The sequence below is a fragment of the Syntrophomonas sp. UBA1041 genome (assembly GCF_002316705.1).
In the GTDB taxonomy this organism is placed as follows: Bacteria; Bacillota; Syntrophomonadia; order Syntrophomonadales; family Syntrophomonadaceae; genus DTU019.
The window spans coordinates 37,730-92,344 of sequence record NZ_DCEA01000120.1 but is presented as its reverse complement, the minus strand read 5'-3'; the positions used below and the strand labels follow the sequence as shown (position 1 = coordinate 92,344).

Below are 54,615 nucleotides of genomic sequence, written 5' to 3'. Positions count from 1 at the left end.
TCTTGCAGCAGGTTGAATCCCTGCAGGAGCAGAATCAGGCCTTGAATCTGGAAAACCAGGCCTTGCACGAATACCGTGCCGAAGCTCTGCGCCTGCAAAAGCTGATCGCATTCACCAATGAAAACCTGGAGACCTACAGCTTAACCCCGGTGCGGGTGATTGCGCGCAGTCCCAGCACCTGGTATCAATATATCGTTATTGACCGGGGTGAAGCCGAAGGGGTGCAGCGCAACATGGCGGTGATCAGCCCTCAAGGCCTGGTAGGCCGGGTGACCAGCACCAGCCAGCATACGGCTCAAGTCAACCTGCTGACGGACCGGGAAATGGCGGTCGGGGTGGTTGCTCAGGACAGCCGCGAGACCAGGGGTATTGTGGAAGGAGTTGGGGACCACAATCTTCTGAGCATGGCCAACATCCCCTATTACTCTACTATCAATGTCGGCGAGAAAGTCGTGACTTCAGGGTTATCCCAAATCTATCCGCAGGGTATTTTAATAGGGACTGTACAGGAGATAACTGACGAAGCCGGAGGACTCTTGAAGTCAGCGGAGGTTACGCCGGCGGTTCAGTTCGACCAATTGGAGGAAGTGCTCCTGGTTACATCGTATCGGGGCGCCTCTGTCTCAGGGGAGTAAACCGTGCGTTATCTGATGCTGTTCTTGCTGCCAGTTCTGGCATTATTTTTACAATCGACATTATTTGGCGTCTATAGTATAAAGAACACGTTGCCGGACCTGGTTCTGGTTTTTGTGATTTTCTATGCTCTCTTAAATGACGCCCCAAAGGCTGCCCGATACGGGTTTTTCTGCGGCTTTTTGGAGGATCTTCTGCTGGGGCGTTTTATAGGCATGAATGCCCTGGCCAAGGGACTTACCGCATATGCCATCGGTATTCTGCAGGGCAGCGTATTTAAAGAGAATCTGGCTGTGGGTATCTTGTCGGTATTGATCGGTACGGTATTAAATTTCTTATTTTTGTTTATCCTCAGCCTGGCTTCGGCGGTGATGATCGATCTCGATCAGCAGGTCTTCATCACTCTGTTCTATCATGCTATATTCAATTTGTTATTGGCCACGCCGTTATATGTATGGTATTATAATTCTTCTCGATACGGCTTGCTCCGTTCAAATAGGGAGAGGTAAATGAAACCCGATGAAGTTAGACCCAGACTGAAATGGTATTCATATATGCTTATTGCATTATTGTCGATTTTGCTGGTGAGGCTGGCGGTGGTGCAATTGCTCTTCAATGCCGAATACCAGGCTAAAGCTAAAGAAAACCGGGTGCGGCTGGTCCCTATCAAGGCGCCCCGGGGAGAAATCTACGACCGCACTGGCAGGGTTTTGGCTGCCAACGAACTGGTTTATACCCTGAGTTTGAATTATACCGCCATGAGCGATCAGAGTGAAGTGGTGGCTCACCTGGTCTCACTGCTCCAGCCAACCTACCCGGAAATAACCGAGCAATTGATTAATGAAAAGATAAGTCAGCAGGAATACCGCTTATTCGAGCCGGTGGTATTGTTGCGCGATATTCCCTGGGAACTGGTCATTCAACTGGAGGAGCGCCGCCAGGAACTGCCCGGGGTATTGGTGGATGTGGAACCCTTGAGAAACTACCCCGAGGGCGCTCTGGCCGGCCATGTGCTGGGTTATATACATTCCATCAGCCCCGAAGAAATAGATCAGGAACAGGACTATAAATACAGCCTGAGCAGTCTGATCGGAAAATCCGGGGTGGAAAAGCAGTATGAAAAGGAACTGCGCGGACAGGACGGGGCCCGCAATGTGGAAGTGGATTCGCGCGGGCGGCCGGTTCGAGAACTGGTGACTCTGGAGCCGCAGCAGGGCAACAACATATATCTGACCCTGGATAAAGACCTGCAGCAAGTCATGGAAAAAAGCATGGAAAATATGCTGGCCACACTGCAGAAAAACCATCCCCGCGCTCGGGTGGCCTCAGCTGTTTTGCTCAATGTCAAAACCGGCCAGGTTCTGGCCATGTGCAGTCTGCCCGCCATGTATCCCGATGATTGGAAAGGCAATATCAGCACTGCTCGTGCCGCCTATTACTTTCCCCAGGGCGCTGAATACGATCCCATGAATCCCGGCGCCTTTCTCAACCGGGCGATACAGGTCAGTTATCCGCCTGGATCGACTTTTAAGCCGATCACCGGTATGGCTGCCCTGGAAAGCGGAGTGGTAGATGCCGGCAATGACTATGTCAAATGCAGTGGCGCTTACTGGGTGGCCCCGTATATCAGGTGCTGGGGCGTGCACGGCCATGTTAATTACTACTCCGGTATGGCCGGTTCCTGCAACGTATATTTTCAGGAAATGGGCCGCCGGGCGGGACAGGAGGGCATAGTAAGGATGGCCGCGGAATTTGGATTGGGAAGCAAAACCGGCATCGACCTGCCCTATGAAGTGGCCGGACTGCTGCCCACTCCGGAGTGGAAAAAGGAGCTTAACGATCTTCTCATCAATCGAAAATACGACAGCCTCAGAAAACAATTGGAGGATAAATACCAGCAGTTAATGAACGCTGAATCAGACCCGGCTGCGCTCAAAAAGCTGGAAGCGCAAAAAAAGAACGAAAGTGCGCAATTGGAGGCGCAATACCGGATTGACTACAACTGGGACACCAACTGGCAGGCTTTCGATACTTTCAATATGTCGATTGGGGAAGGCAACAATGACTATACCGTCCTGCAGCTGGCAAATTTTGCGGCAGCCGTGGCCAACGGGGGTCTGCGCATGCAGCCTTATGTGGTGGACCGCATTTCTTCTCCGGACGGGAGGGTTATTCAACAATTCAGCCCCCGGGTGGCGCATGAGGCCGCGGTTTCCAGCCAGACCCTGGCCCAGACCAAACAGGCCATGCTGGCTGTTACCGAGCCTGGCGGGACCGGATACTTTTTATTCAACAACTTTCCCCCCCACATCAAAGTGGCCGCGAAAACCGGAACGGCTCAAAACCGCCGTTCTCCGGACGGCTCCTCCGCAAATTACAATGGGGTTTTTCTGGCCTTTGCTCCTTTCGACAACCCCGAAATCGCCTTTGCCGGGGTGGTCGAGTATGGTTATCATGGCAGCGAGTCGGCCGGAATAGTGGCCCGGGATGTTTTTGAACAATATTTCGGTATCAAGGACCACCGCAGTGATGATGTGATCATGGAACAAGTCCGGGAGAATCTGTCGAATATTGCTGCTGATTAATGGCGTAATTTAATGGCATAGAACCGACCAGGATAGGGGTTTTTTGCGAAAATAACCTCTATCTTCTGCTTTTTCGCTAAAGGAATATAATAGCAACAATAGAATGATAAGGAAATAGGACCTGCAACAATGTTAAGGGGGTGGTTGAATGTTGACCGCAGCAAATGAGGTACGTGTGCAGGAGACCATAGATTTAAGCCCCTACCAGCGCTTTAAAGACATGAAGCAGGGTTTGGACCAGCAGCTCTCCCTGCTGAAATACCCTCAAGGGACGCAGATCTGCCTTGGTATCGGGCAGCGGCGTCTCACCAACCGGGAATTAAAAGAGCTTGAACTGGTTTTGTTGTCCCACGGTGTATACCTGCTGGACATAGTCGACGTTGAGGAAGATCCCGGCAGGGATAGACCACTGATAGACAATATGCCGCATTATCAAGAAACTGTACTGTTGTGCAAGAATGTACGTTCAGGTCAAAAACTGGCTTGCAGGGGAAACATCGTGATTCTAGGCGATGTAAACCCCGGTGCGGAGGTTGTGGCTGGTGGCAACATTGTAGTGATGGGGTGCCTGCGGGGGATGGCCCATGCCGGTGCACTTGGAGATCAAAACGCAGTCATTTCAGCATATCGCCTGAGTCCGACCCAGCTCAGGATTGCCGACCATATTACCAGACCTCCGGATAATGAGGTGGTAACGGCAAAGAATCCCGAACTGGCGCGCATCAGGGAGGACAAGGTTGTCATAGAAAAGCTAAAAATATGATTGGAGGCTTGGGGATGAAGAGTAGGGTTCTGGTGGTAACGTCCGGAAAAGGCGGCGTGGGGAAAACCACGACCACGGCTAACTTGGGAACAGCTTTGGCTATGATGGGCAAAAAGGTAGTCATGCTGGATACGGATATCGGACTTAGAAATCTGGATGTCGTTATGGGATTGGAGAATCGCATCGTATTCGATATTGTCGATGCAGTGAACGGAACCTGTAAACTAAAACAGGCTTTGATTAAAGATAAGCGCTACGAGGCCTTGTTCCTGCTGCCTGCAGCACAAACCAAGGACAAGAATGCGGTCACTCCTCATCAGATGAAAAACCTGACCAATGAACTGCGCAACGAATTTGACTATATTCTGGTGGACTGCCCGGCAGGGATCGAACAGGGTTTCCGCAACGCCATCGCCGGCGCTGATGATGCCATTGTGGTAGCTACCCCGGAGGTCTCTTCGGTTAGAGACGCTGACCGCATTATTGGTCTGCTGGAAGCGGCTGGACTGAGTAAAAGCAAGCTGATTATCAATCGCCTGCGCAGCAAGATGGTAAAGCGGGGCGACATGATGGACATAGAGGATATTCTGGATATTCTCGCTATCGATCTGGTGGGAGTAGTGCCCGAAGACGAAACCATCGTGGTTTCCACCAATCGCGGCGAGCCGGCGGTACTGGAGAACGCCTCCCGAGCCGGCGGGGCTTACCGCCGCATCGCACGCCGCATAATGGGCGAGACCGTGCCTATAGCGACGGAGAGCAATGACAATCTGGTTGACAAATTTATGAAAATGCTGAAGCTGGCAAGATAGGGGGGAGGGGACATGGCTTTGTTGGACGTACTAAGCAGAATTTTTTCCAAGGACAACGTGGCCAGCAAAGAGGTGGCCAAGGAGCGTCTGCGTCTGGTGCTGGTTCATGACCGTTCCTCAATATCTCCCGAATATCTCAATCTTCTTAAAGAAGATCTGCTCAAGGTTATAAGAGAATATTTGGAAATAGACGAAGAAGCCCTGCAGGTGAACCTTGCCAATGAGGACTCGTCCTTCGCCTTGGTGGCCAATATACCGGTGAAAGGTTTTAAGCGTCCCCGCATGGCGGAGGTGGATAATTAAAAAGACTCTATTCCTCCTTAATGAAAGTCCTTGAGCTTCTAACGTCTCGACAAAGCCCGGGTTGCCCACCCCGGGTTTTGTCATTCTTCTTTAATTTCGGGCATTTTCCTCCTGATTACATAGAATTACGGCTTAATAACTGGCTGGATTTGAGAGTGGACAGCGATTTTTACTACATTCTATAATGGTCTGGGAGGGTTTAATTGTGGACGTAAAGAGACTGAAATTCGTGGATCGTCCTTTCTTATTGAGTCTGGCCGCGATCCTGGTCATGGGGCTGGTGATTCAGCTCAGTGCCAGCAGCGGCATCTCCAGCGATCCTTATTATTATATAAAAAAGCAACTGGTTATGATCGCAGTCGGTCTGGCGGCGATGTTTATCATTGTCCGCTACGATTATTTGCAGCTTAAAGGGTTAAGTCCTTTTCTCTACGGGCTTTCTATACTGATGCTGGTGGCAGTCTTGCTTTTTGGCCAGGAAGTTCGCGGCACCACGGGGTGGATAGCTATAGGCCCATTGCCCCCGCTTCAGCCCGCCGAGTTTACCAAAGTTCTGCTGGTGTTGTCTTTCGCTGATTTTCTGCAGCGGCGCCGCGGCGAGATGAATAACTTGGCGGGAATGCTGCCTTGCTTCGTCTTTATGGGGGTGCCGTTTATTCTTATTATGCTGCAGCCTGATCTGGGTACCGCCCTGGTTTATATCGCCATAACGTTCATCATGATGTATGTGGCCGGAGCCAATCAGCGGGTGTTGCTCTTTATTCTTCTGGGCGCACTGGCCTTAATCGGCCTGGTCTTATTGCTGCATTTTCAGGTTGGCCTGTGGATACCTTTGAAAGATTACCAATTACAGCGTCTTATCGTATTTATCAATCCCTACAATGACGGTATGGGTGGGCGCGACGCAGGTTGGAACATCATTCAGTCACTGGTGGCCATTGGCTCGGGCGGGTTCGCCGGGAAAGGCCTGTTCCAGGGCAGCCAGGTGCAGTTGAACTTCTTGCCCGAGCATCACACCGACTTCATTTATGCGGTCATCGGCGAGGAATTGGGATTTATTGGCGCCGGGCTGGTCCTGGTCTTGTTTGGCGTACTGCTGATGCGGGCGGTTTATATAGCCGCCAATTCCCGGGAATTATACGGCGGTTTGCTGGTAACCGGGATTACAGCCATGTGGTTGTTCCACATTTTCGAAAATATCGGCATGTGTATTGGCATGATGCCGGTAACCGGGATACCTCTTCCTTTTATAAGCTATGGCGGCAGTTCCATGCTCACCAATCTTCTGGCGGTAGCCCTGATTCTGTCTGTGAATGTGCGGGGTAAGAAAATCGTGTTTTGAGCATGATAAGGGTAAAACGGAGGGTTGAAAATGGCATTTGAAAACGCTGAGGCCCGGAATAGCGGCGAAGCAGCACCGGGCAATGCCATTCAGGAAGTGCTGTACTTTATACCCAACTTGCTGAAAATGGTGTATCGACTGCTTAAAGACGAAGGGGTAACCCATGCTGACCGCCTGTTATTACTGGGCACAGCCACTTATGTGTTGTCCCCCCTGGATTTTCTGCCCGATATGATCCCGGCCTTGGGCCAGGTCGACGACATTTTGCTCCTGGCCCTGGTATTGAAGAGGCTGATGAACAGCGTATCCTTTGAACGCCTGGAAAATTACTGGGACGGCAGTGAACCATTGTTGAGGTTGTTTGACCGGGTATTGGATCTATCCCGCTATGTGATCCCCGCCAAGGTTTATGACAGAGTAGTAAAAAAATCCCGCCGCTAGGCGGGCCTGGGGACCAATCAGGTGGGACCAATCAGGGGGACGGTTCTCTTGATCGAGAACCGTCCCCCTGATTGGTCCCCCTGATTGGTCTGAGATCCGCGCCTGCCTTACAACTATTGGCATACATTTTGACCTGCCTTTATATACTGTAGCATGACTGCTTGGTCTAAGTCAGGCAAAAAAGGGGGTCAAGCCGGTGCTGGGAAGTTTTCGTATTAGACTATTGGTGGTTATAGCCATAGTAGCCCTGGTGGGATACTCACTGCAGTCTGGCAATTGGAGCAGAAACCTGGTGGAACCAGCCCTGCGGGTGATCCTTTACGAGGATCAATGGGCTAATCGAGTCCTGGCCGCCTTTAGCGAACGCCTGGCCGGGCGGCAACTGGAACCGGCCGTATCTGACCAGGTGCTGCAGCTGCCCTGTGCTTACACAGGTGTATTGCTCCCCTTCGGAAGCAGCTGGTATACCGGCCAGAATGAATCCGAGCCTTCCCCGGGAATCCTGTTGCAGGTTAACCCCAACACGGCGGTAAAGCCGATTCTGCCGGGGAAGATTACCATGATTAAAGGTGAGGCGGGTCAGTACACGGCGGTCATTGAGCATGAACAGGGGCTGACTTCTGAATACGGACAACTGGATCGGGTATTGGTGCGCACCGGTCAGACAGTCACCAAAGATACCGTGATCGGACGCAGCGGGAACCAGTTTTATTTTGCCGTCAATTCCCCGCAAGGACCTTTGGATCCGAGCAATCTGTTTCCTTAATGATACCGATAGCGAAGCTTGCCGGTACCTCCTATCGCATCCACTGGCTGGTCCTGGCCTTGGTCGGATTATATACTTACCTGGGTCAAGGCCGGCTGTTGCTCCTGCTTATGGCAGCCCTGTTTTTTCATGAAATGGCCCATGTCATAACCGCCCGGGCGCTTGGTATCAAGGTTAGCGCAGTAGAATTGACTCCTTTTGGAGGGCAGGCACAAATTGCAGACTTTACGGGCCTAGAACCGGAAAAGGAACTATTCATGTCCCTGGCCGGCCCCTTGAGCAGTTTGAGTTTGGCGGCTTTTTTTTATTTTGTGCCTACCGGACTGGATGCTGATACCAGTTTGTGGTTGATGCGCTGCAACCTGTTTCTGGGCTTGTTCAATCTTCTGCCCGCTCTTCCCATGGACGGGGGCAGGATCCTGCGTTCCTGGCTTTCCCCCCTGATGGGCTTTAGAAAAAGCACCCGTTTGGCTGCCTTTACGGGTATGGCATTCGCTGCCGCCATCATCTGCCATGGGTTTTACTATACTTCAGAGGCTGTATATATGGCCCAGGAGATATTGGCAGGAATGGTCTTGTTCTGGTTTGCGGTGCGGGAAAGCCGCTTTTTGGCCTACTCTTTTATGCGTTACCTGATCCATAAAAAGTCGGAGTTGAACCGGCTGGGGTTTTTGGAAACCAGGCAGGTGGTCAGCTCCTGGGATACGCCGCTAAGATCCCTGCTCAAAGACACGCGCCCCAAGCATTATCTGATCGTGGTGGTTTTAGACGATTATCATCATGTGGCAAATGTTTATACCGAAGCCGAACTGATAGAATGCTTTATGGAGATAGGCCCTCTGGCCACTTTGCGCCAATGCCGACAGTGATAGGCGGCATTGCTTTTTAGGTGCGAAAACTCTATGATAAAAAATAAACATCGAGCGTTCCCAGGGTCGATTAGCTCTAACCGGGCCATTCTTCCAGGGACTGCCAGGAATATGGCTTTGGCAGCCTGAATCACTTCATTTGGCCTTCAAATTAATCAGACCGGGAAAGCCTCAGACTATTTAATAATACTGATTATGAGAACTCATGTAAGATGGGAGGCTGCCGATTTGCAGCAAAAACTTATCCGCGACATTCTGCCCCGGGTCAGTAAACCAGCCCGTTATACCGGCGGTGAACTTAATAGCATCAAAAAGAACTGGGATTCCTCCGGGGTGAAAATGCTGCTGGCATTCCCGGATGTTTATGAAGTAGGGATGTCGCATGTAGGCAGTAAGATCTTGTACGGCCTGGTAAATGAAAAGACCAACCACCTGTTGGAGCGCTGCTACGCGCCCTGGCCTGATATGGAGGCCATCATGCGCGAAGAGGGCATCCCGCTCTATTCATTGGAAAGCTTCCAACCCATTGAGAATTTTAATATTATCGGTTTTAGCCTGCAATACGAGCTGTCGCTGACCAATGTGCTGAACATGCTGGACCTGGGGCGAATCCCGGTCCTGGCTAAAGACCGGGAAGCGCAGCACCCCATCGTCATCGGGGGCGGTCCGGTATGCGCCAACCCGGAGCCGTTTGCTGATTTCTTCGATGCCCTGGTGATAGGCGACGGTGAAGAAGTGCTTTTAGAGATATTAGACCTGGTGCAGGGCTGCCGCGGGGTTCCCCGCCCCGACCTGCTGATGCAGATGGCACAGCTTGACGGGGTTTACGTTCCCTCTTTATATGAGGTTCAGTACGCTTCCCAGGGCCGCTTTGAATCCATCAAGCCCCTGGAGAGCAAGGCGCCGGAACGCGTCAGGCGCCGGGTGGTCAAGAGCCTGGATAAGGCTTATTTCCCGGAAAAGCCCGTAGTGCCCTATATGTCGGTGGTGCACGACCGGGCTGTCCTGGAGGTGATGCGCGGATGCCAGCGGGGCTGCCGCTTCTGCCATGCCGGTATGGTCTACCGGCCGGTCAGGGAACGCCGGCTCAACACCCTTTTAGCGCAGGCTGAAGCTCAGATCCGCAGCACAGGCTATGATGAAGTCTCCCTGGTTTCTCTCAGCACCCTGGACTTCTCGCAGGTTAAGCCTCTGGTGTCGGAACTGGTGCAAAGATACCGGCCGGAAGGCATCGGAGTGGCCTTGCCCTCATTACGGGTGGATCAATTTTCGGTCGACCTGGCCAATGAGGTGCAAAAGGTGAGGAAAACCACCTTAACTCTGGCCCCGGAGGCCGGAACTCAGAGACTGCGCGATGTCATCAATAAAAATGTCACCGAAGAGCAATTGATGGATGCGGTGGAGGCGGCTTTCTCCTCCGGATGGACAGCTCTCAAGCTCTATTTTATGATGGGTTTGCCCCGGGAAAACTATGAGGATTTGGACGGTATCATCGACCTCCTCGTCAAGGTGAAGGGCCGCGGCGATGAACTGGCTCCCCGCCGGGTGGAGATAAGGGCCAGCCTGGCCTGTTTTGTCCCCAAAGCTCACACCCCTTTTCAATGGAGGCCGCAGGACTCCATTGCGGAGCTTAGAGAAAAACGGCGCTATCTGAGTCGGCGCCGCTTAAAAGGCATAAAATTAAGCTTCCATGACGAAGAGACCAGTTTTCTGGAAGGCGCCATCGCCAGGGGAGACCGCAGAATGGCGCAGGTGATCCACCGGGCCTGGCAAAAGGGATGCCGATTTGACGGGTGGAGCGAGCATTTTCGCTTCCCGGCCTGGCAAGAGGCCTTGGCCGAGTGCGGGGTAGACCCCGACTTCTACGTTACCCGGGGAGTTGGTTATGATGAAGCCCTGCCCTGGGATTTTATTGATACCGGCATCGACAAGGAATTTCTGATCCGGGAGGACGAGCTGGCCAATAGCGGCATGAGCAGCAGTGACTGCCGCCATGAAGGCTGCAATGACTGCGGAGTATGTCCGTCCCTGGAGGTGAATTTGGAGATTGGGGAGGGCGACGATGCGCTTGCGAGTGGAATATAGGGTGGGGCCGGAGCTGCGTTTCCTGGCCAATCTGGATATGATTCATGCCATGGAGAGGGCCTTGCGCCGGGCCAGAGTGCCTTACGCCCTGAGCGAAGGCTTCAATCCCCATATCAAGCTTTCGCTGGGAACAGTTTTGCCGGTGGGCCTGTGGGGGGAGCGCGAGTATTTCGACATCGAACTCAAGTCCGAGATGAGCGGGGAAGATTTCATCCACCGGCTCAATGCGGTATTTCCGGTTGGCCTGTCCGCGCTCCAGGCAGTTGCCATAGCACCCTCCGCCCCTTCCATTATGGGCCTGGTTAATGCCGCCAGTTACGTCTTTAAGGTTGAAAAAGCGGATGAGGCAATTTTACATCAGGTGAATATGATTATGAACCGGCCTGAATTAGTTGTAGCCAGCCGGGGCAAAAAGAAAAACCGCACTAAAGACCTCAGGCCGGGGATACACAAAATCACTGTGATGACAGAGAAGCAATTTGATATCATAGAAATATGGGTCAGCACTGGAGAACCGGTCAATGTTCGCTTCGATGAACTGGCTGATATTTTGGGTGCCTGCGGCATACCTGCCGGGCACGTCATTGATGTATGGCGCAGCGGCAACTATTGCCAGGTCAATGAACAATTCTATACTCCTCTAGAGCAGGTGAAGCGTTTGTGATCAGAGAAATCATCGCTGAGGTATATCCCTGGGAATCCCGGGTGGCCATCGTCGAAGACGGGCGGCTGGCCGAGGTATTTTGGGCAGATCAAAATGAAAGCGTGGGCAATATCTATAAAGCGCGGGTAAAAGACATTATTCCCGGTCTGTCTTGCGCCTTTGTGGATATCGGCCTGGCCAAGAACGCCTTTTTGTATGCGGGGGATATCATTTCGCCGGGCAAGAAACGCGGCGGGCATGTTTTTGACCTCTTAAAAAGCGGGCAGGATATCCTGGTACAAGTGAAAAAAGAGGCTTTTTCTGAAAAAGGCGCCAGGGTGACCGGCAACATCACCATACCGGGACACTTTCTGGTCCTTTTGCCTTTTCAGGGGGAGGTCTCGATTTCGCGGAAGATCACTGACAGCAAGCGCAGAGAATGCCTGCGCAGTCTGGTGGACAGCTACAAACCCGCAGAATTTGGCTGCATCTTGCGAACCGCCTGCCTGGAAGCCGATGATGAGGAAATCCTGGCGGAGATGGATGAGCTGATCAAGGTCTGGCAAGAGATCGAGAGGCGCTACCAGCGCATGAAAACCCCCAGCCTGATCTATGAGGATATCGATGTTCTGGAGCGTACCCTGCGAGACTATCTGGACGTGGAGATACACCGCATCATACTCAACAATGAGCGGCTCAGGGAGCGGGTCTTGAATTATTTGCAGAATAAGGCCACGGTGTGCAATGCGGTGATTTATGAAGCCGGTGATTTATTCGAGAAATATAGTCTGGAAAAGGACATCCGCCGGGCCCTCAGGCGCAAAATATGGCTGAAAAACGGGGGCTATCTGATTGTGGATGAAACCGAGGCCATGACGGTCATCGATGTCAACAGCGGCAAATACACCGGCAAGGATGATTTCGAAGATACGGTATACCGCATCAATTGGGAGGCTTCCATAGAAATACCCCGCCAGCTGCGGCTGCGCTGTCTGGGTGGAATCATACTGATCGACTTTATCGACATGAAGAACAAACAGAATCAGGAAGAGATCGTGGAGACCCTGAAGCGCGAACTGGCCAAGGATAAGGCCCATACCCGCATTATCGGCATGACCGGGCTGGGGTTTTTGGAGATGACCCGCAAAAAATCGCGCTACGGGGTTTCGGAGATCTTTACCGACGAATGCACCCGCTGCAACGGCAAGGGGCGCACGGTCAACCTGCAGTCGGTAGCCTGCGAAATAAAACGCAAGCTGGTCAATATGGACTATTTGCAGCAGGACACTCTGATTTGCGAAGCCCATCCCGACCTTATCGAGGAGATGAACCGCGAAGCCAACGACCTGGCCTATATCGAAAAGCGCTCCGGCAAGAAGATCAAACTGCTAAAGAGCGATGACCTGGCCCCCCTGGAATACACCCTGCGGGGACAATAAGCCAAGAAAACATTTTAAATGTTGAGCAAGCTCAACCATATCAGGTAAGAAAAAGCCGACAGGATGGTGGTTATCACAATGGTAGTGCCAGCCAGGTCGGCTTCTCCATTCATCTGTGCAGCCAGGGTATAGTTGATCTCGGCGCTGGGTGCGGCCAGCATGATGAGCAAGGCTTTAGCCGTGGTGTCCAGGGGCAAACGCAATGCAGCCATCAGTCCGTATGCGATCAAAGGGAGCAGGAATAGTTTGAAAAGGCTGCTTGAAGCTAAAACCGGCCAGTGTTCGGGCTTGATAGCCAGGCTGAGGCTGGCCCCGATACAGCACAGTGCCAGAGGCAGGGTAAGCTGTGTCAGCAGCAGCAGGGCTTCCGCTATGAAATCGGGAATTGGGACTTCGAGCAGGGAAAACATTATGCCGGATGCAGCGCCGATGATCAGCGGGTTTTTTACCAGATCCAGCAGGAAAAGACGCAGATTAAAATGCTGGTTCTGCACCGGGCTGAAAGCCAGAACCGAAAGGATATTGACTACCGGTACGGCCAGGGCGGTGAGAACGCTGCCTATGGCCAAACCGCCGTCTCCCAGTGCGTAATAACAGACGGGAAGGCCTATATATACGAAGTTGGAACGGAAATTATCGTTGATGAAAGTGCTTAGAATGGAAGGCGGATAGTGGGCCAGTCCGCCCCATATCCAGCTTAATAGAAAAACCGCTCCTATGGCAGTTACCATCACCAGGAGATTGCCGGGGCTGAAGAGAGACTCAAAATCAGATTGGGAGATCTTGTGAAACAGCAAGAGGGGCAGAAATACATAGAAAATCAGCTGATTGGATTGTTCCACATATTGGTCTGTAAACAGGCCGCAGCGATGCAGCACGTAACCGGCTGCAAGAACTATAAAAATCGGGGCCAGGATGGTGAGGATCGCTGTCATGGCAGCCTCCCTGGTGTTCATTTTTGATATATCCGGGTTAAAGAGAAGCCAACGGCACCGGGACATATCGCCGCCGGTCCGGGTTCGTTCATATTACAGTATAATCTGCCTCAATATAGCGCTCAATGTATACATACAACTTTTGCCGTTATTTTGATATCGCGCACCTGAAAAGCTGCCAACAGCTCGACAAAAAAACCCGGGTTGAGAAATTCAACCCGGGAGACTGTCGTCACGGTCTAGATTTCTATGAAAGTTACCTCTCCGGAGTCCAGGTGGTATTTACCCCCCACAATAGTTAATTGCTTGTGCTCGGTTAAATGCTTTATTATCGGACTTGCCTGAATTGTTCTGATCACTGCCAGGATGTTCTGGTCTTCAACCTTGCGGTACAATTCATTCCCGGCTGCACCGGTTTGCTTTACCAAATCTACGGTTGGTTTAATCCGCTCAACAATAGCTGCGATACTGCCCGGCGCTTCGCCTCCATCCACAGTAGCCTTGACCGCGCCGCAGTAATCATGGCCCATAACCAGCAACAGCGGCGATCCCAGGTGTTCCACCCCGTACTCGATGCTGCCCAGGGCCACATCATCCACCACGTTGCCGGCCACGCGCACCACGAACAGGTCGCCCAGGCCTTGATTGAAGATGTGTTCCGGAGGAACCCTGGAATCAGAGCAGGTGAGGACCACAGCAAAAGGATACTGGCCATGGGTGCGCAGCTCCGAGCGCCTGGAGGAGCTAAGGTCGGTTGGAGCCGACTGTCCGGCAACATAGCGGCGGTTGCCTTCAATCAACCACTTTAAGGCTTCATTTGCGGTGACCTGGCTGCTTGCATTTTCGTGATTTATCTCTGTCAACTCTATTCCCCCCTGACTTATAATTAACCCTGATAGAATATTTCTTTATCCGAGATAATACTCCTGCAAAAAGATCACAGCGGTTTGGGGGACAATAAAATTACCAATGGACGTTGCGGTCAAAACCCTTCAATCTCGGCCATTCATGATTCAGCCGGCTTTGTGCAGACTTGACGAAGGCTATCTAATATGGTAAATTGGCATATGTGTTGCAAGTTTTTGCAACCGCTCGGTGAGGGTTCTCCAAATGGTCGATAGACCTGCCTGTTCACCGGCGAGTCTAAAAAACGGAGGTGTATCTATTGATGTATGCTATTATTAAAACCGGTGGCAAGCAGTACCGTGTCAATGAGGGGAGTATTCTGAAAATTGAAAAGATAGCCGGAGAGAAGGGCGACAAAGTCACTTTTTCCGAGGTACTCCTGGTAAGCGAAGACGATGGCGTTTTAAAGGTCGGCAACCCGATGGTGGCCAATGCCTCAGTCAGCGCAGAAATTTATGAACAGGGCAAAGAAAAGAAGATTGTAGTATACAAGTATAAAAAAAGGAAGAATTATCGTCGCAAGCAAGGGCACAGACAGCCGTTTACCAAGATTAAAATAGACCAGATCGTGGTAGGATGATTACGGTAAGTATGGAATACCGGGGAGGGCATATCGCCGCCTTCACCATCACCGGTCATGCCGGCCAGGCTGCTCCGGGCCGGGATATCTATTGCGCCGGGGTTTCGGCCATAGCTCAAACCGCAGTGCTGGGCCTGGCAAAACATCTGGCCACGGTTCCGCAGCTACAGATTATAGAGGGCGAAAACGCCCTGATGGAGTGTATCTTGCCGGATGATCTGAGTTCAGACGATCAATATAAGGCACAACTGATATTATCCACCATGGAAGCGGGTTTGTTGTCCTTGGAGGAGGCTTACCCGGGATACGTTAAAGTGAGAATCAGGAGGTAATAACCATGTTCACATTTAACCTGCAATTATTTGCTCATAAAAAAGGGGTGGGCAGCTCCAAGAACGGACGCGACAGCACCTCCAAGCGCCTGGGCGTAAAAAGGTCGGATGGTCAATTTGTCAAGGCCGGAAATATTCTGGTCAGACAGCGCGGCACCAAGATCCATCCCGGCAACAATGTAATGATCGGCGGAGATGATACCCTGTTTGCAGTTGTCGACGGCGCGGTCAAGTTCGAAAGAAAGGGCCGCGATAAGAAGCAGGTCAGTGTCTATCCCCTGGAATCAGCCGCTCAGTAAGCTTAAGCTCAAGACTTGATACTCGTTTTAAAGACCCCTGGAGTTTTTCAGGGGTTTTTGTTATCATTAGTTCACGTCCGGGGGGATAATTATGGAAGCCGACCAAATGGTAAACCTATTGCGCAGAATAAGGCATGATTATGGCAATGATCTGCAGGTCATAATGGGATATATCGATCTGGGCAAACCTGAGCAAGCCCGCGAATATATACATTCCATAGTCGAACAGCACCTGCGGGAGCGCTTGCTGTTTGAGAGCATGCCCGCCGAAGCCGCACTGTATTTTTATCAACAAGCCTTATTATGCGGGGATTTAGGAGTAATACTAAGATATAAAAACTGGCAGATGGATTCCCATGCCGTGTTTGAACAAAAGCAAGAGCCTTATCAAAGCCTTAAAAGACTGGCAGAGGAGGCGGCCTGGCGATTGGACGAGGACCCTTGCATCTACGCCAGTATAACGGCGAAAGACGGCAAAGGCCAGGTGGTGTTCTCCGGCCATGTTCTGGGCAGGGAAGTCCTGGTGCAAATAGAGGAGTGACATCATGTTTATAGATGAGGCCCGGGTATATGTTAAAGGGGGCGATGGAGGCAACGGCATTGTAGCCTTTCGCCGGGAGAAATATGTCCCCCAGGGAGGCCCTGCCGGCGGCGACGGGGGGCGAGGAGGCAATGTCATATTCCAGGCCGATGAGGGCTTGAGAACCCTGATGGATTTTAGATACAATCGCCATTTCAAAGCTGAACGCGGTCAACATGGCCAGGGGAAAAACATGCACGGCGCCTGGGGGCAGGACCTGGTGGTGCGGGTGCCGGCGGGCACCGTCATCAAAGACGAAGAAAGCGGCGAAATGATCGCCGATCTTACCGAACATGGCCAGGAGGCCCTGGTAGCCAAAGGGGGACGGGGCGGACGCGGCAATTCGCGCTTTTCCAGCTCTGTGAACCGGGCCCCGACCGTTTCGGAAAACGGCGAACCCGGGGTGGAAAGATGGCTCAAATTGGAGCTGAAACTGCTGGCTGATGTAGGCCTGGTGGGCTTTCCCAATGCGGGCAAATCCACCTTGATCTCGCGTATTTCGGCGGCCCGTCCCAAAATAGCCGACTATCCTTTTACCACCCTGACCCCTAATCTGGGGGTGGTGGAGACCCGCGATCATGAGAGCTTTGTGGTGGCCGATATTCCCGGCTTGATCGAAGGAGCCCATCAGGGAGCCGGTTTAGGGCACGCATTTCTGCGCCATATAGAGAGAACCCGGGTCTTGCTGTTCATTTTGGATGCGGCTGAAACGGAAGGCCGTGACGTGCTGCAGGACTATGAGACCTTGCAGCGGGAGTTGGCCAGCCACAACCCTAAATTGATGGAACGCCCCTTTCTGGTCGCAGCCAATAAGATGGACCTGCCCCAGGCCGGGGCCAACCGGAGTAGGCTGGAGGAGGCTTTCGGGGAGCGGCTGATGTTTATCTCCGCGGTGACCGGACAGGGTGTGGGCGAATTGATCGAACGGCTCCACCGCCTGCTGCAGCAAGCCCCCCCGCCAGAAGCCGAAGAAGTGGAAGAAGCCGTGGTTACCCGTTTTGTAGATGAAGTCCCCTTCATGATTGATGTGGTCGACGGGGTCTATGTGGTCACCGGCAACCGCATCGAGAAGCTCTTAACCATGACCAATTTTTCCACTGACGAAGGCCTGCAAAGATTTCAGCGCACCATAAATCGCATGGGGCTGGAAGACGCGCTGAAAGCGCAGGGGATCAAAGCAGGCGATACGGTGCGTATCAAGGACATGGAATTCGATTACAGCGAATAGGAGAATTGTGAGGCGGCGGCAGCCTGGATCAGGCGGCTGTCAATATAAACCATAGGAAGTGTTTGGGAGTGAATAGACGCAAGAAGCTGGAAACCGCACAGAGGGTGGTTGTCAAGGTGGGGACCAGCACTTTGACTCATGCTAATGGCAAACTCAACCTGTGCCGCATCGAACAGCTGGTTCGGGAGATGGCCGATTTGCATAATCGCGATCTGGAGGTCATCCTGGTCAGCTCCGGCGCCATAAGGGTGGGGGCAAACCGCATGGGCTTGAAGCGGATCCCCACCACCATACCGGAAAAACAGGCTCTGGCGGCCATAGGTCAGGGCGCCCTGATGCAGCTTTACGAGAAACTCTTTTCGGAATACCATCAAACCGTTGCCCAGGTTTTGCTGACCCGGGGCGATTTTGATGAGCGCATCCGCTACTTAAACGCCACCAATGCACTTTTATCCCTGCTTAAAATGGAAGTAATACCGATCATCAATGAGAATGACACGGTTGCGGTAGAAGAGATCAAATTCGGAGACAATGACACCCTCTCGGCTCTGGTGGCCGGGCTGGTGGATGCCGATATGCTGATTATTCTCTCCGATGTAAACGGGCTGTATAATGCGGATCCCCGCGCATCTGACAATGCCCGCCTCTTGAGAAGGGTGACCGAGATCACCCCGGAGATGGAAGCCAGTTCCCACAACCGCGGCAGCAGCTTTGCCAGCGGGGGGATGTTCACCAAACTGAAGGCGGCTAGAATATGTATGGCTTCGGGAATAACCATGATCATTGCCAACAGTGCGGAGGATAATGTCATTCGCAGAATCGTTGCCGGTGAGGAAGTAGGAACCCTGTTCGTCCCCCGGGAGGGCAAAATGCATGCCCGGGAAAAATGGCTGGCATTTGGCAGCCTGGTGCAGGGATATATAGAGGTCGATGAGGGGGCTGCCGCAGCTTTGACCAGAAAAGGCCGGAGCCTTCTGGCCTCTGGAATCAGCGCTGTTTCAGGAGAATTTGACCGCGGGGCGGTGGTGGGAGTGAAGAGTTCGGGCGGCCAGGAGATCGCCCGGGGCATAGCCCATTACAATGCCGGGGAGATCCGCCTCATCGCCGGCAGGAAAAGCAGTGAAATTGAACAGATCCTGGGGGAAAAAGACTATGATGAGGTCATCCATCGCAACAACCTGTGGGTGGTGCGGTAGATTTGTGAAAAGTGGGATCAAGGAGTGACAATTTAATGGATGAGAACCTGAGGAACATTTTGCTGGAACAAGGAAAGCGGGCCAAAAAGGCCTCCCGGCTTCTGGCCACCGCTTCCACAACTGTAAAGAACCGGGCCCTCTATGCCATGGCCGATGCCCTTGAAGCCAATAAAGAGGAGATCATTGCCGCCAATGCCGCCGACCTGCAAAACGGCCGCAATATAGGCCTAACCTCGGCCTTGCTGGAAAGGCTCTCCCTGGATGAAAAAAGGGTGGCCGATATGGCTCAGGGCTTGCGCGAGATCGCGGCCCTTCCTGATCCGGTTGGTGAAGTGCTGGGCATGACCCGGCGCCCCAACGGCCTGGAGGTGGGCCGGGTGCGCACCCCTATCGGCGTGATCGGCATCATATATGAATCCCGGCCCAATGTGACCGCAGACGCTGCCGGTTTATGCCTGAAATCGGGCAACGCCATCCTCCTGCGGGGAGGAGAAGAAGCCCTCAATTCCAACCGCGAGATTGCCAGGGTGATATCGGAGGCTGCCTATAGTCAGGGTATACCCGAGGGTGCTATCGAACTGGTTGACAGCGATGACCGTGAGGCGGCGGTCTTTATGATGAAAATGCACGACACCATCGATGTGCTCATTCCCAGAGGCGGCAAAGGCCTCAAGCAGGCGGTAACAGAAAACGCCAGCGTGCCGGTGATCATGACCGGCATGGGCAACTGCCATGTCTATGTGGATGAGTATGCTGATATTGAAAAAGCCCTCCCTATCGTATTCAACGCCAAGGTGCAGCGCCCTTCGGTGTGCAACGCCGCTGAAACCCTTTTGGTACACAGTAAAATAGCCCCGGTATTTTTGCCTCTAATCTTGCCCAAATTACAGAAAGCCGGGGTGGAGATCCGTGCCTGTGAACGTGCCCGCGATATAGTGTATGGTCTTAAAGCGGCCACAGAAGCGGATTGGAGTGAGGAATACCTGGATTTAATCCTGGCGGTCAAGCTGGTGGACGATGTGGAAGAGGCTATCAGCCACATCAACACCTATGGCACCGGGCACAGTGAGGCCATTGTCAGTGAAAACTACGGTCATGTGCGCCGCTTCATGTCTGCTGTAGACGCCGCAGCGGTTTACGCCAATGCCTCCACCCGCTTCACCGACGGCAATGTATTCGGCTTCGGCGCTGAAATGGGCATAAGCACCCAGAAGCTCCATGCCCGCGGTCCCATGGGCCTCACCGAACTGACCACCATCAAGTTTATTGTCTATGGTGACGGCCAGATCAGGGAATAGCCGAATCAAAGCCAGTGTAAGGACGGCGCCGGAAGTGCTTGTCAACGGTGACAGCGTCATCAACATCACCGACGCGGTGTTGATCTTAAAACACATTACCAACTCGGATGTGCCCTTTCCGGTGGAGACCAACTATTAAGAATTCTTGTAATACCGTATTGCAACTTAAAGTTGCTACGTTAAAGATATAAGAGTCGCAGGAAGAGTCGCAGGGAGTCGCAGGGACGGTTCTTTTGACTCAACCGTAGCCAATAAATTAAAGATAGCGGACGAACCAGCATCCCATGTATTTTGAGGTCATGAAAGCTGGTTAGATTTTAGTGGATTCATACCGGGTCAAGGTCTCTAGATCCGCGGCCATTTATATCACAGATGATGACTCATTTGGCTTATTCTAGTATTATGGAAATATAAGGGAGATGGCTGAATGAGCAGACAGCAAAGAATCATGAGTACCACCGGTATTTATCATATTATGCTCAGGGGAAATGAACGTAAGAACATTTTTTCCAATCGCCGAGACAAACAATGTTTTCTCGAGAGTGTTGCCATCAAGCTGGAACAAATGGATTTCTCTTTATATGCCTACTGTTTAATGGATAACCATGTTCATATTTTGCTAAACACCAGGGAAAAAGATTTGTCGTCGATAATGAAGGGCATAGCGGTTCGTTATGCCTATTTCTTTAACGCCCGATACAGCAGAGTTGGTCATGTATTTCAGGATCGTTATAAAAGTGAAGCTGTTGAAGATGAGCCATATCTCCTGGCAGTAACGCGGTATATCCACAATAATCCTGTTAAAGCCGGAATTGTTGATAAACCACAGCAGTATCCATGGAGCAGTTATAAAAATTATGTTGACTTTGAAGACGATAAGCTGGTGGATACCCACTTCATATTGCGACTGTTTTCGGACAACCTGAAAATCGCGGTTAAGAACTTTGAGCGTTTTTCAAATGAAACGGATTGCGGTGAATATCTTGATTACAACGATGAATATGAAATCCGCAGTGTCAATGATGGAAGAATCTACCTGGAAAAGTATCTAAAAGAAAAATGGTCTGGAAGGACATTGGCGGAGGCCCTAGCTGAAGACCGGAGAGGAGTCATCTTGGATCTCAGGACCAACACCAAACTATCAGTGCGGGCTATTGCAGAGTTGCTGGGCGTGAACAGGAATGTGGTGGAACGGACGCGAATTGGTTGAGTCAAAAGAACCGTCCCCATGACTCCTTCCCCATGACTCCTGACTCCCACAGACTCCCATGACTCCCATGACTCCCATGACTCCCAAAATACCTGCTCTCACTGCTTAACGAAGCTTGTAAAACAACTCCCAATCTTCCCCATAGCTTAAGGTTCTGATCAAGCATCTCTCTTCTTCTGCAGCCTGAGCCAATATCGGTTCGGGCAGGGTCTGGGTTTCTTCTAAATAAATCTTCTTTAACACTTCAAAATACTCCAGGCGGGTGTCAGGGTCGCGAAGCGTAAAGCCTTGAGATTGCAGCCGCTCGGCAATACGTTGATTGAGGCTTATTTCGTAGTCTTCCAACAGCTCAAAAAACTGCCGCCACGGCCGCAGGTCTTCTTCCTGCTGCCACCCGATGCCGGGGCATACAAAATGCCGGCAGACCGATTCCCGGTTCTCCTGTTCGAGGACGCAACCGCCCTCAAGCTGATGAAAGCGGCAGCGATAGCTGTCTCCATCGATTGCATTGTTGACCGTGACCGAAGCGTCTAATATGGTAAGGTGGGGCTGGCTGAAGATTAAATCCACCAAATCCGGCCGGTGCAGGGCCAGATAGGCCAGATCGGTGCTGTAGAATACCGGGGAGTAGTGGCCGCAGCAGCCTTTATCATCCTGGCGCGGGCACTCCCGGCACAGATCCACTTCAATATAACTGCGTAAGCCGTGATTAAGAAATCTTAAACGGATTTCTTGAACTGCCTTCATTGCTGACTGACCCCATTCTGATTAGTATTTTCATTATAGGTTTTTTGCCCTTAAGGGAAAAGGCTTTATTGTTTTCGGATGGGCATGTTTGCTTTTTATAGTAAATTACAAACCGCCGCTTCCCATACCATCCATACCTTCGTATCTAGTGCCGTCGAACCCCGGTCAGTTTCACAGCTTTGGAGTCGTTATGTTATGATATACAAAACAGGCGACTCGAAAGGAGGTAAAGTATGTCTGTTCTTCAATGGGTTTTGGTCGCTCTGGTCTGCGGCATCATTGAACTGGCTTCTGCGGGATTATGGTTTCTATGGTTGGCCCTGGCGGCATTATTGACTTCCCTGGGCGTAAAAACGGGATTGCTGGCTTCTCTGCAGGCGCAGTTATTAGTCTTTGCAGTGATTACTATGGCTTTTATTGTTTTTACCAGGCCTTTGGCCTTAAAATTTCTGGAAACCAAGGACACTCCCAGTAATGTGAACGCCCTCATAGGTCAGCATGGCATAGTCACCCAGGAGATTTCCCCCATACATTACGGGCAGGCCAAGGTAAACGGCGAGATTTGGACAGCGACCGCCGAGGAAGACATTGATGTTGATATACGAATTCGGGTAATTGGCATACAAGGGGTAAAGCTGATAGTGGAGAAAGCCCCGCAAGAATAATTGCCCCGGTTTCTAAGAGTTGAAAGGAGTGTATTTTTTGCTAGGCGTATTTGTTAATTTTATTGTGGTAGTGTTCGTGGTGGGGATGCTATTTTCCTCTATCCGCATTATCCGCCAGTCGTCGGTTGGCATCGTGGAGCGTTTAGGGAAATTTCATAAGAAGGCCGAGCAGGGCATTAACGTGATCATACCCCTGATTGACAGTTTTCGCGCCAAGGTGGATCTGCGCGAACAGGTGGTGGATTTTCCGCCTCAGCCGGTCATCACCAAGGATAATGTCACCATGATGATCGATACCGTAATCTATTATCAGGTTACCGATCCTTTCAGTTATGTCTACGAAATCGCCAATCCAATCATGGCTATTGAGAATCTGACTGCCACCACCCTGAGAAATATCGTGGGTGACCTGGAGCTGGACCAGACCTTGACCTCACGGGATATTGTCAATACCAAGCTCAGGGCTATTCTGGATGAAGCCACCGACAAGTGGGGGATCAAGGTGAACCGGGTGGAATTGAGGAATATACTGCCCCCCCAGGACATTCAGACCGCTATGGAAAAACAGATGCGCGCCGAGCGTGAGAAGCGCGAAGCCATCCTGCGCGCCGAAGGCCAGAAAACTGCAGCCATCCTGGAAGCGGAAGGTCTGAAGCAAGCCGCCATCTTAAAGGCTGAGGCAGTACGGGAAGCGGCTATCAGGGAGGCCGAAGGACACCGCCAGGCCAAAATCCTCAATGCTGAAGGTGAGGCCCAGGCCATACTCAGCGTGCAAAGGGCCTTTGCCGATAGTCTGGTGATGCTGCGCGAATCCGCCCCCGATCAAAAGGTGCTGTCCCTGAAATCATTGGAGACCTTGAAGAGCATGGCTGAAGGCCAGGCTACCAAACTGATCATACCCGGAGATCTGGCCGGATTGGCCGGGGTTTTTGCGGCCCTGAAGGAGAGCGGAGTAAAGGCCGCGGAGTAGACCGGCTCAAGGGACCGGTACAGCATAAACCGGACCTCTGAAGCAGTTTGCATTTTTTAAGCATGACAGGTATCATTTACCTTAGATTGTTGGGTGTAAGCCTCAAGGATAGGGATATTGAGTGCAGCCAGCCCTGACAGGGAGAGATGCAGCTTGTATGTAAGCAAAAAGCTGGCGGTCATAGGCGGGACATTTGATCCCGTGCATTACGGGCACTTGATTGCAGCAGAGCATGCCCGGGTTGAATTGGGCATCGATAAAGTCATTTTTATCCCCACCGGCAGGCCGCCGCACAAAGCTAACGAAACGGTGACCGATTGGGAGCACCGCTGCAAAATGCTGCAGTTGGCCCTGGAAGATAACCCGGCTTTTAAGCTTTCGGCCCTGGAAGGGCCTCAGCGCGGCATTTCTTATACCATTGACACCATCCGCAGGCTGCGGAGCATAAATCCCGATAGCACAATCTATTTCATGATGGGCAATGATGCCTTATTGACCATCGACACCTGGAAAGATTACCGTCAATTAATAGAATTATGCTATTTTGTGGTGGTTACCCGGCCCAATTATACTATTGAACGCAGCCACCCGGTTTTGGCTGCTTTGCCGGATGATTGGTGGCAGCAGATGAAGCAGGTGGAGATACCCGGCATGGATATTTCCTCCACCGATATCCGCAGGCGGGTAGCCGGGGGAAAGACGATCAAATATCTCTTGCCCAATGCGGTTGAAAAATACATTTTGCAAAACAACCTCTATCGAGGGGGAATGACATCGTGATCGGCCCCAAGGAAGCATTAGAGATCATTCGCTTCAAATTGTCCCGGAGCCGTTTCAAACATTCAGTACTTGTCGCCAACACAGCCAGGGAGATGGCAGTCCAGTACGGATTTGACGAAGAGCAGGCTTATTTGACCGGTTTGTTGCATGACTATGCCAAGGGCATCTCCGGTCAGGAATTGATCGAACTGGCTGAGGACTACGGTATCGAATTGGCCCCTATTGATCGGGAGGTCCCCGATCTCCTGCACGGCCCGGTGGGGGCCTGCCTCCTGGCCGATGAACTTGATATCGATGATCAAGAATTGCTGCATGCGGTGAGTGCTCACACCCTGGGTTGTTTGGATATGAATGGCCTGGACAAGATCATTTACCTGGCAGACATGATTGAACCGGGGCGAGACTATCCCGGCATGGAGAGGTTGCGCTGCCTGGCCTTGCGCAACCTGGATTACGGCATGTTGCTGGGATTGGAAACTACCGTTAAGAATTGCATTGAGCGGGGGCGCCTCTTGCATCCCCGTACCGTCGAGGTAAGAAATCAATATTTGCGCTTGTTTGGAAATATGATGGATTTGGCATGAGTTTTGACAATAACAAGGAGGATTGTGATTGCTGACAATGGAACAAATGGTGCAACAGATTGCTGAAGCCTGCTGGGAAGAGAAGGCTTTGGATGTAGTGGTTCTGGATGTAAACCACCTCACTGTTATCGCTGATTACTTCGTGATTGCGGCAGGGCGGAATATCCTGCAGGTAAAAAGCATCGCTGAACACGTAGAAGACAGACTTGATCAAGCGGGGATAAAGCCCTTGCGCCGCGAAGGCCACAAAGAAGGGATATGGGTGGTTTTGGATTATGGTTCTATACTATTCCATGTCTTCCGCCAGGAGGAACGGGAGTATTACGACCTGGAAAACCTGTGGGGCGACGCGCGGGAGGTTAGCCTGGAGCGGGTAGAATCATAATCTCTCCCGACGATAGCACCATATAAAGGAAATAGAGGCCGGCCAGAAGGGCGGCCTCTAGCTGTCTTAAAATATTATTTGGCAACGATATTGACCAGCTTCCCCGGTACTACAATGAATTTGCGAACGGTTTTGCCTTCGAGCTGCTCCAAAACCCGGGAACTCTGCATACACTGCCGGCGCAGCGCCTCTTCATCACTTCCTACCGCCACCATGATGCGGTCCCTGACCTTGCCGTTGATCTGAATCACCATTTCCACCTCGTTCTGAACCAGGGCCTCTTCATCATATTTTGGCCAGGCCATGAGGCAGATGCTGTCTTTATGACCGATTATCCGCCACAATTCTTCGCAAATATGCGGTGAGAACGGGCTTAACAGCAGCAACAGGGATTCCACCGCTGCTTTGACCACACCCGCCTGCGGTCGGGGATTTTCACGGTAAGAGCCCAGCAGGTTCGACAACTCCATGATGGCGCTTATCGCGGTATTGAAATTAAATCTTCCTTCTATATCCTCGGTTACTTTCTTAATGGTGGCATGGGTTTTAAAGCGCAGCTGGCGGGCCGATTCGTCTAATTCAGCACTATGGCTGTCCTGGCTTTGCATCAGCTCCGCATAGTCCATAACCAGACGCCATACCCGGTTCAGGAAACGATAAGCCCCCTCCACTCCGGCGTCGCTCCATTCCAGGTCGCGCTCCGGCGGAGAAGCGAAGAGGATGAACAAACGGGCGGTATCAGCGCCGTAAGTGTTGATTATATCCTCCGGGCTGACCACATTGCCTTTGGACTTGGACATCTTGGTTCCGTCTTTTAAGACCATGCCCTGGGTGAGCAGGTTGGTGAACGGCTCCCGACATGACAGCCATTTGATGTCATAGAGGAACTTGGTGAAGAAACGGGCGTACATAAGATGCAGAATGGCGTGCTCTACCCCGCCTATGTACTGGTCCACCGGCATCCAATAGTCGGTGGCGGCTTTGTCGAAAGGCTGCTCACTTTCATTAGGGCTGCAGAAGCGGTCGAAATACCAGGAGGAACACACGAAAGTATCCATGGTATCCGTTTCCCGGCGGGCCTCTTTACCGCAGTTGGGACAGGTGGTCTCAAAAAAGGAATTCACATAGTTCAGTGGGGACTCCCCGGACGGTTTAAATTCCACATCTTCAGGCAAAAGCACCGGGAGGTCTTCTTCCGGCACCGGCGCCATCCCGCAGTCCTGACAGTAGATTATGGGAATCGGCGCGCCCCAATAGCGCTGCCGGGAGATAAGCCAGTCCCGCAGGCGGTAGTTGACGGTTCCATCGCCGATCCGGTTCTCTTCCATATAGGATGTCACCGCGGCTTTTCCGGCCTCGACCGTCAGCCCGTTAAAAGCGCCCGAATTGATCATCCGGCCTTCGCCAACATAGGCTTCGCTCAGATCGGCGCCATCAACCGGGGTGTCTTCGCCTTGAATAACCACCCGGACAGGAAGATCATACTTGCGGGCGAACTCAAAGTCGCGCTGGTCGTGGGCGGGAACCGCCATGATGGCTCCGGTACCGTAATCCATCAAAACATAGTTGGCTATCCAAATCGGAACTTCTTCACCACTCATAGGATTGACGGCATAACTGCCGGTGAATACCCCTTCTTTTTCAATCTCTGTTGAAGTGCGGGCGATATCGCTGAGATGTTTCATGTTGGCTATAAACTCATTCACCGCCTCAGCCTGGGCGGTATTTTGCGCCAGTTTATCGATCAGCGGATGCTCGGGCGCCATTACCATGTAAGTAACCCCGAAAACAGTATCCGGCCGGGTGGTGAAAACCGAGATAACCTCATCGCTGCCTGCGATCTTCATATCGAACTGACATCCCTCGCTGCGTCCGATCCAGTTGCGCTGCATGATTTTAACCTTATCGGGCCACCCCGGGAGCAGCTCCAGATCATCCAAAAGGCGCTGGGCATAATCGGTGATTTTGAAAAACCACTGTTCCAGTTGTTTCTTCTCCACCACCGTTTCACAGCGTTCACAGCTGCCGTCGACCACCTGCTCATTAGCTAAAACGGTCTGGCAGGAAGGACACCAGTTGACCGCCGATTTCTTTTTGTAGGCCAGACCGTGCTGGTAGAGTTTCAAGAACATCCATTGGGTGAATTTATAGTAATCCGGTTTGCAGGTGGCTACTTCCCGATCCCAGTCGTAGCTGATGCCCATGGTTTTTAGCTGGCGTTTCATGTTATCGATATTGGCATAGGTCCAGATGGCAGGATGGATGCCGTTTTTAATGGCCGCGTTCTCGGCAGGCAGGCCGAAAGCATCCCATCCCATGGGATGAAGCACGTTGAAGCCGTTCATTGATTTAAAACGGGCTACCACATCGCCGATGGCATAGTTGCGAACATGTCCCATATGCAGGTTGCCGGAAGGATAGGGGAACATCTCCAAATCGTAGTACTTAGGGCGAGAGGGGTCTTCACTGACTTTGTAAAAACCGTGCTCTTCCCAGTACTGCTGCCACTTGGCCTCAATTACCTTAAAATCATACTTTTCCATCGCTCAACCTCCTGGTGGGTTTTATAGACTAAAAAAGCCCTCATCCCTTGAGGGACGAGAGCTGGTTTCCCGCGGTACCACCCTTGTTGACAGATATAATTATGGTGGAGCTAGGGGGATTCGAACCCCCGACCTCTTGAATGCCATTCAAGCGCGCTCCCAACTGCGCCATAGCCCCACATCTGTCCACTTTAACCTGTAACGTAGGTTGCGTCACAGGCTTTCCGCCTGTGCAGCTCCCCGGCGAGTTCAACCAGACGTTGCCGCCTTCCACCCTTGTGGCGGCTCTCTGAAGGTTGCCAGCTTACTGCTCCGGTTCCTAGCATTTAGCTATAAATAGCCGCTTTTAATCCACGAAAGTTATTGTACTATATAAATTAATCTAATGCAACTGTGAAGTGTGCAAATTTCCCATAGCAAAGGCCCTAAGGCCGCTGGCTGCACAGTCCTTCCAATTGCAGGGTCAGGTCCAGGATTGGTGCGTGGGCCCGCAAAACTCACCAGCATTCTTATCAGGCGGGTAAGCAGGCCATCTGGCAGGCGGATGGCATTAGGTGTTTTCAGAAAAGGCAAATATCCTAAAAGGATTACAGATAATAGAAACCGTGCCGCCAGGGAGTATCCCTCACGACACGGTCTGTTGAATTATAATTCCAGGATGGGTTCATAGTTGGAACAAAGAGTTTCCTCATCTGCCACGCCGCTGTAGATATTCTGCTGTGGAGCGACTTCAATAGCCTCTAAGCGGCAATAACCTCCTGCACCATAGAATTTGCAGCTCTCAACCGCGCACCGAATGGTTTGTCCATTGGCCATAAGCAAAAATCCCTCCTTTTTTGTTGATACTGTATCTATGCCCCGACATACAGACTTTATACGAAAAAGTTGCAAGGTCAAGAAAGATCAGGATTATTATGCGGCCATTTCGTGGAATAACGGCCGTTAACCTCATAATGGAGCCGATCTTAATAAGGCGGATGGCGAATGCAAACCAAATACAATATTGGATAATAATGTAAACTAATGTAAAATTATAAAGAGGGGGTGGGGGTGTGAATATTAGCCGGCGTCATCTGCTCGCAGGGATTGTGATCTTCGCTCTCCTGCTGCTGTTGGGCCATTATGTCCTGCAACGACGTCAGGCGCCGCCGCCCCTGCCGGACATACGGCAGGCTAACCTTCAGGGATTTGAAATAAGCGACGCAGAAACCAATCAGGAGATACAGGTATATGTAGGGGGAGCGGTGGCGTCGGCAGGAGTGTACCGTTTGCTGGAGGGAGACCGGGTACACCAGGCCCTGTCCCTGGCCGGGCCGCTGCCCAATGCCGACCTGCGCTACCTGGGTATGGCCCGGGAACTGATCGATGGTGAAAGCATACTGGTTCCTGAAATGCAGGCTGGCGAGGCTGTACAGGGTGAGGCCGGCCCGGCGCTGCCGGCCGGTAAAAATAAAATCAATATCAACCGGGCCACAACTGCAGAGTTGGATGCCGGGCTGGAGGGCATCGGTCCGGGTCTGGCCCAGCAGATTGTGGATTACAGGAATACAAACGGTCCCTTTAAGAAAATAGAGGACATCAGAAAGGTTGGAGGAATAGGAGAAAAACGGTTTGAAGCGATCAAAGACAGTATTTCCGTGTACTGATGAGATGATCAGGGGCTGGTAGGCCATGGATAACCCGTTTAACCGCTCCTGGATCCTGAAGGCTTCATATTTTGCGGCTGGCATCGCCCTGGTGTACGTGCCATGGTGGGCAGCCCTGCTGGGGCTTGGTATTACGGCAATACTGATATACCGGCGCTTTCCAGCGCAGCGTGTCGAAATAATCGCCGCATTGCTTCTGGCGGCCTTAGGTTGGCTTTATGTCAGCTGGCATCAATTACCCGCCGCGTCCGATATGCTGCCCCAGGATAACACCGTGATTTCTGGAACCGTTTCGGGATATCCCCGGGTTCAGGAGCAGCGCAGCAGTTTTATTCTAAAAACCAAGGCGCAAAGCCCCTATCTGAAACGTATTCAGGTGTTTTGTAATTTCGAGGCCAAACTCATACCCGGCACAGCGGTAGAGCTTGAAGGTATTTTGCAAAGGCCCGCACCACCCGGCAACCCGGGGGAATTTAACTATCCTGCCTATCTTTCCAGCCACCATGTTTACTACCTCCTGAAGGTTGAGGAGCCCGAAGACCTGCGGGAATACCCTGATCAGACCAAGATGCCTTCGCCCTCTTTCCTGCTGCGCAGCAGCATGGTGGAAAAAACCCGGGCAGTTTTGCCAGCCGACGAGGCCGCGCTTATATTGGCAATGGTTTTGGGCATCATTGACAACCTGGATGAGGATCTCTATCAGGATTTTCAAAGAACCGGACTGGTGCATCTTTTTGCCGTGTCCGGAATCAATGTGGGTTTTGTCATTGTATTTGCATCACTTATCATCGCAGCAGGACAATTGTCGCGCCGGGTTGGACTCTATGTCACCATTTTCTTGATTCTTCTATACAGCAGCCTTACCGGTTGGCCGATTTCAGTGCAGCGCGCAGTCATAATGGCTGTTTTGTCGCTTTTGGCAGCCTATCTGGGCAGGAGCCATAATCCTAGCAACGGGCTGGGGCTGGCGGCGTTAATCATTCTGGCTTTAGACCCCTGCGCTCTATTTACCATCTCCTTTCAGCTTTCCTTCCTGGCCACCTGGGGATTGGTGGCTTTATATCCGGCGGTAAGAAGCTATTTGAATATCCGGCGCCGGGTTTGGGACTTATTGCTGGTGCCGGTCTGCGCGCAGCTGGCAGTATTGCCGTTAATCGCCTATTATTTTCATCTCATTACCCCGGTCTCGTTAATAAGCAACCTTCTGGCCACCTATTTGGCAGGGGGTATCGTTATTCTAGGATTTGTGGCCTTGTTGCTGGTTCTGCCCTTTCCTTTCCTGTCGTCCCTTTTGCTGATACCTACCGGGTTTTGTGCCTACCTGCTGTTATCGATCAATTCCTTATGCAAAACCATGCCCCTGGCCTACTGGCTGGTGGCCACCCCGCCGCCGGCGGTAGTGGGATGTTATTTCGCCGGCCTGCTGTGGCTGTTGTTGGGTTTAAGGGCTAAAGCAAGCCGGAAACAAGTCTTAAGACCTGTTCTGGTAATGAGCAGCGCAGTATTATTGCTGCTCGTACCGCCGTGGTGGTTTCAAAAAGGCCAGGTCCAGGTTACTTTTATAGATGTGGGGCAGGGGGACAGCATTTTGATCAAAAGCCCCCGCAACCGCTTTGTGCTTATCGACGGCGGGGGCAGTCTGTTTAGCGATGTGGGGAGACGCAAAGTACTGCCCTATCTGAATCATCTGGGAGTGAACCGGCTTTTTATGGTCATCAATACCCATCCCGATGTGGATCATATGCAGGGACTGTTAGCGGTCATGCAGGACCGCAAGGTGGATCATGTAGGTGTGGCGGCTGTTTCTACCCAGGAGCATCTAACGCAAAACCTGCTCGATCTGGCCAACCAACAAGGGAGCGGGGTATTAGCCTTGAAACAGGGGCAGACCATGAACCTGGACGGGATGACCCTGTCGGTATGGTATCCGCCCGGGACAGAAGCGGCGGGGACGGAGACAAATGACCAGTCCCTGGTCTTGCATTGCCGGTTTGGGGAATTTTCCGCCTTACTTACCGGTGATCAGAGCAAGGAAAATTTGGAGAAGATACTGCATCAGCACCGGGAGAAGAGCCTTATCGTCAAGGCGCCTCATCACGGCAGCCGCTACTCCTGGTGCACCGACCTGGACAGGGCTGCACAATGGCTGGTATTGTCGGTAGGCAATAATGCTTTTGGGCATCCGCATCAGGAAGTCCTGCGGGATATTGAGAAGGGCGGCGCCAGGCTTTTGCGAACTGACCGGGATGGCCTCATAACCTTTAGCAGCGATGGGCAAGAATTGCAGCTGCAGACTTTCAAACCGGGGAGCTGACAGACTAAAGCCCGCAGCGCTGCCGCACCCGGTCCAGGGATTTGGCGGTATTCTGCCTTACCTCGGCTTCGGGGATGGTCAGGAACTGCCCGTTTTGCATGAGTAATTGCCCGTCAACTATAGTTGCGTCAACATCAGTCGCCATAGCTTGATAAACCAGATGTGAATAAACGCCGGCGCCCTGTGGAGGATAGTGGTGCCACGGGGAGAGGGAAACAACGGCCATATCTGCCTTTTTGCCCACTTCCAGGCTGCCGATCTGGTCGGCCAGACCCATGGCTTCGGCCCCGGAGATGGTGGCCATGGCAAAGACCGTTTCAGCAGGCATGCTCAGAGGGCCATGGATAGGTTTATGAATTAAGGCGGCCAGGCGCATCTCGCTGAACATACTCATCAGGTTGTTGCAGGGAGCGCCATCGGCTCCCAGGGATACACGGGCACCCCGGTTGAGGAGGTCGGGGATAGGTGCGATGCCTGAAGCCAGCTTCAGGTTCGATCCCGGGCAATGGGCAATATGGGTCCCACTCTGTGCCAGTAAGTCCTGTTCTATATCCCAGAGGTGTATGCAATGAGCCAGAATAAGGTTGGGGCCGGTCAGGCCCAGGCGTTCCAGATACAGTACGTTGGGAAGCCCGCGCTGCTCTTCTACCAGCCGGACTTCGTCGCGGTTTTCCGAGGCATGGGTATGTACCGGTATGTTTTCGGCAGCCGCAATCCGGGCTACTTCCTTTAACAGCCGGTCGCTGCAGGAAAGCGCGAAACGGGGGCAAAAACAGTAGCGGATGCGGTTATCGCGGCGGCCGTTCCAGCGCTGGTACAAGGCCATGCTTTCATCGATGGCTCTGCGGGAATCATCCACAAGGTTTTTAGGCACTTCCTGGCCGCAGTCCATGAGGCATTTTCCTCCCAGGTAACGAATCCCTGCCTTTTCAACTGCCTGGAAAATCGCTTCGGTGTGGTTGACCGTACCCATATCGACAATGCCGGTGGTGCCCCCGCGCAAGAGTTCGGCGCAGCCCAAAAGGGCCGAATAATATAGGGAATCCTCATCATGACTGCCTTCTAGTGGCCAGATGCGTTTCATAAGCCAATCCAACAGCTCCATGTCATCAGCCATGCCGCGAAACAGGGCCTGGCACAAGTGCACGTGGGTCTGCACCAGCCCGGGAATAACCAGTTTGCCCGCGGCATCAATGACGGTTTCGGCGGCCAGGCCGCTGTCGGGCTCAATAGCTGTAATCCGGTCCTGCTCGATGTATATGTCAGCGGAGAGAACCTCCCTTTGCGGGTTCATAGTTACGACCAGGCCGTTTTTTATCAATAAGGCCATGCTAAAGCCTCCTGTCTGCATAATGATTTGCGGTATGGTTTAATTTTCTCCTTTATACAGAAAATGCAGGCCGGTTAAATCCATCATACTATTCTTAACCGGGATTTCATAGTTTTATGGCAGGGGGCGATGCAAATCCAAAACGCTGATCTGCTGCAAAATAAAGTCGGCTTCTTGCTGCTTAGATTATCCTGCCCGGCCATGGGCGGGATGGTTCTATACGCCTTATTCAGCCTGGCTGACACTTACTTTGTCGCCCGGCTGGGGGCCGCTGCCCTGGCGGCTTTAACCCTGTGTCTGCCTTTGCAGGTGTTGATCGTTTCCATAGCCGCGGCCACCGGAACCGGGCTGACTTCGCTCATAGGCCGCATGCTGGGGTGCGGGGAATACCAGCATGGCGATAATATCGCCTGGCACGGCATAGCGATCATCCTGGTCTACAGCATTGTTTTTCTATGGTTTGGCTACCGCTATCAGGAGCCGCTGCTGATCCTTTTCGGCTGCACCCCGGAGACCCTCGCTCTTAGCAAGGGCTACTTGAGCATCGCCTTGCCGGGTTCGCTGTTCGCTATGGTGCAGATCGTGCTGGGCAATATCCTGCAGGGGGAAGGAGACACGGTTCTGCCTGTAGCAGCAAGTCTGGCCGGCATCATCCTCAATGTGATTCTGGATCCGGTTTTTATCTTCGGGGCAGGCCCGGTGCCGGCCATGGGGCTAAACGGTGCGGCCTGGGCGGGGCTGTTGGCCCAGGCGGGCAGCATGGCCATGATGATTGCGGTGATGATGCGCAAGCGGACCTATTTAAGCTGGTCTATAAGGCATTTCCGGCTGCGGCCGCGCATCTTCCTGGCCATCTACAAGGTGGGATTTCCGGCTCTGGTTATGGAATTGGTAGGCGTTCTGGTCATGGTCTACATGAATCGTATCCTGGCCCATTTCAGCTTTGAAGCTGTAGCCGCACTGGGTATATTCCTGCGCATTCGTTCCCTGGTATTTATGCCGGTAGGGGGGCTTTTGCAAGGGACAATGCCTATTGCTTCCTTTGCCTTTGGCGCGGGGCGTTTTGAACGGGTAAAAGAAGTGATGGTTAAGGCTTCCACCCTGGCGGTTGTTATCATGAGCCTGGGCTGGCTGGCGATGCAGCTTTATCCGCAATGGATTGTGGGTTTCTTTTCCCAGGACGCCCGTTTGACTATGATAGCAGTTGCATCGCTGCGCCTGGGAACCCTGGTCCTTCCCGTGGTGGGGCCGATTATCATCCTCAGTACGGTACTGCAGGCAATTGGCAAAGGGATGGCTGCGATGTGGCTCTCATTAGCCCGCCAGGTCTTGTTTTTCCTGCCCGGGTTGATATGGCTGCCGCATTATCTGGGCCTGAACGGCGTATGGCTGGCTTTCACTCTCTCGGAACTGCTTTCAACCGGGATATTTCTGGTCTTCTGGGGAGCGCTGTGGAAAGAATTACAGCCGGGCCGACAAACCCCTATCTTCTTTCTGATTCGCAGCGGAGCCTGGGCTAAACGGCTGTGGGCCTGGCTGCGCTGGCAGGGATTTTATTTCTGGTAATAGTAGGCCTTGCCATTCTCCAGCTGCAGGTCTAATCCGCTGTTAAGCATCAAATGGCTGATCATGCCTCCCAGGGTGGAGTGTAAAAGGCAGTATTCATGAAAATCCGGTTGCAAATCTTCGAGTATGATAATTTCTTCCAGTAATTCCTCCCTGGTTTTGGGCTGCTGCAGCAAATCCAGGAGCAGTTCCATGCAGTGATCGAGCCGGGAGCGGTTAAATTCGACCAAACCCGGAATCTGTTGGGCGGTATAGACCGTTTCCGCGTGCCCCAGGACAAATAGATCGTAAGGCAGTTCCAGGATGGAGTTCATGGTGCGGTACTGTGCGGCCACATCCAATAAGAACGGGAAACGGTACTTGTCCAGGATTTCCTGGCTGAATAACGCATCCCCCAGGAAACAGACCCGCTCCCGGGTAGCGATTCCTATCTGACCCAATGCATGGCCGGGTAAGGGGACAATTTCGAACTTTTCGTCATTGATCCGGATGGGTCCCGGGTTGAGGCGATGATCGATATGGCCGGACTTGCTGCCTCCCCCTCCTCTCACCAGGGTTGCGGGCGGATTGCCGCCATAAATGTACAGCGGGAATAGAAAGCCATTTTCGATAAACAGGGCGCTTTGCTCTGAGGCGTAGAAAATGCAGCCGGGGTGATGCTCCTGAAGATAGTTGTTGCCCCCCCAGTGGTCGTGATGCCCGTGGGTATTGACGATATACTTGAGGTTCAGATCGGATTGCTTCAAGATATCCGCATAAGAGCGGGCATCCTGATTGCCGTCCCCGCTGTCTACAAGCAGGGCGTATTTGTCTTTGAACACAAATACCCCGGCATTGGTAGGGCCCGGGATTAAGTAAGTGTTTCCCGAAATCTTGGTCAGTTTCATATATATCCCCCTTCAGCTGGGCATTACATTTCCATGCTAGTCCGGATTATAAGGGGTGTCAAGCCGCCCGGACAGCGGACCCACAGGTGGGGCAGCTTCTGGTTGACAATTGGGGACGCTCCCGCAAAGCGGAGGTTAGCCACATTGCTCCATTATGGCTTGAGCCGCAACCACCCCGGAAACACTGGCCTGAATCAGTCCCCGGGTTACCCCGGCGCCGTCGCCGATTGCCCACAGCCCCTCGATGGGGGTCCGCAGCTGCTTGTCCAGTTGGGGGCGGGCGGAGTAGAATTTGGCTTCCACTCCATATAGGAGGGTATGATCGGAGGCTGCTCCGGGAAAGGCTTTATCCAGAGCCTCCAGGCATTCCATAATACCTATCAGATAACGGTGGGGCAGAACCAGGGAAAGATCTCCGGGAACTGCCCCTTTCAGGGTCGGAGTTACCAGGCTCCGGGCCAAACGCTCCGGAGTCGAGCGGCGGCCTCTTTTAAGATCGCCATAGCGCTGCACGATGATACTGCCGCTGAGCATATTGGCCAGGCTGGCGATACAGCGCCCGTAAAGGATGGGCTTATTGAAAGGTTCGGTAAATTCCTGGCTCATCAAAAGGGCGAAGTTGGTATTGCTGCTTTGGCTGTTGGCGTAGGAGTGGCCGTTAACGGTGATGATGCCGTTGGTGTTTTCCATAACCACGTAGCCGTTGGGGTTGACACAAAAGGTTCTTACCATATCGTCAAAGGTTTTGGTGTTAAACAGCATTTTAGGCTCCCATACCGCGGCGGTTACTTCCTTCATGACCACCGCCGGGACTTCCACCCGTACCCCGATATCCACCTGATTGTTGAGCATGGTGATATTCAGGTTTTGAGCCTCTTGGAAAAACCAGTGGGCGCCTTCGCGGCCCGGCGCGACCACAACGAATCGCGAGTAAAATGTCTCCTCCGATGTGGCGATTCCAATTACCCGTCCCTGTTCGGTCAGAATCTTTTCCACCGCCAGTCCGGTGCGGATATCCACCCGTGGTTCCAGGTATTGATACATGGCCTGCAATACTGTTTTGGTGTTCTCGGTTCCCATATGACGGATCCGGGCCGGCACCAGCTTCAACCCTGCCGCGGCGACATTCATGGCGATCTCGCGGCTTCTGGCATCATCCTGGCCAAAAACCCTGGGCGGGGCGCCATGTTTGACATACAGGTCATCTACATATGTAATTAAGGCTTCTAAACGGGTTCTGCCGATGTAATCCGCCAACCAGCCGCCAAAATCGCTGGTCAAAGTCAATTTGCCGTCTGAAAAGGCCCCCGCGCCTCCCCAGCCGCTCATGATCGAACATACCGCGCAGCTCTGGCAGCTTTCAAATCCGGCTCCAATCAGGCAATGGCGCTGCTGCACCTTTTTGCCCTTTTCCAGTAATAAAACTTTTAAGCCGGAACGGCGGCTAAGTTCCAGGGCAGTAAAGATGCCGGCCGGACCGGCTCCTATTATTATGACATCATAATGCGGCATAAATATTCCTCCCACGTTACGCTGAAGAAGTCCATGATTCGGCCTGGGGACCTCTTTGAAGAATTGCTCGTCTCACCATAATGTTATGTCGAATACCTGTAAATTATCACATTACTGCTGACTATACGCTTATGGTATCATAGTTTTGTAGCTTGATGGCCCCGGCAGGGGATTTAAGGAAAGAAGGCTGCCTATGACGGAAAGCAAGCTTATGCTCATTTACGGGCAGGAGCGCTATTTGATCGATAAAGAAATCGAGCGGGTCAGGGCCGGGCTAGGCCGCAACTGCGGTGCCGAGCCTGAAGTGGTGTTTATCGACGCCGACGAATTAACCCCGGAGCAATTGCTGGAACAGCTGGATTTCAGCCCGCTTTTCGCCCTGGAACGGGTGGTGGTGATCCGCAGGCCCTCCTGGTTGGGCAAACCCCGCCGCAAGGCAGCCAAAGTGGAACAGTTGGTCGATGGTCTGGCAGCTTTCCTCAGTGAGCCCATACCGGGCCAGGTGGTGATTTTCACCAGTGATGAGGATGTATCGGCACACCCTTTAATGAAAAAGCTGGCCAAAGTTCTGAAAAAAACCGCCTGCGTGAGACCTGATGCCAAGGGAATGGAGGCCTGGCTTCGAGATCTGGCGGCGGGGCTAAATCAGCCTATAGCCCCGCAGGCGGTAAGGTTGTTGGCCAACAGCGGGCAGGACATGTATTATCTGGAGCAGTTAATGCGGAAATTGAGCCTGCAAAACGGCCCGGCCACCATCACCGAGCAAGATGCAGCGGCAGAACTTGATCAACAACCGGAGATCAGCGTTTTCAAGCTGACCGATGCCCTGTTGAACAGGCGCACCCGGGACGCCCTCATGGCCTATTATAAGCTGCTGCGCCAGGGTGGACACCCCACCTTCTTCCTGTATATGATCCTCAGGCAGTATGTGCTCTTGGGAAAAGTAAAGGATTACAGCCAGCAGGGCCTGAGCCAGGCGGAAATCGCGAAAAAAACCGGCGCCAGGGATTTTGCGGTCAGGAAAATGGCCTCCTCTGCGGCCAGATACAGCTGGGAGGATCTAAAGCGCTGCTTTGAGTTATTCCTGGAGGCTGATACAAATCTCAAACAGAGCGGCCGGGATGGCAAGATTGTGATGGAAGCCTTGATCATAGCGGTTTGCACCGGGCAGACCCATTGATTACGAGGTGTTTAAACCCGGTCTTGATCTGCGCCGGTCATGCAGAAAATAAAAAAACCTGCCCTTTAGACAGGTTTTCAACTTATTCAGCCATGGCGTTAAACCGTCTTGCTAGAGCTGATTTCCTTCTGGCTGCTGTGTTCTTATGCAGAATCCCCTTGGATACGTTTTTATCGATAAGGGAGGTTGCCGCGATCAGGCTCTGCTGAGTTGTCTGTGCGTCGCCGCCCTGTAATGCTTCTTCATATTTCTTTACGGCAGTTTTCAGTCTGCTTCTATAGGCTTTGTTTCTCAGACGATTCGCTTCAGCCCGTCTTGCTCTCTTGGCTGGAGTTTTGCTTTTTGCCACCTCTTCACCTCCTCTTGGGTCAAATCTAACAGGAATACTATAGCATTATGATTTATAAAATGCAATGATTTGGCAGTTATTTTTAAGTGCCATTGTTAATATTGTATAGATTCAGTTCTATTCTCCAATTCCCCAAAATAAATTTAATATGAATGGGAGGTGGTATAATGAGACGCCGTGGTATTATGTCGCTAATGAAGAGTGTGTTTTTGGTGCAATTGTTTGCGGTCATTGTTCTTATAGGAGTTACGGGTAGCTTCCAGCGGATCAGTCTGCCAACCATGAAACCTATGCCGGTGGAGTACCTGGATCCTTTCAGCCGGATCGATATCGGGGAAGACATGGCATTAAAGATGTTCCAGGACAGCAGTTTCCTGCCTGGAGAAGCCAACCTGCTGTTTCTTGATCCCGAATACCTGGACGAGGTATTCCCGCAGTCCCTGTTGACCGCCAGCATCCAGGCCCTGGCTTATACCAGCCCGAGAGGCGGGGATGAGACTGTTATAGAATTGGAAGAAGAAGCATCCAACCAGGAGATCGTCTCCGAATCCGCTCCAGATACAGCTGAAACAGCTGTTAAGCTTTCCGGAGGCAAGATCCTGTTATATTGCACCCATAGCGCCGAATCTTACATTCCCGATGAAGGTAAGGCCAGGGTGGATGGAAAACGAGGCCTTATAAACGAAGTCGCCCGGCGTCTCAATACGGAGATGCGTAAGGAAGGATTAAACAGCGAATTCATCAATACTATTCATGATTCCGACTATCTTATAAGCTATAGCAATTCGCGGAATACTATAAAGAGCTTTTTGGCCCAGAATAAATCGGTTGCGGCTATGTTTGACATTCATCGGGACAGCATCGCTGGAGCTACCAAGGCCGAGACTGTCATGATCAATGGCAAAAAATGCGCGCCCATTCTTATCATAGTGGGTACCAACGAACGCAAGCCCCATCCCAATTGGAAAGATAATCTGGCCTTCGCTCAAGCCCTTTATAAAGTCAGCGAGGCTAAGTACCCGGGTTTAATCAAGGATGTGCGCACCAAAGCCGGAACCTATAATCAAGAATATCATAAAAACGCGTTGTTATTGGAATTTGGTTATGACTATAACACCCTGGCTGAGGCCCAGTACGCGGCTACGCTATTTTCCGATGTGCTGGCCGAAGTTATGCGGCAGGAAGGATCCTTGCAGTGATGAGGTCAATTTTGTGTCTGCTGGCTATGAGCATCTTAATGATGCTGGTTGCGGCGGGATTGAATATCAGTAATCAGGGTATCAATGATCTGACCCAGAGTAATCCGGGCTATGTCATCGCCGTGCACCTGGAAGACGAAGGAGTATATATTGAAGCATTGGGCCGTAAATACCCCTGCAATACGGCCTTGTTGCAGAATGGACAGGCTCGTCTCAAAATCGGGGCAGCCCGGCTAGAGGCCTATATACAAGAAATCTGGCAGCACAGGCGCCAGCTGTGGTAAAGTTTAAAATAATAAATGGGAAAATTGCGGCCTATTGAGGCCTTTTTTTATGCAGCCAGACGTTTATGATGTATATTTTTGATATGGAGGAAGACCGTCGGAAGGAGGAGTACGGTGACGCAAAGCGGTCAGAAGATGGCAAAAGCAGCCCTGTTTTTAAGCTTTACGGTGGTGTTGTCCAGGATCCTGGGCTACGGCCGGGAAGTAGCCTTGTATACCATATTTGGCCAGAATTACGTCACTGACGCCTATCAGGCCGCCTTTTCCATACCCGACTCCTTGTATATGCTGCTCATCGGCGGCGCTCTGGGATCTGCTCTAATTCCGGTTTTCTCGGCTCATATCGCATCCGGGCGCGATTCGGAAGCCTGGAAAGCGGCCAGCGTGGTTTTTAATTATATATTGCTGGCCTTGTCGGTTTTGCTTTTGCTGGCTTACCGCTACACTGAGCCGGTGATTCATGTTCTGGCGCCGGGGCTGCCCCAGGAATACCTGGCGCTGGCGGTCGGGCTCTCCCGCATTATGTTTATCCAGACGGTCTTCATGGTGTTAAACGGCTTCGCCATGGGAATCCTCAATTCTTACCACCATTTCGCCGCACCGGCCTGGGGGAGCCTGTTATATAACATCAGCATCATCGCCTGCGGGGTACTCCTGGTGGAAGATCTGGGGATAGCCGCTTTTTCAGTGGGGGTGGTTCTGGGCTCCATCATGAGTTTTATGGTGCAGATTCCCGCTCTCAAACGGGTGGGGCTGAAGTATTATTTCAGCTTTGACCTGCACAACCGCGGTTTTCAGGAGATCATAATCCTGATGGTGCCGATGATCGCCGGCCTGGGGGTAGTGCAGCTCAACCTCTTTGTGGCACAAAACCTGGCTTCCAGTTTAGGCCCCGGGGTTTTAAGCGCTCTTAAGCTGGCCCAGCGCATCATGAACCTGCCTATCGGCATATTCGCGGTTTCTATCGGAACCGTGCTTTTTCCCGCTATGACAATGCTCAGCGCCAAGGGCGAGTGGGCTCAGTTCAAACGCCATAATTCACTGGGGCTCAGAGCCATATTTCTACTGACCTTGCCGGCTTCGCTGGGGTTGATCGCCATTGGTCAACCGACTATCGCCTTGTTATTCGAGCATGGCAATTTTACCGCAGAGATGACCCGGGTTACCAGCCAGGCCCTGGTCTTCTATGCCGTAGGCATATCGGCTTACTCTGCGGTACAGGTCGTCAACCGCAGCTTTTATGCCTTAAAAGACACGGTGTCGCCAGTGATTTCCGCCATAATCAGTATAGCCGTAAACATCGCCTTATCCCTGTTGCTGGTGAAGAATATGCAGCACCAGGGTTTGGCCCTGGCCTATTCCCTGGCGGGCATTGCCAACCTCCTGTTATTGCTCCTGGTTTTGCGCTTTAAACTGGGGCTTTTGGGGGGCAAGACCATAATATTCAGCCTCATTAAGTCGCTGGCCGCTGCAATGGTCATGTTTGCCGGGGTGAAGCTGATTTTAAACGGGCTTCTCACCGGATTGCCCTATAGTGCACATTTCAACCTTCTGCTGAGCCTGGCCTTCAGTGTGGCAGCGGGGGCGGTGCTCTATGGCCTGATCACCCATAGCCTCAATACTGAAGAAGGCCGGCTGGTGGAGAGTATGATCGGCGAGCGCTGGTCAGGCAGAAGGCGGTCCGCCGGTTGAAGGCGTCAGGATAGAATTGCATCATGGCCCATTAATCGGTTATAATCTAGGCGGTATTCAGCCAACAACGATTTGGAGGGCATCTCTTTGTCACTGGACCATATTCGCAATTTCAGTATCATAGCCCATATCGATCATGGTAAATCAACCCTGGCCGACCGCCTCTTACAGGTCACCGGCACTATCAGCGAGCGGGAAATGAGAGATCAGTTCCTGGATAAAATGGATCTGGAGCGGGAAAAGGGGATTACCATAAAACTGCAGCCGGTTCGCCTCAATTATAAGGCCCGGGACGGGAAAGACTATATACTTAATTTGATCGATACTCCGGGGCATGTGGACTTTTCCTATGAAGTGTCGCGCAGCCTGGCAGCCTGTGAAGGCGCCTTGCTGGTGGTCGATGCTTCACAGGGGATTGAGGCGCAGACCCTGGCCAACGTTTACATGGCTATGGACCAGGATTTGGAGATCATAGGCATTGTCAACAAGATCGACCTTCCCGGCGCTGATCCTGATAAGGTCAAAACGGAAATGGAGGATGTGCTGGGCATCGCCAGTGAAGAAATCATTCCCATCTCAGCCAAAACCGGGCAGGGTGTGGAGGAGGTCCTGGAAGCCATCGTGTCGCGCGTTCCCTGCCCGCGCGGGGAGGAGCACGGCCCCTTGCAGGCCTTGATATTCGACTCTTATTTCGACTCCTACCAGGGCGCCATATCATATATCCGGGTGGTCTCCGGGCAGATCCGCCGCGGCGACATGATCAAAATGATGTCCAGCGGAAAAGTGTACGAGACCACGGCATTAGGGGTAATATCCCCCTATATGACTGAGGTCGAAACCCTTGGAGCGGGTGAAGTGGGCTACCTGGCGGCCGGCATTAAAAATGTCAGCGATACCCGGGTGGGCGACACCATCACCCTGGCCTCCAATCCGGCTGATAATCCCCTGCCGGGTTATCAGGAAGTGAAGCCCATGGTATACTGTGGTCTATATCCGCTGGAAAACAACGATTTCGAAAGACTGCGGGACGCTCTGGACAAATTGAAACTCAACGATTCCTCATTATTCTATGAACCGGAAAGCTCAGACGCACTGGGCTTCGGATTCCGCTGCGGATTTTTGGGGCTCTTGCATCTGGAGATTGTCAGGGAGCGATTGGAACGCGAATATGATTTGAGCTTGTTGGCTACCGCCCCCAGTGTGGTATATAAGGTTATGCTCAGCGACGGCAGTGAAATGGATATACAGAACCCCAAACTATGGCCCCCGGCTCAGCGGCTGGAAGCGGTCAAAGAACCCTATGTGAAAGCCAGCATGATGGTTCCCAATGAATTTGTAGGCGCCATCATGGAATTGTGCCGGGAAAAGCGGGGCCAGTATGTCAATATGGAATACCTCACCTCGCAGCGGGTGATGATAACTTACAAACTGCCCCTGGCTGAAATCCTTTATGATTTTTTTGATGCTCTAAAGTCCCGCACCCGGGGTTATGCCTCCCTGGATTATGAAATCAGCGGCTATGAGATATCCGATCTGGTTAAACTGGACATTCTGTTAAATGGCGAGGTGGTGGACGCCCTGAGCATGATCACCCACCACGACAACGCCTACTACCGCGCCCGGGCCCTGACCCAGAAGCTGCGCCGCATCATCCCCCGGCAAATGTACGAAGTGGTTATTCAGGCCTCCATCGGCGCCAAGGTCATAGCCCGCGAATCCGTCAAAGCCATGCGCAAAGACGTATTGGCCAAGTGTTACGGCGGCGACATCACCAGGAAAAAGAAACTGTTGGAAAAGCAAAAAGAAGGCAAAAAACGCATGAAACAGATCGGACACATAGAAGTCCCCAAAGATGCCTTCATGTCGGTGCTAAACATCGAAAAAGAATAGCGTTGATTTGCCCCTGAATCAAAAAATGACCCACGGGGGATGTTGGCTTGGTATATTTATTTTTGAATTGTGGGCAACCGGTGAAGCGAGGGAACGCAAGTGGGGATGGTTATTGGCTTGCACACTTGTTCGCAAGTTAAGAACCGTCCCCACTTGCGTCCCTTCATAGGAGCTGTATTTAATGGAAGCCACCTGGCCTCAGAACAGTCTGGGTTTGTATGTGCATATCCCTTTTTGCAGAAGAAAATGCCCTTACTGTGATTTTTACTCGGTGACTTTTGCCGACCAGGCTCAGTTGCAGGCTTATACCGAAAGACTCTGCTTTGAAATCTCGGCCTGCTCTGAAGACTACCGGGGAAAACCTGTCGACAGCATTTACTTCGGAGGGGGAACCCCCAGCCTCTTAAAACCCGCCCAAATTGGCACTGTCATCAATACTATGGCCTCCCGTTTTACATTGTTAAAAGACCTGGAAATCACCATGGAAATCAACCCGGCTACCGTAAATCGAAGCAGCCTGGAAGCCTGCAAAACTGCCGGGATCAACCGGGTCTCACTGGGATTGCAGAGTCTGCAGGATAAAGAACTCAGAGTTCTAGGTAGAATTCATTCCGCGGCAGCCGCCCGGAAAGCCATTACGGCAGCAGACGCCGCCGGGTTTCACAACCTCAGTTTTGATTTAATTTACGGCATCCCCGGGCAGACTATTACTGCCTGGATGCAGACCCTGCAAGAAGCGGTCAGCTTCCAGCCGCAGCATATTTCTATATACCTCCTGCAGCTGGAATCTCAGGTGCCTATGGCCCGGGCCATAGCCCGGGGGGAACTGGTTTTGCCTGCAGAAGAGGATATAGAGGCCATGTATTACCAGGCCATTGATTATTTGCACGATAAAGGGATCGTTCAGTACGAGATATCCAATCTGGCCCTTGACGGGTATCTATGCCGGCACAACCTGCGCTACTGGCAATTTGGCGAGTATCTGGGTTTCGGCGCTGCCGCTGTCAGCCGCCTGGGCGGGCGGCGCTGGATGAATGCCGCCGATGTGGATGCTTATATGGCCGGAGGGCCAAACAGGTCGGAGGCCGCTCAGATTGTACTGGAAGATATGAAGCCCCGGCAGCAGGCTCAGGAAGCTATAATCATGGGGCTCCGGCTTACGAACGGACTGAATGTGGAGGCTTTTAGAAGGCGGTTTGGCATAAGTCTATTGCAGGAATTTCGGCCAGTGGTAGAACGCTTTACGAGCAGCGGACTCTTGGAATTGGACCACGGCTGGCTCAGGTTAACGAAAGCGGGGCTTTTGGTATCAAACCAGGTTTTATGCTGTTTTGTTGAATGATTTCCAGGCTTGACAAAGAAGTTACAGCGATGATATTTTTTATTAAGTAGGGGTTAGCACTCAACAAACGAGAGTGCTAACAGGGGTGATCGATATGACCTTGGATGAACGCAAAAAGAGGATATTGGAATCGATCATAAAAGACTACGTTGAAAGCGCAGAACCGGTTGGTTCCAGAGCCATAGTCAAAAAACACGACCTCCGCGTCAGCGCGGCTACCGTCCGCAATGAAATGGCTGATCTGGAGGATATGGGCTATTTGGAACAGCCCCATACTTCGGCAGGAAGAATTCCATCTGAGAGCGGGTTCCGCTATTATGTGGACTGTATGATGGAGCGGGAAAACCTGGTGGAGGATGAGGTAGAACTGCTTCAAAAGATCCTCAAAGACAATCTGCAGGATTGGGATGAGGTCATTCAATCCATTGGCAATTTTCTGTCTCAGGTTACCCGTTATACTTCCTTTATCATCGTACCCACCGTCAAATTTGACGAGTTCAAATATATTCAATTAGTTCCGGTGGAAAAGGGCAAAGCTATGGTAATCGTAGTCACTGACACCGGGGTATTGATGCACCGCAGGATTGATATCCCGCAATCAGTGGAGACTAAAGAGCTGCAGAGTATCAATGAGGTCTTTAACCGGCTTTTTGCCCGGAAAAAATTTGCCGAGCTGCGCAAAACTGATTTGCAGTCCTTAAGGGATGAATTGAACCAGAGAAAAAAGGTAATAGACGGGATACTGGAGGCCATAGAAAATCTGACTGAAAATACCGGGGAAGAAAAGGTGGTTATAAGCGGCATCCTCAATATGCTCAACGAACCCGAATTCAAGAACCTGGACAAACTCAAGAAGATTCTGGCCATATTGGAGGAGGAATCGGTGCTTAAGGCCCTGCTTCCGGAAGCTACCGGCGATACCGTTGATATCACCATCGGGCGGGAGAATCGCCTGGATGACGCCAAAGAAATGAGTATCGTCCTGGCAGGTTATAAAATCTTCGGAGAAGTTGGCCGGGTAGGCGTAATTGGCCCGGTGCGCATGGAGTATTGGAAAGCAGCCGGCACGGTTGATTCAGTTCGCACTATCATCGATGAAGTGCTCAAAAAGCACTACTAAGAGTTCGATAATGGATACCGCCGAGGGGGGAAGCATCCACCCGTTATTTTAGCGCAGATATTTCAATAAACAGAGGTGATCAAAAATGAAACCGGAAGACCCGACTGTTCACAACCAGGAGGAAATGGGCTCGGATTCCAGCCTAAACCCGCCGCCCGCCGCAGAATCGATAGCCGGGCTGAATGAACGCCTTCAAGCCGTCCAGGAAGAGAGCAAGAAGAATTACGATCTCTATCTCAGGGCGGCAGCTGAGACTGAAAACTTGAGAAAGCGGCATCAGAGGGAACGGGATGAGTATCTCAAATTCGCTTCCCTGCCCCTCATCAAACCACTGCTGACCGTGATTGACGATCTGGAAAGGGCTCTGGATATGGCCAGCCCGGAACAGGACTATGCCAGTTTGCACAAAGGAATCAGCATGGTTTGCCAGCGGCTTAAAGAGATCGTTGCCCAGGCCGGGGTTGAGCCGGTGGAGGCCCTGGGGCAGTGTTTTGATCCGCAGTTCCACCAGCCCTTATCTGTTGAAGCATGTTCTGAACACCCTGAGAATACAGTTATTGAGGAACTACAGAAAGGTTATATCATGCACGGCAGATTAATCAGGCCCAGCCTGGTTAAGGTTAGTGGATAGCAATTGCAGCGGCAGTCTTTGCTTGTATAATAATTGTTTCCAGAATGTGGAGGTGTTTTAAATGGCAAAAGTAGTAGGAATCGATCTCGGTACAACCAATTCAGTTATAGCCTTGATGGAGGGCAATGAAGCCAAAGTTATTACCAATGCGGAGGGAGAACGCATAACTCCATCTGTGGTGGGCTTTTCCAAAAGCGGAGAGAGGTTAGTGGGCCGCGTTGCCAGACGCCAGGCTATTACCAATCCGGACCGCACGGTTTTATCCATCAAACGCCGTATGGGTACAGATTACCGGGTCAAGATTGATGATAAAAGCTATACCCCGCAAGAGATATCAGCCATGGTCCTGCAGAAAATGAAGTCCGATGCTGAGGCGTATCTGGGAGAACGCATCACTCAGGCGGTCATTACCGTACCGGCGTATTTCACCGACGCTCAGCGCCAGGCCACCAAAGATGCCGGCAAAATAGCAGGCCTGGAGGTATTGCGCATTATTAATGAACCCACTGCGGCCGCTTTGGCATATGGTATGGACAAGGAAAACGCCCAGACCATTCTGGTCTTCGACCTGGGCGGCGGCACCTTTGACGTCTCCATTTTGGAAATCGGGGACGGGGTGTTTGAGGTCAAGGCAACCAGCGGCAATAATCGCCTGGGCGGCGATGACTTTGACGATAAAATTATCAACTGGCTGGTGGCAGAGTTTAAAAAGGAACAGGGAGTAGACCTGACCAATGACAAAATGGCTATGCACCGCCTTAAAGAAGCGGCTGAGAAGGCTAAACACGAATTGTCCAGCCTGATGAGCACCGACATTAACATACCCTATATTACGGCTACTCAGGATGGCCCCTTACACCTGGAAAAAACACTCACCCGGGCCCGCTTTAACGAAATGACCGCGGATTTAGTGGAAAAGACCATGGGACCCACCCGCCAGGCCTTGAAAGACTCGGGTCTCAAATCAGAACAGATCGACCGGGTCATTTTAGTGGGTGGCTCCACCCGCATTCCCGCTGTACAGGACGCCATCAAAAACTTCATCGGCAAAGAACCCTACAAAGGCATCAATCCAGATGAAGTGGTGGCCGTCGGGGCAGCCATTCAGGCCGGGGTCCTGGCTGGAGATGTCACCGACGTGGTTTTGCTGGACGTAACCCCTCTGTCTTTGGGAATCGAAACCCTGGGCGGGGTATTTACCCAAATCATCGAGCGCAACACCACCATTCCTGCAGCCAAGAGTCAGATATTCACCACTGCGGCTGATCAACAGCCTTCGGTCGATATCCATGTTTTACAGGGCGAACGAAAACTGGCCAACGACAATGTCACTCTGGGGAGATTCCAATTGACCGGCATCCCGCCGGCCCCCCGCGGAGTTCCTCAGATTGAGGTGAAATTTGATATCGATGTCAACGGCATCGTCAATGTTACCGCCAAAGATCTGGCTACTAACAAGGAACAAAAAATCACCATCACTTCTTCCGGCGGCTTAAGCGACGAAGACATTAAAAAGATGATGGAAGATGCCGAGCGCCATGCCGAAGAAGATGAGCGGCGCTTCAAGGAGATCGAGGCTCGCAATGCGGCCGACAGTTTGATCTATCAGTCTGAGAAAGCGCTCAAAGAAAACGGAGACAAGATCGACGCGGATTCCAAACGGCCGGTGGAAGATGCCATAGCTGCGCTCAAAACCAGTCTGGAAGGCAGCGATGTGGAAGACATCAAGGCCAAGACGGAAGCCCTGACGCAGGCCTTCTACGCGGTGAGCAGCAAGCTCTATGAACAAGCCCAGGGGGATCAGCAAGGCGCTGCACCGGGCGGGGCCGCAGACGATGAGGTCTTCGATGCCGATTATCGAGTTGAAGATGAATCCAAATAACGGCAATTGATAAGTTATAGAAAAAGCTTTCTACATCGTATAATATAAAGATGGTTCTAATCACCTCACATTAATTGGGGATGCAGCAAACCACGCAAACAGGCTGGAGCGACCCGGAAGCCCTTTGGTTTTCGGGCGTAGCCTATTATGCCAGGAAGGTGGATTCAGATGCCTGCAAAAAGAGATTACTACGAGCTGCTGGGGGTTGGCCGCGATGCCACCCCGGAAGAGATAAAAAAGGCCTATCGCCAGTTGGCTCGCAAATACCATCCTGATGTCAACAAGGAAGACCCTGAGGCTGCCGAAAAATTCAAGGAATTTACTGAAGCCTATGCGGTGCTCAGTGATGCGCAAAAGCGGGCCGCTTATGACCAATTCGGCCATGCGGCCTTTGAACCCGGTCATGGCGGTCCCGGGGGCTTTGGCGGATTTGATTTTGACATCAATGATTTTGGTTTTGGGGACTTATTTGATGTTATTTTTGGCGGAAGCGCCAGCGGACGCAGCAGAAGAACCGGGCCCAGACGAGGGGCAGACCGTGAGATAAGGCTCGATATCAGCTTTGAAGATGCCTTGTTCGGCATTGAAAAAGACCTGGAATTATCCCGTGTCGAATCCTGTGAGCACTGTCAGGGCAGTGGGGCGGAACCGGGTTCCTCAACCAAAACCTGCCCCAGCTGTAATGGCAGAGGACAGGTGCGCAATGTGCAAAGCACGCCATTTGGGCGTTTTGAGACCGTAAGGCCTTGTAATCAGTGTCATGGCGAAGGCAAAATAATCGAAAAGCCCTGTACCCATTGCCGGGGAACCGGACAGGAAAGAAAGAATCGCAAAATCAACGTGCGCATCCCGGCCGGGGTTGATACCGGATCCCGCCTCCGCATCCAGGGAGAGGGAGAAATAGGGAGCCATGGCGGCCCGGCCGGCGACCTCTACATTTTGCTTTCGGTAAGATCCCATTCCCGCTTCAAACGCGAGGGCTACAATCTTGTCACCACCCTGGAAATCAGCTTTGTACAGGCTGCTCTGGGTGCTGATGTTAGCATAGATTTGCCCGGCGGAGCCGTGCACAACATGCATATACCGGAAGGGACTCAGCCGGGAACCATCCTTACTGCCAAAGGCAAAGGGGTCGCGCATGTGCAGGGGCACCGTATAGGAGATCTGAAGGTTGTCGTGGAGGTGAGAATCCCCACTCGTGTCAGCAAAAAGCAGCGTGAGCTCTTAGAAGCCTTTTTTGAGGAAGGCGAGGAACAAAAACCAGGGCGTAAAGGCATATTCGATAAATTTAAAGACGTTATCGGCTAGGAGTGGAAGATTTGCAATGGATTGAAATAAGCGTATTGACTAACGGCCCGGGAGTCGAAGCGGTTGCAGCACTATTTCACCGCCTCGGTTGCGGCGGGGTGATGATTGAAGACCCCGGGGCGGCGCAGATATTCCGGGAGCCGGTCGATGAGGATAAAGCTCCGGGGTGTGATTTTTCCGGCCCGGGGCCTTTTCGGGTTAAAGCTTATGTTCATGAAGACCGCCAGGTGACGGCAGAGATCGAACAGGGTCTGGAAGAGATACAGAGGCTGCTAGGCTCTGACTTTGAAATCGAAACCAGAGGGGTTAAGGATGAAGACTGGGAGGACAGCTGGAAGAAGTACTACCATACCTTTCGAGTCGGACAGCGTTTGCTGATTAAGCCGTCATGGGAAAAGTATGAGCCCGAATTGACAGATGTGGTAATCGAGATCGATCCAGGCATGGCCTTTGGAACCGGTATTCATGCTTCCACCCGCTTTTGTCTGATATTTATCGAGCAGTATATCAAGGGCGGCGAAAAGGTGATCGATGCCGGATGCGGTTCGGGAATACTATCTTTAGCCGCGGCCAAACTTGGCGCAGGCGAAGTTCTGGCTATGGATCTCGATGGGCTGGCGGTACGAATCGCCCGGCAAAACATCGCTTTAAATGGCCTTGATGAGCAGATCAAGGCCGTTGCCGGGGATATTTTTCAGGATCTTAAACAACAGCGCGCCGATGTGATTATGGCCAACCTTACTGCAGATGTGATTCTGCCCTGGCTGCCTGTAGCCGTTCCTATTCTGAACAGCTCCGGTTTGCTGTTCGCTTCCGGTATTCAAGACCGGCGCTGGCCAGAAGCCAAAGAGGCCCTGGAAAAGGCCGGCCTCTTTATCGAACAGGTGATTTTAGATTCCGACTGGGTAGGGGTGGCCGCTCGCCGGCTTTAAAAACCAGGTTATACCTGCAGCGGAGGGGTGTATTATGCACCGCTTTTTTATTTCACCGCAGAATATTGAGGGCCGCCAGGCAATTCTGGATGAGAGCGAATCCAGGCATGCACTTACGGTAATGCGGCTTAAACCCGGTGACAAAATAATTTTGTTTGACGGTGAGGGCGCCTCCTACCAGGCTTTTCTCCAGGGCAGTCAGGGCAAACGAGTGGTGGCGGTCCTGGAAAAGATCCTGGAAAATGAGGCTTGCCCGGCTGTAAACATCCATCTGGTGCAGGGCCTTCCCAAAGGCGAAAAAATGGAATTGATAGTGCAAAAGGCTGTGGAAATCGGGGTGCATTCTATTTATCCGCTGCAGTGCAGGAGAAGCATAGCGCAGCTTAAAGGGAGCATGGTGGAAAAGAAACTGCGGCGCTGGGAGTCGATCGCCCGCGAAGCCTGCAAACAATCGGGTCGCAACCGCTGCTTGACAATAAACCCGGCCTTAAGCCTGACAGAGCTTCTCGCGGTAATGCAAAGCCGCCCCGCAGTAGCCCTTTACGAGAGAGAGCGTACCACTGGCTACAAAGAGGTGCTGCGTACCTTGATACCCCGGTGTTATAAAAAAGATCTGTTTTTGCTGGTGGGGCCTGAAGGCGGTTGGGATGAAGATGAAATACAGGAGTTGACAGGCCGGGGCGTACATACCGCTTCCCTGGGTTCCCGGGTGTTGCGCACTGAAACTGCCGGGTTGGTAGCTAGCGCCCTGGCTCTTTACGAAGCCGGCGACCTGGGAACGCCCTAATTGAAAGAGGAAAAGTAATGAAAAAGGCCGCCTTTTATACCTTGGGCTGCAAAGTGAATCAAGTAGATACTGAACAGATCAAAGAAGCCTTCTTGAAGCAGGGCTACCAGGTGGTGGATTTTAACGAAGCAGCCGATATCTATGTTATAAATACCTGTACGGTAACCCACGTCAGCGACCGAAAATCCAGGGCGGTAATACGCAGAGCGGCCCGCCGCAATCCTCTGGCCCAGATCGTGGTTACAGGATGCCTGGCCCAGGCTGATCCCGATCAAATCAAAGCCATCCCCGGCGTTTCCATGGTGGTTGATAATCAGGACAAGGAGAGAATCCCTGACCTGGTAGGAGGTACTGTCAGAGGGGATGCCGATGGGGTTTTCGCCTCGTTAACTCCGGTGCTTTTTACCGGCCGGCATGAGCGCACCCGGGCTTTTATCAAGATTGAGGATGGCTGTCACAGTTACTGCTCCTACTGTATTGTGCCCTATACTCGCGGCGCCGTGCGCAGCAAAAGGCCGGAACATGTACAGGCGGAGTTACAGCGCCTGGTCGAATTGGGCTATCGGGAAATTGTCTTAACCGGCATACACACCGGATTATATGGATATGATTTAAAAAATATCAACCTCACTGAGCTCTTAAAACAGCTTTTGGGCGAGGTTGATGGGGATTACCGCATCCGGCTCAGTTCCATTGAGCCCCTGGAAATATGCCCGGCCCTGCTGCAGTTGGTGCAGCAGGAACCCAGGATCTGCAGGCATTTTCATGTGCCATTGCAAAGCGGTAGTGATACTGTACTAAAGGCCATGAACCGGCGCTACAATGGGCAGTATTACCGGGATCTGATCCTGGAAATATCGAAGCGGATTCCTGGTGTTGGGCTCAGTGCCGATGTGATGGTGGGCTTCCCCGGAGAGAGCCGGCAGGATTTTCAGGCAACCTACGATCTTCTAGCTGAATTGCCTTTGTTAGACTTACATGTATTTAAGTATTCCCGCCGGGAAGGCACCCCTGCCGCCTTGATGAAGGGGCAGATCGATGAAGGGGTAAAACAAGAACGCAGCCAGGCTTTGCTGCAGCTAGCCCGCGACAAGCATTTTCAAAGACTTGAGAACTCTTGCGGCCAGATGCTCAGGGTATTGGTAGAACAGCGTATCCAGGCACAAACCTATACCGGGTTAAGTGACAACTATATTGAAGTCAGGTGGGACAGCTCGCGAGATCTCAGGGGAGAGTTTGCGAAGGTGCGTATTATAGGTCAGGAACAGGGCGTTGCCATGGGGTGTGTCGATGATATTCCAGTACATTAGATGAATCTGGATTTTATGAATAATATGGAGGTTACGGGGAAATAAGAAAAGAGGTTTCAATTTAGGCCGATTATCTGGTAAAATAGATGCGTACATCGTTATGCTTAAAAGCAGGTTAATTCGAGGCTGGAGGGGGTGAAAAGGTGAACGCTGCAGATTGTATATTCTGTAAGCTTGCAGCTCAGGAAATCCCGAGCAAAATCGTATATCAGGACGATGACTTGATCGCCCTGGAAGATATCAACCCTGTGGCCCCTATTCATATCCTGCTTATACCTCGAAAACATATTCCGTCTCTTAACGAAGCCGGCCTAGACGATGCCGCTTGGTTGGGCCGCCTGCAGCTTGCAGCAGCTAAGATCGCCCAGGACCAGGGTATTGCTGCCAATGGTTATCGCTTGGTGAACAACTGCGGAGAATGGGGAGGGCAGACGGTTAGGCATGTTCATTACCATTTACTCGGCGGAAGAAACCTCCAATGGCCTCCGGGCTAATCTTGACGGCAAAGCCCAGGAATAGTAAAATATAGTGGCATTTATTTCAGCCCAGTCGGATGAGGGGAGGGAAACAATGAGCGAAGTTAAAGTAGGAAAAAATGAATCGCTTGATTCTGCGCTGAAGAGATTTAAACGTTCCTGTCAGAAATCAGGCGTAATGCAAGATATTAGGAAACACGAGCATTATGAAAAGCCCAGTATAAGGAAAAAGAAGAAATCAGAAGCTGCTCGAAAGAAAAAGAAATACTAGAAAATAGATTAGATTTTACAGTTTAGAAGCATATGGCTATATGGAGGAGGCTATGACAGGAACCGGAACAGAACCGGCACCGTTCAATGGAATAACCTTTTTGGGAGCCAGCACAGATGTTATAATGCCATGCTTCAATAAACCAACAAAAGTCTGGTAGACATTGAGTTGCCAGACTTTTATTATTCTATTATACATGGAAGGAGGTATTCACCTTGGCATTCTTGAGAAAGGGCACGCGTTCCAAACGGCGCGTGTGGCTGTCGATTATCGTGGGATTGGTGATTGTCTCATTCATGGTCAGCATATTAGCCTTTCAGTTCTATTGAGCCAAGAGGCTTGGGCATAATAAAATTTATAGAAAGAGAGGTGAAAGCACCTGGCATGAAGGTTATGAACTAGCCTTTGCTCGGGTCATCGGATATGAGTAAGAAGATAGTAATTATTGGCGGTGTGGCTGCAGGAGCCAGCGCTGCAGCCCGGTTGAGAAGATTGGATGAAGAAGCGGAAATAATCATGTTTGAAAGAGGTCAGGACATCTCCTTCGCTAATTGTGGACTGCCTTACTATGTAGGGGGAGTTATTGACAAGAAGAATCGCCTGGTGGTACAAACCCCGCGTGCTATGTCCAGGCGTTTTGCTATCGATGTGCGGGTGCTGACCGAAGTGCAGGAGATTATACCTGCGGAAAAAAGAGTTGTCGCTCATGATTTCGGCAGCGGCGAGAAATACTCGGAAAGCTATGACTATCTGATCTTATGTCCGGGAGCATATCCTATAATCCCGGA

54 protein-coding genes, 1 tRNA gene and 1 other annotated feature are annotated in these 54,615 nt (G+C 51.9%); of the genes, 45 read left to right on the top strand and 10 right to left on the bottom strand.

Going from position 1 to position 54,615, the window contains the following annotated elements:
* The 13 genes from mreC to B2633_RS17715 all read left to right on the top strand — a co-directional run.
* A partial coding sequence (gene mreC, locus B2633_RS17775; RefSeq protein ID WP_483171972.1) for a rod shape-determining protein MreC occupies nt 1-635 on the top strand: 635 nt, incomplete at its 5' end.
* Between the two features lie 3 nt (nt 636-638).
* A complete protein-coding gene (mreD, locus tag B2633_RS17770; RefSeq protein ID WP_481037881.1) occupies nt 639-1,142 on the top strand; it encodes a rod shape-determining protein MreD in 504 nt (167 codons plus the stop codon).
* Nucleotides 1,143-3,218, top strand: coding sequence for a penicillin-binding protein 2 (locus B2633_RS17765; protein ID WP_483171971.1), 2,076 nt, complete (start codon nt 1,143-1,145; stop codon nt 3,216-3,218).
* Between the two features lie 148 nt (nt 3,219-3,366).
* Nucleotides 3,367-3,981 carry a septum site-determining protein MinC gene (minC, locus tag B2633_RS17760; RefSeq protein WP_481037883.1) on the top strand — a complete coding sequence of 205 codons (615 nt, stop codon included), beginning with the start codon at nt 3,367-3,369 and terminating at the stop codon, nt 3,979-3,981.
* Between the two features lie 14 nt (nt 3,982-3,995).
* Nucleotides 3,996-4,793, top strand: coding sequence for a septum site-determining protein MinD (gene minD / locus B2633_RS17755; protein ID WP_481037884.1), 798 nt, complete (start codon nt 3,996-3,998; stop codon nt 4,791-4,793).
* Nucleotides 4,794-4,811: 18 nt separating this feature from the next.
* Entirely contained in the window at nt 4,812-5,096 is a 285-nt protein-coding gene (gene minE, locus B2633_RS17750; RefSeq protein WP_481043109.1) for a cell division topological specificity factor MinE, read from the top strand.
* 205 nt (nt 5,097-5,301) lie between these two features.
* The gene (rodA, locus tag B2633_RS17745) at nt 5,302-6,438 is read left to right on the top strand and encodes a rod shape-determining protein RodA (protein WP_481037885.1); all 1,137 of its coding nucleotides are present in this window, start codon (nt 5,302-5,304) and stop codon (nt 6,436-6,438) included.
* Nucleotides 6,439-6,468: 30 nt separating this feature from the next.
* Nucleotides 6,469-6,879, top strand: coding sequence for a YkvA family protein (locus B2633_RS17740; protein WP_483171970.1), 411 nt, complete (start codon nt 6,469-6,471; stop codon nt 6,877-6,879).
* 196 nt (nt 6,880-7,075) lie between these two features.
* Complete coding sequence (locus tag B2633_RS17735; protein ID WP_483171969.1) at nt 7,076-7,645, top strand: peptidoglycan DD-metalloendopeptidase family protein; 570 nt, start codon at nt 7,076-7,078, stop codon at nt 7,643-7,645.
* A complete protein-coding gene (locus B2633_RS17730) occupies nt 7,645-8,514 on the top strand; it encodes a site-2 protease family protein (protein WP_483171968.1) in 870 nt (289 codons plus the stop codon). Before B2633_RS17735 ends, B2633_RS17730 begins: the two co-directional genes overlap by 1 nt.
* Nucleotides 8,515-8,709: 195 nt before the next feature.
* Complete coding sequence (locus B2633_RS17725; RefSeq protein ID WP_483171967.1) at nt 8,710-10,599, top strand: TIGR03960 family B12-binding radical SAM protein; 1,890 nt, start codon at nt 8,710-8,712, stop codon at nt 10,597-10,599.
* Nucleotides 10,577-11,263, top strand: a complete 687-nt coding sequence (locus tag B2633_RS17720) for a TIGR03936 family radical SAM-associated protein (protein ID WP_483171966.1) — start codon at nt 10,577-10,579, stop codon at nt 11,261-11,263. The genes B2633_RS17725 and B2633_RS17720 overlap by 23 nt, the downstream gene beginning before the upstream one ends.
* Nucleotides 11,260-12,681, top strand: coding sequence for an Rne/Rng family ribonuclease (locus tag B2633_RS17715; RefSeq protein ID WP_483171965.1), 1,422 nt, complete (start codon nt 11,260-11,262; stop codon nt 12,679-12,681). The genes B2633_RS17720 and B2633_RS17715 overlap by 4 nt, the downstream gene beginning before the upstream one ends.
* Nucleotides 12,682-12,695: 14 nt before the next feature.
* Here the strand turns inward: B2633_RS17715 and B2633_RS17710 are convergent, their stop codons facing one another.
* Both B2633_RS17710 and B2633_RS17705 read right to left on the bottom strand, forming a co-directional pair.
* Nucleotides 12,696-13,637, bottom strand: coding sequence for an AEC family transporter (locus B2633_RS17710; RefSeq protein WP_483171964.1), 942 nt, complete (start codon nt 13,635-13,637; stop codon nt 12,696-12,698).
* Nucleotides 13,638-13,855: 218 nt separating this feature from the next.
* Nucleotides 13,856-14,479: a carbonic anhydrase gene (locus B2633_RS17705; protein WP_481037893.1), complete on the bottom strand. Its 624-nt coding sequence runs from the start codon at nt 14,477-14,479 to the stop codon at nt 13,856-13,858.
* Between the two features lie 213 nt (nt 14,480-14,692).
* Nucleotides 14,693-14,771: a sequence feature (ribosomal protein L21 leader region), on the top strand.
* Between the two features lie 13 nt (nt 14,772-14,784).
* Here B2633_RS17705 and rplU point away from each other — a divergent pair.
* The 8 genes from rplU to B2633_RS17665 all read left to right on the top strand — a co-directional run bounded on the left by rplU (nt 14,785) and on the right by B2633_RS17665 (nt 21,245).
* Nucleotides 14,785-15,102 carry a 50S ribosomal protein L21 gene (gene rplU, locus B2633_RS17700; protein ID WP_483171981.1) on the top strand — a complete coding sequence of 106 codons (318 nt, stop codon included), beginning with the start codon at nt 14,785-14,787 and terminating at the stop codon, nt 15,100-15,102.
* A gap of 11 nt (nt 15,103-15,113) precedes the next feature.
* Nucleotides 15,114-15,434, top strand: coding sequence for a ribosomal-processing cysteine protease Prp (locus B2633_RS17695; RefSeq protein WP_481037894.1), 321 nt, complete (start codon nt 15,114-15,116; stop codon nt 15,432-15,434).
* 5 nt (nt 15,435-15,439) lie between these two features.
* The gene (gene rpmA / locus B2633_RS17690) at nt 15,440-15,733 is read left to right on the top strand and encodes a 50S ribosomal protein L27 (protein WP_481037895.1); all 294 of its coding nucleotides are present in this window, start codon (nt 15,440-15,442) and stop codon (nt 15,731-15,733) included.
* A 91-nt stretch (nt 15,734-15,824) separates the two neighbouring features.
* Complete coding sequence (locus B2633_RS17685) at nt 15,825-16,274, top strand: Spo0B domain-containing protein (RefSeq protein WP_483171963.1); 450 nt, start codon at nt 15,825-15,827, stop codon at nt 16,272-16,274.
* Nucleotides 16,275-16,278: 4 nt separating this feature from the next.
* Nucleotides 16,279-17,541 (top strand): GTPase ObgE, encoded by a 1,263-nt coding sequence (gene obgE, locus B2633_RS17680; protein ID WP_483171962.1) that lies wholly within the window; start codon nt 16,279-16,281, stop codon nt 17,539-17,541.
* A 68-nt stretch (nt 17,542-17,609) separates the two neighbouring features.
* On the top strand, nt 17,610-18,737 hold the full coding sequence (gene proB / locus B2633_RS17675) for a glutamate 5-kinase (RefSeq protein ID WP_483171961.1): 1,128 nt from the start codon (nt 17,610-17,612) through the stop codon (nt 18,735-18,737).
* Between the two features lie 35 nt (nt 18,738-18,772).
* Nucleotides 18,773-20,035: a glutamate-5-semialdehyde dehydrogenase gene (locus tag B2633_RS17670; protein WP_483171960.1), complete on the top strand. Its 1,263-nt coding sequence runs from the start codon at nt 18,773-18,775 to the stop codon at nt 20,033-20,035.
* Nucleotides 20,036-20,462: 427 nt separating this feature from the next.
* Nucleotides 20,463-21,245, top strand: coding sequence for an REP-associated tyrosine transposase (locus tag B2633_RS17665; RefSeq protein WP_483171959.1), 783 nt, complete (start codon nt 20,463-20,465; stop codon nt 21,243-21,245).
* Nucleotides 21,246-21,350: 105 nt separating this feature from the next.
* Here B2633_RS17665 and B2633_RS17660 read toward each other — a convergent pair whose 3' ends face one another.
* On the bottom strand, nt 21,351-21,992 hold the full coding sequence (locus B2633_RS17660) for a hypothetical protein (protein ID WP_483171958.1): 642 nt from the start codon (nt 21,990-21,992) through the stop codon (nt 21,351-21,353).
* A 233-nt stretch (nt 21,993-22,225) separates the two neighbouring features.
* On the opposite strand from B2633_RS17660, the gene B2633_RS17655 reads away from it, so the two are divergent.
* From B2633_RS17655 to rsfS, 5 genes are all read left to right on the top strand, one after another.
* Complete coding sequence (locus B2633_RS17655) at nt 22,226-22,657, top strand: NfeD family protein (protein WP_481037901.1); 432 nt, start codon at nt 22,226-22,228, stop codon at nt 22,655-22,657.
* 85 nt (nt 22,658-22,742) lie between these two features.
* Complete coding sequence (locus tag B2633_RS17650) at nt 22,743-23,627, top strand: SPFH domain-containing protein (protein WP_483171980.1); 885 nt, start codon at nt 22,743-22,745, stop codon at nt 23,625-23,627.
* Nucleotides 23,628-23,780: 153 nt separating this feature from the next.
* The gene (gene nadD, locus B2633_RS17645) at nt 23,781-24,407 is read left to right on the top strand and encodes a nicotinate-nucleotide adenylyltransferase (RefSeq protein WP_483171957.1); all 627 of its coding nucleotides are present in this window, start codon (nt 23,781-23,783) and stop codon (nt 24,405-24,407) included.
* The gene (yqeK, locus tag B2633_RS17640; RefSeq protein WP_483171956.1) at nt 24,404-24,991 is read left to right on the top strand and encodes a bis(5'-nucleosyl)-tetraphosphatase (symmetrical) YqeK; all 588 of its coding nucleotides are present in this window, start codon (nt 24,404-24,406) and stop codon (nt 24,989-24,991) included. The genes nadD and yqeK overlap by 4 nt, the downstream gene beginning before the upstream one ends.
* Nucleotides 24,992-25,028: 37 nt before the next feature.
* Nucleotides 25,029-25,376: a ribosome silencing factor gene (gene rsfS, locus B2633_RS17635; RefSeq protein WP_481043115.1), complete on the top strand. Its 348-nt coding sequence runs from the start codon at nt 25,029-25,031 to the stop codon at nt 25,374-25,376.
* A gap of 74 nt (nt 25,377-25,450) precedes the next feature.
* Here rsfS and leuS read toward each other — a convergent pair whose 3' ends face one another.
* From leuS to B2633_RS17620, 3 genes are all read right to left on the bottom strand, one after another.
* The gene (gene leuS / locus B2633_RS17630; protein WP_483171955.1) at nt 25,451-27,919 is read right to left on the bottom strand and encodes a leucine--tRNA ligase; all 2,469 of its coding nucleotides are present in this window, start codon (nt 27,917-27,919) and stop codon (nt 25,451-25,453) included.
* 102 nt (nt 27,920-28,021) lie between these two features.
* A tRNA-Ala gene (locus B2633_RS17625) sits at nt 28,022-28,097 on the bottom strand.
* Between the two features lie 467 nt (nt 28,098-28,564).
* Nucleotides 28,565-28,735 (bottom strand): DUF1540 domain-containing protein, encoded by a 171-nt coding sequence (locus B2633_RS17620; RefSeq protein WP_481037905.1) that lies wholly within the window; start codon nt 28,733-28,735, stop codon nt 28,565-28,567.
* A 236-nt stretch (nt 28,736-28,971) separates the two neighbouring features.
* Here B2633_RS17620 and B2633_RS17615 point away from each other — a divergent pair, with 236 nt between their 5' ends.
* Both B2633_RS17615 and B2633_RS17610 read left to right on the top strand, forming a co-directional pair.
* Nucleotides 28,972-29,565, top strand: coding sequence for a helix-hairpin-helix domain-containing protein (locus B2633_RS17615; RefSeq protein ID WP_483171954.1), 594 nt, complete (start codon nt 28,972-28,974; stop codon nt 29,563-29,565).
* Nucleotides 29,566-29,590: 25 nt separating this feature from the next.
* Complete coding sequence (locus B2633_RS17610) at nt 29,591-31,879, top strand: DNA internalization-related competence protein ComEC/Rec2 (protein WP_483171953.1); 2,289 nt, start codon at nt 29,591-29,593, stop codon at nt 31,877-31,879.
* 4 nt (nt 31,880-31,883) lie between these two features.
* Here B2633_RS17610 and B2633_RS17605 read toward each other — a convergent pair whose 3' ends face one another.
* On the bottom strand, nt 31,884-33,209 hold the full coding sequence (locus tag B2633_RS17605) for a 5'-deoxyadenosine deaminase (RefSeq protein ID WP_483171952.1): 1,326 nt from the start codon (nt 33,207-33,209) through the stop codon (nt 31,884-31,886).
* 129 nt (nt 33,210-33,338) lie between these two features.
* Here B2633_RS17605 and B2633_RS17600 point away from each other — a divergent pair, with 129 nt between their 5' ends.
* The gene (locus tag B2633_RS17600; RefSeq protein WP_481037909.1) at nt 33,339-34,775 is read left to right on the top strand and encodes an MATE family efflux transporter; all 1,437 of its coding nucleotides are present in this window, start codon (nt 33,339-33,341) and stop codon (nt 34,773-34,775) included.
* Here the strand turns inward: B2633_RS17600 and B2633_RS17595 are convergent.
* Complete coding sequence (locus tag B2633_RS17595) at nt 34,763-35,662, bottom strand: MBL fold metallo-hydrolase (RefSeq protein ID WP_483171951.1); 900 nt, start codon at nt 35,660-35,662, stop codon at nt 34,763-34,765. The two genes, B2633_RS17600 and B2633_RS17595, sit on opposite strands and share 13 nt — an antisense overlap.
* 135 nt (nt 35,663-35,797) lie before the next feature.
* Nucleotides 35,798-37,174, bottom strand: coding sequence for an NAD(P)/FAD-dependent oxidoreductase (locus B2633_RS17590; RefSeq protein WP_483171950.1), 1,377 nt, complete (start codon nt 37,172-37,174; stop codon nt 35,798-35,800).
* Nucleotides 37,175-37,367: 193 nt separating this feature from the next.
* Between B2633_RS17590 and holA the strand changes: the two genes are divergently transcribed.
* Nucleotides 37,368-38,354 (top strand): DNA polymerase III subunit delta, encoded by a 987-nt coding sequence (holA, locus tag B2633_RS17585; RefSeq protein ID WP_483171949.1) that lies wholly within the window; start codon nt 37,368-37,370, stop codon nt 38,352-38,354.
* A gap of 82 nt (nt 38,355-38,436) precedes the next feature.
* On the opposite strand, the gene rpsT is transcribed toward holA, so the two are convergent.
* Complete coding sequence (gene rpsT, locus B2633_RS17580; protein WP_483171948.1) at nt 38,437-38,703, bottom strand: 30S ribosomal protein S20; 267 nt, start codon at nt 38,701-38,703, stop codon at nt 38,437-38,439.
* Nucleotides 38,704-38,870: 167 nt separating this feature from the next.
* On the opposite strand from rpsT, the gene spoIIP reads away from it, so the two are divergent.
* From spoIIP to B2633_RS17505, 15 genes are all read left to right on the top strand, one after another.
* Entirely contained in the window at nt 38,871-39,902 is a 1,032-nt protein-coding gene (gene spoIIP / locus B2633_RS17575; RefSeq protein WP_483171947.1) for a stage II sporulation protein P, read from the top strand.
* Nucleotides 39,899-40,186 (top strand): hypothetical protein, encoded by a 288-nt coding sequence (locus tag B2633_RS17570; RefSeq protein WP_483171946.1) that lies wholly within the window; start codon nt 39,899-39,901, stop codon nt 40,184-40,186. The genes spoIIP and B2633_RS17570 overlap by 4 nt, the downstream gene beginning before the upstream one ends.
* 114 nt (nt 40,187-40,300) lie before the next feature.
* Nucleotides 40,301-41,878: a murein biosynthesis integral membrane protein MurJ gene (gene murJ / locus B2633_RS17565; RefSeq protein ID WP_483171945.1), complete on the top strand. Its 1,578-nt coding sequence runs from the start codon at nt 40,301-40,303 to the stop codon at nt 41,876-41,878.
* Between the two features lie 81 nt (nt 41,879-41,959).
* A complete protein-coding gene (lepA, locus tag B2633_RS17560) occupies nt 41,960-43,768 on the top strand; it encodes a translation elongation factor 4 (RefSeq protein ID WP_483171979.1) in 1,809 nt (602 codons plus the stop codon).
* A 181-nt stretch (nt 43,769-43,949) separates the two neighbouring features.
* Nucleotides 43,950-45,110, top strand: a complete 1,161-nt coding sequence (gene hemW, locus B2633_RS17555) for a radical SAM family heme chaperone HemW (protein ID WP_483171944.1) — start codon at nt 43,950-43,952, stop codon at nt 45,108-45,110.
* Nucleotides 45,111-45,204: 94 nt separating this feature from the next.
* Nucleotides 45,205-46,230, top strand: coding sequence for a heat-inducible transcriptional repressor HrcA (gene hrcA, locus B2633_RS17550; RefSeq protein WP_483171943.1), 1,026 nt, complete (start codon nt 45,205-45,207; stop codon nt 46,228-46,230).
* 85 nt (nt 46,231-46,315) lie between these two features.
* Nucleotides 46,316-46,861, top strand: a complete 546-nt coding sequence (grpE, locus tag B2633_RS17545) for a nucleotide exchange factor GrpE (RefSeq protein WP_483171942.1) — start codon at nt 46,316-46,318, stop codon at nt 46,859-46,861.
* Nucleotides 46,862-46,922: 61 nt separating this feature from the next.
* Entirely contained in the window at nt 46,923-48,743 is a 1,821-nt protein-coding gene (gene dnaK, locus B2633_RS17540) for a molecular chaperone DnaK (RefSeq protein WP_483171941.1), read from the top strand.
* Nucleotides 48,744-48,911: 168 nt separating this feature from the next.
* A complete protein-coding gene (gene dnaJ / locus B2633_RS17535; protein ID WP_483171940.1) occupies nt 48,912-50,051 on the top strand; it encodes a molecular chaperone DnaJ in 1,140 nt (379 codons plus the stop codon).
* Between the two features lie 11 nt (nt 50,052-50,062).
* On the top strand, nt 50,063-50,983 hold the full coding sequence (gene prmA, locus B2633_RS17530; RefSeq protein WP_483171939.1) for a 50S ribosomal protein L11 methyltransferase: 921 nt from the start codon (nt 50,063-50,065) through the stop codon (nt 50,981-50,983).
* Nucleotides 50,984-51,017: 34 nt separating this feature from the next.
* A complete protein-coding gene (locus tag B2633_RS17525) occupies nt 51,018-51,770 on the top strand; it encodes a 16S rRNA (uracil(1498)-N(3))-methyltransferase (protein ID WP_483171938.1) in 753 nt (250 codons plus the stop codon).
* A gap of 17 nt (nt 51,771-51,787) precedes the next feature.
* Nucleotides 51,788-53,080 (top strand): tRNA (N(6)-L-threonylcarbamoyladenosine(37)-C(2))-methylthiotransferase MtaB, encoded by a 1,293-nt coding sequence (mtaB, locus tag B2633_RS17520; RefSeq protein WP_483171937.1) that lies wholly within the window; start codon nt 51,788-51,790, stop codon nt 53,078-53,080.
* Between the two features lie 143 nt (nt 53,081-53,223).
* Nucleotides 53,224-53,574 carry a histidine triad nucleotide-binding protein gene (locus tag B2633_RS17515; protein ID WP_483171936.1) on the top strand — a complete coding sequence of 117 codons (351 nt, stop codon included), beginning with the start codon at nt 53,224-53,226 and terminating at the stop codon, nt 53,572-53,574.
* A 76-nt stretch (nt 53,575-53,650) separates the two neighbouring features.
* The gene (gene rpsU, locus B2633_RS17510) at nt 53,651-53,827 is read left to right on the top strand and encodes a 30S ribosomal protein S21 (RefSeq protein ID WP_481037926.1); all 177 of its coding nucleotides are present in this window, start codon (nt 53,651-53,653) and stop codon (nt 53,825-53,827) included.
* A gap of 423 nt (nt 53,828-54,250) precedes the next feature.
* Nucleotides 54,251-54,615: FAD-dependent oxidoreductase (locus B2633_RS17505; RefSeq protein WP_483171935.1), on the top strand; the 365-nt coding region annotated here is incomplete at its 3' end.

Bases quoted from the DNA above. Each gene is read 5' to 3' on its own strand.
- B2633_RS17765 (WP_483171971.1), top strand. From the start codon at position 1,143: ATGAAACCCGATGAAGTTAGACCCAGACTGAAATGGTATTCATATATG.
- minC (WP_481037883.1), top strand. From the start codon at position 3,367: ATGTTGACCGCAGCAAATGAGGTACGTGTGCAGGAGACCATAGATTTA.
- minD (WP_481037884.1), top strand. From the start codon at position 3,996: ATGAAGAGTAGGGTTCTGGTGGTAACGTCCGGAAAAGGCGGCGTGGGG.
- B2633_RS17740 (WP_483171970.1), top strand. From the start codon at position 6,469: ATGGCATTTGAAAACGCTGAGGCCCGGAATAGCGGCGAAGCAGCACCG.
- B2633_RS17730 (WP_483171968.1), top strand. From the start codon at position 7,645: ATGATACCGATAGCGAAGCTTGCCGGTACCTCCTATCGCATCCACTGG.
- B2633_RS17725 (WP_483171967.1), top strand. From the start codon at position 8,710: ATGAGAACTCATGTAAGATGGGAGGCTGCCGATTTGCAGCAAAAACTT.
- B2633_RS17720 (WP_483171966.1), top strand. From the start codon at position 10,577: ATGCGCTTGCGAGTGGAATATAGGGTGGGGCCGGAGCTGCGTTTCCTG.
- B2633_RS17710 (WP_483171964.1), bottom strand. From the start codon at position 13,637: ATGAACACCAGGGAGGCTGCCATGACAGCGATCCTCACCATCCTGGCC.
- rplU (WP_483171981.1), top strand. From the start codon at position 14,785: ATGTATGCTATTATTAAAACCGGTGGCAAGCAGTACCGTGTCAATGAG.
- B2633_RS17695 (WP_481037894.1), top strand. From the start codon at position 15,114: ATGGAATACCGGGGAGGGCATATCGCCGCCTTCACCATCACCGGTCAT.
- rpmA (WP_481037895.1), top strand. From the start codon at position 15,440: ATGTTCACATTTAACCTGCAATTATTTGCTCATAAAAAAGGGGTGGGC.
- B2633_RS17685 (WP_483171963.1), top strand. From the start codon at position 15,825: ATGGAAGCCGACCAAATGGTAAACCTATTGCGCAGAATAAGGCATGAT.
- obgE (WP_483171962.1), top strand. From the start codon at position 16,279: ATGTTTATAGATGAGGCCCGGGTATATGTTAAAGGGGGCGATGGAGGC.
- B2633_RS17670 (WP_483171960.1), top strand. From the start codon at position 18,773: ATGGATGAGAACCTGAGGAACATTTTGCTGGAACAAGGAAAGCGGGCC.
- B2633_RS17665 (WP_483171959.1), top strand. From the start codon at position 20,463: ATGAGCAGACAGCAAAGAATCATGAGTACCACCGGTATTTATCATATT.
- B2633_RS17660 (WP_483171958.1), bottom strand. From the start codon at position 21,992: ATGAAGGCAGTTCAAGAAATCCGTTTAAGATTTCTTAATCACGGCTTA.
- B2633_RS17655 (WP_481037901.1), top strand. From the start codon at position 22,226: ATGTCTGTTCTTCAATGGGTTTTGGTCGCTCTGGTCTGCGGCATCATT.
- B2633_RS17650 (WP_483171980.1), top strand. From the start codon at position 22,743: ATGCTATTTTCCTCTATCCGCATTATCCGCCAGTCGTCGGTTGGCATC.
- rsfS (WP_481043115.1), top strand. From the start codon at position 25,029: ATGGAACAAATGGTGCAACAGATTGCTGAAGCCTGCTGGGAAGAGAAG.
- leuS (WP_483171955.1), bottom strand. From the start codon at position 27,919: ATGGAAAAGTATGATTTTAAGGTAATTGAGGCCAAGTGGCAGCAGTAC.
- B2633_RS17620 (WP_481037905.1), bottom strand. From the start codon at position 28,735: ATGGCCAATGGACAAACCATTCGGTGCGCGGTTGAGAGCTGCAAATTC.
- B2633_RS17610 (WP_483171953.1), top strand. From the start codon at position 29,591: ATGGATAACCCGTTTAACCGCTCCTGGATCCTGAAGGCTTCATATTTT.
- B2633_RS17605 (WP_483171952.1), bottom strand. From the start codon at position 33,209: ATGGCCTTATTGATAAAAAACGGCCTGGTCGTAACTATGAACCCGCAA.
- B2633_RS17600 (WP_481037909.1), top strand. From the start codon at position 33,339: ATGCAAATCCAAAACGCTGATCTGCTGCAAAATAAAGTCGGCTTCTTG.
- B2633_RS17595 (WP_483171951.1), bottom strand. From the start codon at position 35,662: ATGAAACTGACCAAGATTTCGGGAAACACTTACTTAATCCCGGGCCCT.
- B2633_RS17590 (WP_483171950.1), bottom strand. From the start codon at position 37,174: ATGCCGCATTATGATGTCATAATAATAGGAGCCGGTCCGGCCGGCATC.
- holA (WP_483171949.1), top strand. From the start codon at position 37,368: ATGACGGAAAGCAAGCTTATGCTCATTTACGGGCAGGAGCGCTATTTG.
- spoIIP (WP_483171947.1), top strand. From the start codon at position 38,871: ATGAGACGCCGTGGTATTATGTCGCTAATGAAGAGTGTGTTTTTGGTG.
- hemW (WP_483171944.1), top strand. From the start codon at position 43,950: ATGGAAGCCACCTGGCCTCAGAACAGTCTGGGTTTGTATGTGCATATC.
- hrcA (WP_483171943.1), top strand. From the start codon at position 45,205: ATGACCTTGGATGAACGCAAAAAGAGGATATTGGAATCGATCATAAAA.
- grpE (WP_483171942.1), top strand. From the start codon at position 46,316: ATGAAACCGGAAGACCCGACTGTTCACAACCAGGAGGAAATGGGCTCG.
- dnaK (WP_483171941.1), top strand. From the start codon at position 46,923: ATGGCAAAAGTAGTAGGAATCGATCTCGGTACAACCAATTCAGTTATA.
- dnaJ (WP_483171940.1), top strand. From the start codon at position 48,912: ATGCCTGCAAAAAGAGATTACTACGAGCTGCTGGGGGTTGGCCGCGAT.
- B2633_RS17525 (WP_483171938.1), top strand. From the start codon at position 51,018: ATGCACCGCTTTTTTATTTCACCGCAGAATATTGAGGGCCGCCAGGCA.
- mtaB (WP_483171937.1), top strand. From the start codon at position 51,788: ATGAAAAAGGCCGCCTTTTATACCTTGGGCTGCAAAGTGAATCAAGTA.
- rpsU (WP_481037926.1), top strand. From the start codon at position 53,651: ATGAGCGAAGTTAAAGTAGGAAAAAATGAATCGCTTGATTCTGCGCTG.